Genomic DNA, 57,671 nt, shown 5'->3' with positions numbered 1-57,671 from the left:
CGGGTACCCCGAACAGCGCACGGGCCGCGAGCGGGCTCACCCCGAGCTGCACCCCGGCCTGCCGTCCCTGATGGGTGATCAGCGCCGGCGAGGTGTGCAGCCCGCCGACCAGCGTGTCGTACCGTCCCGCCGCCTGGCGCGGGTCGGGGTGCGCGGTGATCTGCACCGGCTCCCGCAGCGTGAAGATCACCGTGAGGTATGGCGAGGGCAGGCCCCGGTGCGTCCCCGGGTCGTGGCCCCACTCCAGGTACCCGTGGTAGTGGTCGACCAGCTCACGCACCGGCCCCGAGGGGACCCCCGCCGTCATCTCCACACCTGTCACCTCCGTGCGCCACCTCCATCTTGCCTGCCGCCTCCGACGGAAACGTCCAGGTGATGCCGGTCCGCGGAAAGGCGCGCGGGGCTGTCGGAGGGTGTGGCTATGCTGCCCGGGATGGCAACGTGGACGGTGGGATGGCAGACGTGATCGAGAACGGTGTGGCGGGCCGGGCCGGTCTGAACGGTGAGGCCGGCGTGGCCGCTGAGGTCGCGGGCCGGGTGCTCGGCACCCAGGCCGCCTCACCGCTGTCGTTCTGGGTGGGGGTCGAGCCCGGCCGGGTGCTGCAGCTCGACGACGTGGTGGTGACCAGGCGCGACGTCCCCGGGGTGGGCCCTGTGCTGATCGCCGGGGTCGTGGTGGGGGTGGAGGCGCGGCACGAGGGTGCGGGGTTCGACTCCGACGTGTTCCTGATCGCCGAGGGTGCGCTGCCGGCGGCGGTCATGGAGAGCGCCGAGGTGCGGGTCACGCGCGTCGAGCCCGAGGTGTTCGTGCCGCCGGTGCCGGGTGCGGTCGTCTACAAGGCGGAGGAGGGTGACCGCGACCAGGCGCTGTACTTCGACGTGATGGAGCGGCGCATCCCGATGGGGCTCGGCCGCGACGGGTCGCCGCTGTACGTGAACTTCGACTTCCTCGACGGCACCCGCGGGGCCCACGTGTCGATCTCCGGGGTGTCCGGCGTCGCCACCAAGACGTCGTTCGCCACGTTCCTGCTGTACTCGATCTTCAACTCCGGGGTGCTCGACGCCGAGGCCGCCAACACCAAGGCGCTGATCTTCTCCGTCAAAGGCGAGGACCTGCTGTTCCTCGACCACCCCAACACGCGGCTCGACGCCGCCGCCACCCGTGGGTACGGCGCGCTCGGCCTGCCGGCCAGGCCGTTCGGCAGTGTCCACGTGTTCGCGCCACCCCGGCCGGGTGACGTCAACGGCGTGCCGCACGTGTCGGCGCGCACGCACGGCGTGGGGTCGTTCTACTGGACGCTCCGGGAGTTCTGCGAGCAGGAGCTCCTGCGGTTCGCGTTCGCCGACGCCGACGACGAGCGCGCGCAGTACTCTCTGCTGATCGGCCAGGTCGCGGCCCGCCTCCAGTCGTGGGCCGAGCCGGCGGGCCAGGGCGGCGCCGTCTCCGTCCGGCTGCCGGACGGCACCGCGACCCCCGTGTGCCGCACGTTCGCCGACCTGGTCGACGTCGTCGCGGGCCAGCTCACCGACGACGAGACCCGGAGCACCTGGACCGGCGCGCAGACCCCGCTCGGCACCGTCAACGCGTTCCTGCGCCGCCTGCGCAGCGCCGTACGGCCCCTGTCCCCGATCATCCGCGGCGACCTGCCGCCGGGCCGCGACCACTCGATCAGCACGTCCGACGCGCAGGTCTCCATCGTCGACCTGCACAACCTCCCCGACCGGGCCCAGCGGTTCGTGGTCGGCGTGGTGCTGCGCGGCGAGTTCGCACGCAAGGAGAGCAGCGGCACCGCGCGGCCCCTGCTGTTCGTGGTCCTCGACGAGTTGAACAAGTACGCGCCGCGCGAGGGGGACTCGCCGATCAAGGAGATCCTGCTCGACGTCGCCGAGCGCGGCCGTTCCCTCGGTGTCATCCTGATCGGCGCGCAGCAGACCGCCTCCGAGGTCGAGCGCCGCATCGTCGCCAACTGCGCCGTCCGCGTCGCGGGCCGTCTCGACTCGGCCGAGGCCACCCGGTCGGAGTACGGCTGGCTGCCGCCGGGCATGCGCGAGCGGGCCACCATCGCCAAACCCGGCACGATGTTCGTCGCGCAGCCCGAGATCCCCGTGCCGCTCGCCGTGACGTTCCCGTTCCCCGCCTGGGCCACCCGTCCCGCCGAGGCAGGCCCCCCGCCTGCCACCGCGCGGGCCGTCACCGCTTCGGCCGCTGATCCTTTCGCCGGCCTGCCAGGCGCCGACGACGACATCCCGCCGTTCTGAAAGGACCAGAGGAGTGAAGATCCTGCACACCGCCGACTGGCACGTCGGCAAGGTCCTCAAGGGACGGACCCGCGTCGACGAGCACCGCGCCGTGCTCGGGGAACTGGTCGACCTGGCCCGCCGCGAGGACGTCGACGCCGTCATCGTCGCCGGCGACCTGTTCGACACCTCGGCCCCCACCCCCGAGGCGCAGTCACTGGTGCTCCCCACCCTGATGCGGCTGCGCGAGGACGGCCGTGACGTCGTGGTGCTCGCCGGCAACCACGACCACCCCCAGCTGCTCGAGGTCTACCGGCCGGTCCTCGGCGCGCTCGGCATCCACGTCGTCGGCACGTTCCGCAGACCCGACCAGGGTGGCACGCTGGCGTTCCGCGCGAGGTCCGGCGAGGACGTCCGCCTCGCCGTGCTGCCGTTCCTGTCCCACCGGTACGTCGTGCGCGCCGCCGAGGTGCTCACCGGCGGCGCCACCGACCACAACCGCGACTACGCCGCGCGCATCGGCCTGCTCATCGGCGCGCTCACCAAGGGCTTCTCCGCCGGCACCGTCAACCTCGTCACCACACACGGCACCCTGCCGAGCGGCACGTTCGGCGGCGGCGAGCGCGAGGCGCAGTCCATCTTCTCCTACTACTTCGAGGCCACCGCGTTCCCCGTCTCCACCCAGTACGCCGCGCTCGGCCACCTGCATCGCCGCCAGCGCGTCGCCGGCCCCTGCCCCATCTGGTACAGCGGCTCGCCGATCGCCGTCGACTTCGGCGAGGAACGCAACACCCCCGGAGCCCTGCTGGTGAACGTCGAGCCCGGCCGTCCCGCCGTCGTCCTCGAGGCCGCGATCACCTCGGCCCGCGCCATGGCCACCGTGCGCGGCACCCTCGGCGAGCTCGAGGCCATGGCCCCGGGGCTTGAGGAGACCTGGCTGCGGGTGGTGGTCGCCGAGAAACCCCGGCCAGGTCTCGCCGAGACCGTGCGGAGCATCCTGCCCGGCGCGCTGGACGTCACGCTGGACGAGCGGTTCCGTCCCGTCCGGGCCGTCCGCGCGACCGGCGGGACCGCCACGCGCGGCCCGATGGAGCTGTTCCACGACTATCTCACCGCCACCGGCCGCGGCGACGAGCAGGTCGAGAAGCTCTTTCACCGGCTGTACGACGAGGTGAGCGGCTGATGCGTCCCCTGCTGCTCCACCTGGACAATTTCGGCAGCTTCCGCGAGCCCGCCACCGTCGACTTCACCGACGTCGACTACTTCGCGCTGGTCGGCCCCACCGGCGCCGGCAAGAGCACCGTCATCGACGCCGTGTGCTTCGCGCTGTACGGCACGGTGCCGCGCTGGAACAACGAGAACGCCATCGCGCACGCGCTCGCGCCGTCCGCCGTGGACGGCAAGGTGGCCCTGGTGTTCGAGACGGGGAACCGCCGGCACGCCGTGGTCCGCGCGCTGCGCCGCGACGCGCGCGGCCGGGTGCACACCCGCGAGGCGCGCATCGACGAGCTCGACCCCGAGGTGCCGGCCGCCGCCGGGCTCACCGAGGTCACCTCGGCGGTGCTGCGGCCGGTCGCCGAGGGGGAGGCCGTCGCCGCCGAGGTGCAGCGCGTCACCGGCCTCGCCTACAAGTTCTTCACCCAGTGCGTCGTGCTGCCGCAGGGCAGGTTCGCCGAGTTCCTGCACGCGCAGCCCCGCGAACGCCAGGACCTGCTGGTGCAGCTCCTCGACGCCGGCGTGTACGACCAGGTGCGCGAGCGCGCCACCCGTGAGGAGGCCGTCGCCAGGCAGGCCGCCGCGCTCGCACGCGACCAGCTCACCCGGCTCCCCGACGCCGACGAGGCCGCCGAGCGTGCCGCCGCCGGCCGCCTGTCGGCGTTGCGCGGCTTCGCCGGCGCCGTCAGGACCGATGTCGAGACATTGCGCGGCCTGGACGACGCGCTGCGCAAGGCGTGGGAGCAGCGCACCGAGGCGGCCCGCCGCCTGGCGCCGCTCGACGCGCTCGCCATGCCCCGCGAGGTCCCCGTGCTGGCCGCGACCCTGCGCGACATCGGCGCCGAGGTCGAGGCCCGCGCCGCCGAGCTGCACCGGCTGGACGCCGAGGAGCAGCACGCGCACGAGGAGCTCGCCAAGCTCGGCGACAAGGCCGCGCTCACCGCCGCGCTGCGGGCCATCGACGAGCACGAGCGCCTCACCGCAGCGCACACGCGCGCGGTCTCCGACGCCGAGCGTGCGGCCGGTGAGCTGAGCCGTCTCACCGCCGAGGCCGCCGACGCCGCCACCGCGCTCGCCGCCGCCGAACGCGACCGCGACCGCCTGCGCGACGCGCACGCCGCCGCCGACATCGGCGGCAGGCTCATCGTCGGCGAGCCGTGCCCCACGTGCCTGCGCACCGTCACCGAGCTGCCCCACCACCCCGCGCGCACCGACCTCGGCACCGCGCAGCGTGTGCTGGCCGCGGCCCTGCGCGCCGCCGAGGAGACGAGGACCCGGCACGGCTCGGCCGTCACCCGCGCCGCCGTCGCCGCACGCGACGCCGACGAGCTGGCCGCGCGCATCGCCGGCGCACCTCCGCCGGGAGACAGGGACCAGATCGAGGCACAGCTCGACGCCGTCAAGGCGGCCGAGAGCACCGCGGCCCGCGCGCGCAGGGCCAGGTCCGCCGCGAGGTCCGCGCACGACGACGCGCGGCGCCGCGCCGACGAGGCCCACGCACGTTCCGAACGCGCCTGGCGTCACCTCGACACCGCCAGGGACACCGTCGTCACCCTCGGCGCGCCACCGGTCGACCGCACCGACCTGCGTGCCGCCTGGGCCGGCCTGCTCACCTGGCGCGACCGCGCCGCCGCCGACGAACGCGCCGCGCTCGCCGCGCAGGACACCGAGCTGGCCCGCATACGCGCCGAGCGCGACGCCTACCGCGTCCGGCTCCTGAACCGACTCGCCGAGCACGACATCGCCATCGCCGGCGACCCCACCCCCCAGGCCATCGCCGAAGCCGTCGTCACCGCCGTCACCCGGGCCGAGGCGCGGCTCGAGCGCATCAAGGAGAACCGCCGTCACGCGCGGGAACTCGCCGAGCAGGCCGCGGCCAGGGACCAGGAGGCCCGCGTCGCGCACGAGCTCGCGCAACTCCTGCGCGCCGACGCCTTCGAGCGCTGGCTGTGCGCAGAAGCCCTGGAGCTCCTGGTCGCCGCCGCGTCCGACACCCTGCGCGAGCTGTCCGACGGCCAGTACGAACTGGCCCTCGGCACCCGCAACGAGATCGAGGTCATCGACCACGCCGAAGCCGGCATGCGCCGCAACGTCCGCACCCTCTCCGGCGGCGAGACCTTCCAGGCGGCCCTCGCGCTGGCCCTGGCCCTGTCGGAGCAGGTGGCAGGCATGGGCACCACCCGCGGCCTCGACTCCATCTTCCTCGACGAGGGCTTCGGCACCCTCGACCCCGCCACCCTCGACACCGTGGCCGCCACCCTGGAACGCCTCGCCACCAGCGGCGACCGCATGGTCGGCCTCGTCACCCACGTCCCGGCCCTCGCCGACCGCGTCCCCATCCGCTACGAGATCACCCGAGACCAGAAAGGCTCCCACCTGAGAAGGGCCACCACATGAGGACCCCCACACGGCCTCCCTCGGCGACACCGGTTCTCTCCTCGCGGCAGGCGGCCACATGACCACGGGCCGCTTCACCGTCGACCCCTGGGACCCGTCGTACGGCGCCGCCATGGACCACGACGCCGGCGCCGGTCTGGAGACGACCACCGCCGAGCTGGACCTCGGTGTGGAGCTGCCTCCTGCCGAGTGGCGTCCCATCACGCCGTCGCCGGACACCCCTCTCCCCGCTGTACTGCTGATCGCCGACGGTGTGCGCCGGGTCGACGCGCGCGTCTGGACCCACCCCGGCCCCGACGGCGGCATGCCGTCCCCCGGCATCGCGGCCTCCGCCGCCGCCGGCATCGTCCGCTGCGCTCCCGGTGAGCCCGCCACCCTCGCCACCGTGCAGGTCAGCCGCTCGGTGTTCAGCGCCGCACGGGACACCCCCGACATCGTCACCCCCGCCGCGACCTACACCTCCCGCCGCGCCGCGCTCCCCACCGCCGACCACCTCTCCCTGGCGCTCCAGCAGCACCTGGCCGAGCTGGAGGTCGACCTCGCCATCCGCCACCGCACCGAGGCACACGACCCCGACGACCTGCTGCTCGTCGACGGCCCTCTACGTGGCCGCACCCACCTCCCGAGAACCGTCGGCTACGTCAAGACCCACCACACCGCCTACCTCCCCCCACCCCAGGCGGCCGTGGTGTCGGCCCTGACCCCCGCTCAGCGCACCCCGGTCTTCCTCATGGGCACAAGCTGGCGCCGCCACACGTGGTACCTCCGCCTCCCCGTCCGCTCCACCACCCCCTGGTCCGGCGTCGTCCGCTGCGAGACCTCCGCCGACCTGTTCCCCGACCAGGTGACGACCCTGGCCGACACCGTGACCCTCACCCTCCCCCCATTGGCAGGCGTCGACTACAAGGACCCCCGGGCCCCCCAGAACCTCGTCCCCATCGGCGGCCTCGAAAAACTCCTCCGCCACCGCCTCGGCGACCCCCGCCTCCTCTACCGCTCCCTCCGCACGGCCGCGACCCGCGACGTGCCGGTGCCGGTGACGTCGCTCGAACGCAGCAACGGCGGTATCAGCAGCCGCGCCGCACCTCTCCGGTAGAGCGCCGCCGGACGCCCCACTTCTGGATACCGACGCTCACCGGTCGGCACCAAGAACGACTCCGCGTGGGTCACTTTGCGGCGGAAGTTGCTGGGGTCCAGCGCCACCCCCCAGATCACCTCGTACACGTGACGCAGGTCGCCGACGGTGAACGGCTCGGGACAGAAGGCCGCGGCCACTGTGCTGTACTCCAGCCGTGACCTGGCCTGCTCCAGCGCGTCCCTCAGGATGACGTCGTGGTCGAACGCGAGTGTTCCCTGCGAGTCCACCAGTGATGTGACGGGGATCCAACGTGCGGCTCGTGCGTCTGTACCGGCCGTCGGAAGGGGGAGTTCCGGGCCGAGCGCCAGATAGGCGACGGTGATGATCCTGCCGCGGGGATCACGATGCGGGTCGCTGTAGGCACGCAGTTGTTCCAGATGGAGGCGCCGTCCGTCGATCCCCGTCTCCTCGTCCAGTTCGCGCAGCGCGGCCTCGTCCAGAGTCTCCGCGTCGCGTACGTACCCACCAGGCAGGGCCCATCGGCCGAGGTACGGCTCGTTGCCTCGCTCGATCAGAAGCACCTGAAGGGCATCCTGCAGGACGGTGAAGATGACCAGGTCGACGGTCACGTACATGGAGGAGTGCTCGGCGGCTCTCCGGGATTTCTTGATCACGTCGGCCAGCCTAGCTAAAGGTCGCATTGACTTTAAGTGGTCAGGATGATTAAAGTCATTTTTACCTAAACTCTGGTGTCGGAGGCGGCATGGTGCGACCACAGCAGCGCACGGCGTACACCGCGTTGCATGAGCGGGTCCGGCACGACGCGGCGACCCGCAGCCTCTGCGCCGGCGTCTACGTCGATCGTGATTTCCGGGACCTGGTGATCCGTGACGTGTACTGCGATGTCAGGCATCGCGTGTCCCCGGCCTACGGCTACGAACTGATCCCGGTCGTCAGGCACGCCTGGTGGGCCTGGATCCTGGAGACCGCGCGGTACGCGGTCGTCCTTGTCGTCCTGACGCTCGGGTTGTTCCATGCCGCTCCGGCAGTAGTGATGATGTTGACCGGCCTGGCGCTGTGCCACATGGCACGGATCGCGTACCGGAGTTCCCGGGTGGCGATCCCGCTCAAGGTCAAGGCGCTATGGCACTCGTGGCTGCGTCGAGCCAGATGGAACAGCGACGCGGCTCAGGCCAGAGAGCACACCCGCATGGTTCAGATCGCACTGTCGAGTTGCCTCGGCCTGCTGCTGGTGCCACTGCTGGTCGCCTGGATCGCGGGCATGTCGCTCGCAGAGGTCGTGAGGCAGTCCGCCGTCCTCACCCTGCTGTGTGCCGCGATCACCGCGGTGTCGGGTGCGGTCAGAAAGGTGCTGTTGAATCGTGCGCGTGGCCCGGTACTGGACGGAGTACCCGGCGCACGGCTGACGGTGATCAACGACCAGGAACGTCATCCCTGCGTGGTGTACTCAAGGACGCGCTCCGTCACGGAGGCCACTGAGGCGGTTGTGCGGGCGGACCCGTTCGACCAGCCGAGCATGTTCTTCGGTGCGGGAAGGCTCGTCCATCGCTGGATGCCGCCCTTGGTGATCCGTCTGTTGCCCAAGGCAGGTCAGCCGGCGGATGGTCTCTGGGAGGACGGGGCGCCGTTCAAGGCGCACGAACTGGTGGATCACCTGCGGGCGAGGATCACGGACCTGCGGAGGATCGAAGGACTCGCGAGCCTGCGCGGCCTCAAGGTGAGCGACCGGCTGTACGTGGCCGAGGAAGACGTCGCCGTAGGGCCCCGGGAATGGCTGAGGGGGGAGCCACCCACCCCGGAAGACATCAACGGCATCATCGACCGGCACTTCACGATGTTCCACCACTTTCTGGAGATCCGGGTGAGCGACACCGGCGAGGTCGTCACTACCGTCTTTCTCCGGGTCACGGTCAAAGGTCGTGCTCTCAGCCTGGACTTCGCGGCGTGCGCGCTGACGCGCACACCCGTTGAGTACCACCTGACCGATGCGCTCACGCCGGACGGCGCCAGAGGTGTCGTCCGGTCGGCGCTACGCGGTGTTCAGGACCTTCCGCGCACGATCTATGAGACGTACCGCCTCGTGAGGGTCCCTGTGGTGCTGGTGCGCGCCGCTCGTGCGCGGAACCCGCGATCCCGCGCGGCACGGCGCGGCGCGACGGTGGGTCCTCTGCTCAGCATCCGGCAGCTCAAGTCGGCCACGTGGCAGGACTCGCGCTTGGATCAGTTCACCATCCAGGACCACATCAAGATCATCGAGCAGCACCTTCTCAAGGCCGCCGAGGACTTCCTGACGGAGAAAGGCCTCGACACGTCGGCGTTCACGTCGCAGGCGACGACGATCATCAACAGCGGCGTGCTGAACATGGGTGGGAAGACGGAGATCAATCAGGCTGCCGTAGGTGCCGGAGCCGAGTTCCGCATAGACACACGCCTCGGTGACGGCGAGGGCTGAATTCCCGAATGAGAAGGAGCGTGGAACGTGCGCGGTGACGTGAACAACTCCGGGATCATGACAACCGGTGGACGGACGACCGTGACGAATTCGGCGGTGGGGACGGGGGCGGTACTCCACATCTCATCCGGAGGTAGCGGTGGACAGGATGAGACGCGGAAGGCCGATGTCGGGGTGATCACCGCCTTGCCCGTCGAACTGAGAGCGGTTCGTGACGTGCTCGGACTCAAGCGAGTGACGGGTACGGAGATTGCTTTCCACGAGGGCGATGTAGAGGTCCGCGGCCGGATCACGCGAGTCGTGGCGCTGCGAGCGGTTTCCCCGGGGCAGCGTTCGACCGTGGCGGCGTTCAGCGATCTCCGGCAGCACTACAGCCCGGCGGTCGTGGTGCTCACCGGCATCGGCGGTGGCATTCATCCGACTGTAGGACTTGGCGATGTGGTGGTGGCCACTCATGTCGTCTACTACGACGCGCGGAAGGAGACACCGGATGGGACTCGGCACCGCGGCGAGGGCCCGGCCGCACCCGCTTCCGTCGTTCGTGCGGTCAACTCCTTCTTCGACGACCATGAGGTACCGGCTGCTCTTCAAGTAACGGCCCCGGATGGGGTCACCAGGAGTTTCACCGTCTCGACCGGGCCGATCGGGTCCGGAGAGGCGGTGATCACCGACTCTCGGTCGCCGATCCGTGAGTTCGTTCAGACGTACAACGACAAGACATGTGCGGTCGAGACAGAGGCCGGCGGGTTGGTGCAGGCGTTCTACGAGCAGTCGGGCCCGGGCAAGGTCGGCGGGTGGCTGGTCGTGCGGGGGATCTCCGATCATGCCGACGCCGGCAAGAGTGACGAGCCGCAAGCGGTCGCGGCGAGGCACGCGGCCGAGGTGTTGCGGCGGTTGTTGCCGTACCTCCCGACGGGCCGTCCTGCGGTCGGGGACTAAAGGGGGCGATCCGGTGGCGGACGGAGGCGGACGTGGACACCTTCCTGTCTGACCTGCTGAGTTCCCTGCTGGCGACGGTGCTGTCCGTTGGAGCGGGATGGGTCGCGGCTCGGTGGCTGAGGGAACTACCGGTTCTGCTGCTCGGGTGGCTCACCGGGCTCGGGAAGGTGCGGGTGCATCGCGGCCAGAGAAAGGCCAACGATGAGCTTCCCGTGGTGCTGAGCCGGGCCCGGTGGGTGAAGGTCCTGGCCGGAAGAGGTAACGAGATCACTCGTGACGGCTTCGGAGTGCTCTGGGACAAAGGTGGCGACTCCCGGCTGGAGTTCGTGGAGATCCTGCTGCCGGACCCCTCCGCGGGGGCGGGGTCCTGGTTGTCCCGGCGGGAACTGGAGATGCGCCGGGTCGACCCCGGTTTCACGGCAGGGCTGCTCGCCGATCAGGTGTGCCTCAACGCGGTCTACATCCAGCAGTTGGCGCGGCGCAGCGGCAAGGTGCGGCTGCGGTTCTACGACCTGCCGAACCTGCAACGCGTCATCTTGACGGATGAGGTGGCCTACCTCACGGTCTATCGGAGTGACGAGCACGGCAGGAATTCGCCGTGCCTTGTCGCGCACCGCCCCGGGCCGCTGTACGACTACGCGGAGAACCTTTTCGCGGCGGCGTGGGACAGCGGTGTGTCGGCCGAGGTCCGGTGACGGCCGCGGTTGTGCGAAGGGACGTGGCGGCTGTAGTGGGAGACGGTGGCCGGCTTGATCTGGCCACTGGGTGACGTCGCCGTGGCCTGTGTGCGATGCGCGGGGGACAAGACGCTCGCTCGGCGCAGTACAGCAGACGGGTTGCGGTCGGAAGATGTCTCCGTGTGCCACCTGCGGCGGGTTTGCCGGTGCTCTTTCACCGAAGCGGAGGGAGGGGCTCGGTGGAACGGCCTTGGAATAGGGCCGGAGTGAAGAGGCTTTCGCACGGTGTGGTACGGGGGGATTTGGGGGATTTGGGGAGAAAAATCGGATTTCATGAGGTATGTGCGTGCTACAGGAAAATCCTGAAAAAGCACCTCCGGAATGGCTGGATCGGGAAACCTTTGCGGGGGGTCGGACGTCTCCTTCTACGTAGGGTAGGCGATCAATAGTCATCTGGGATGGTGACGATCTTTTGTCCCGATTGCGGCGTCTGGCATTCTGATGAAGAGTCAAATCTGTCAGGTTTGTTTTGACCGCTGGGTATCCCCAACGGCACGCGCATGCCCGGATTGTGGCCGGCGGTCCGGTGCCGAGACGCATGAAGGGCTCACGCTCGGCGAGGCCTGCCGGTCGCGTGATCCGCGGGTCGGCTTCTGGAAGGAACATCGGCGCGCCTTCGACGTCGAAGTGGTGAAGCCGCCAGGCGAGTGCTCGCCGACGACTGTGCGGACCGTGCGGAGATCACGGAGAACCTCGCGTCGTGCGACGGGTTCGTTTCGCTGTCCGATCGCGAACGGCCGGACGGCGGCCACCGGGAGCGGCAGGAGACTTCTCATCGCATTCTCACGGTCCGGTACGCAGGCCGAGCCGGTCTTCGTTTCGCACTGGGGCTCCGCTCTCATCGGTGGCGTTCTTTTCACCCATCACGAGAAGGCGGAGAAGGGGGCCCGTGGACGGTGAGTTGTGCCGTGAGGTGGTGCGGCTGTGTGTGCGGGTGGCGGGTCGGCAGGGGCCGGGGCCGTTGGGGGAGGCGGCGCGGGGGGTGAGGGGTCGGTTGGGGGACGGGAGGCTGTGGGTGGCGGTCGGGGGGCAGATCAACGCCGGCAAGTCGACGTTGGTGAACGCGTTGCTCGGCCGGGATGTCGCGCCTACGGGGGAGACCGAGTGCACCTTTGTGGTGGCTCGGTACATGCCTTCTCATCAGGACCGGGTGGTGGTGACGCCTCGGGTCGGTGACCCGTACGAGGTGCTCACGGGGCCGCGTGGGGGATTGCCGGTGCGGGACGGGGGGCTCGGTCGTGCGCCGGGGGAGGTGGCGTGGGTGGATGTCGAGTTCTCCGGTGGGGAGATGCCGCTCGCTTGCGTGCTGGTCGACACGCCGGGGCTCAACTCGCCGAACCATGACGACGACGGTTCGATCGCGGCGCTGGGGGACGCGGACGCCGTGCTGTACGTCATGCCGCATCCGGGTGAGGACGACGCCAAGGCCTTCATGGAGATACGCGACGGCGTGGATGCCTCTCTGGCCGGACGTTCCGGACGGATCGGGGTGATCAGTCAGGTCGACCGGCTGCCGAAGGACCCGAGGAAGGACCCGTGGACCCTGGCGTCGCAGTTGGCCGCGACCTACGGAGAGCGGCTGCGTGCGGAGGTGAGCGCGGTCGTGCCGGTCGTGGGTCTGCTGGCGGAGACGGCGCTCGGCGCCGAGTTCACCGAACGCGACGCCGAGCTGGTGCGGCTGCTGGCCAGGCACGACCCCGGGGAGGTGTACGAGGCGCTGTACGACGACGACGAGTTCCGTCACTGGGAGGACGGGCCGCTGGAGGCGGGGGAACGTTCCCGGCTGCTGGGCATGCTCGGCATCCACGGTCTGTGCCTGTGTGTCGAGCACGTCAGGAACGGCGCCATGGGCTCCTACCGGTTGCTGGCACACCTGCGTGAACGTTCCGGTGTCGACCGGCTGGTCGAGACGGTGCGGAGTTCCCTCGGCCCGCGGACGGACTGGCTGCGCGCCGCGTCCGCGCTGACGCGGCTCACCGAGGCCGCGTGGCGGGATCGGAACGGAGAGTGGCTGCTCGACGCGGTGGAGGAACTGCGCCGGCTGCCGGTCTTCGCGCGCGGCGCGCTGCGCGAGGCGCTGTGGGAGGTGGAGAGTGGCCGGCTGCGTCTCGACGCCGGCGACGTCGAGGCGCTTCGCCTGCTGGTCTCGCGCGCCTCACCCGGGGAGGCCCTCGGCTTGCCTCCAGGCGCCGGCCGCGCCGATGTGGCGCGTGCGGCGGGATGGGAGACGACCCGCTGGCGGTATGTCGAGCAGGATCCGACGCGGCCGCCGAGGCTGCGCCGCTTCGCGGGGACCGCGAGGCGATTGTGCGAGGGCTACCACCCTGACATGCGGCGATGAACGAAGGACCCCCTATGGATGATCGTACGACGGTGGCCGGCTGGCAGCTCGCCATCGACTTCGGCACGTGCAACACGGCCGCGGCCACCCTGTACGACGGCCGTGTCGAACCGCTGGAACTGGAACCCGGCACCGGCAGGAACTTTCCTTCCGTGGTGCTGCTCGGCGACGGCGACGACGGCATCGTGGTCGGCACCGAGGCGCTCAACTCCGCGGAGGTCACACCGGAGCGCGTCGTCCGGCTGCCGAAACGCGAGCTTCGCGCCGAGTCGCACACTCTGGTGGACGGTGAGAGGATCGAGACGGCCGACCTCGTCGCCGCGATCTTCCGCAAGGTGCTGGACACGGCGCGGCGGAAGTTCGCGTTCACCGGCCAGGGCCCCGAGCGGGTCGTGCTCACCCACCCGGCCCGCTGGCCCGACGACGCGCGGGACCGGCTGGCCGTCGCGGCGGAACGCGCGGGTCTCGGCACGGTGGACTTCATGCCGGAGCCGGTCGCCGCGGCCCGCTGGTACCTGCGGCTGCGTGACCTCGCCGTCGGCGAGTACGTCGTGGTGTACGACCTCGGCGGCGGCACGTTCGACACCGCGGTGCTGCGCCGCGGCCCCGACGGGTTCGAGGTGTGCGGCGTGCCGCGCGGCCGTGAGGACATCGGCGGCGAGGACTTCGACCAGGCGCTGCTCGAAGTGGTGCGCGAGCACGCGCACAGGCGCGATCCGCGTGCCGAGTACGCCGTGTGGGAGGGCCGGGACTGGCAGTCCCGGATGTGGCGGGACAAGTGGGCCAAGAAGATCACTCAGGCCAAGGAGAGCCTGTCGGAGCGTGTCCGGTACCTGATCCGTGAGGAAGGCTTCTACGACCCCGGCATCGAGGTCACCCGTCAGGAGTTCGAGCAGGCGATCACCCGCATGGTGAGCAGGACGGTGGACGAGCTGGCCGCGGCCATCCGCGAGGTCACCGCGGACGGCGCCGGTGTCGACACCGTCTACCTGACCGGTGGTTCGAGCGCCATCCCGCTGATCAGGCGGATGATCGGCGAACGGTCCGAAGGCCGGGTCGAGGCGGTGGTCGCCGCCGAGCCGAAGGCCGCGGTGTCGCTCGGCGCGCTGACCGGCCTGCCGGGGACCGAGACGGCCCCGGGACGGCCGAGGCTCTGGCGGGCCGAGGTGACCGGCCGTCCCGGGGCCCCGGTGCTGGCGGGTGAGGTGCTGTACGTCGGCACCGACGAGGGGTTGATCTACGCGCTGAGGGCCGCGACCGGCGGACAGGTGTGGCAGACGGCCGTCTGCGCGCCGGTCACCTCCCCGGCCGTGCACGGTGACCGGCTGTACGTCGGTGACGCCGACGGCCGGCTGACGGCGTTCGCCGTCGTGAACGGCAAGCGGCGCTGGTTCCACTACCTCGGCCGCTCGGTGCACCGCAGGCCCGTCACCGCGGCCCCCGTCGTGGACGGCGGTCACGTCTACGTCGGCACCCGCGAGCAGGGCCTGTACAAGTACACGCTCGACGGCGGCCACGTGTGGACCTACGGCATCGCCGGGGTGGACGGCGGCGCGCCTGTGGTGGCGCAGGGCCTGGTGTTCGCCGGCAGCGAGTCGGGACGGGTGACGGCCATCGACGCGCACCTCGCGCAGCGGCGCATGAAACGCCGCCTGCCGGGTGGCGCGGTCTCCGGCTCCCTGGCCGTGACCGCCAGGCATGTGTTCGCCGCCGACGCCGGCGGCACGCTGCACGCGGTGGAACGTGCGGCGAACAACCCTGTCACCTGGGCCCGCGACGTCGGCGTGCCGCCGGGAACCGGTCCGGTCTTCGACCGCGGCCGCGTGTACGTGGGGACGGCCGAAGGCCGCCTGCTGGCGCTGGACGCCGTGACGGGGGACGAGCGCGCGTCGTTGCCCGCGGGTGGTCCGGTGACGGCGACACCGGTGATACGGGACACGACCGCGTATGTCGTCGCGGGAGACAAGCTCACGGCGGTGGACCTCGACACCGGCGCCACGCGCTGGACCACCGTCGCCGCCGGCCCCGTCACGGGCCCGCCTGCCGTCGGTCCCTTCTTCGCCTACGTCGCCGTCACCACCGGCCACATCGAAGCCGTCGACCTCGTCACGGGAGCCACGGCTCCATGAGCGAACAGGAGGAACACGACATGCCGAGCGCAGCGCACACGCCTGACACGCCGGAACCAGCGGAGGCGGCCGGGACGGCAGGACGTTCCTGGTTGCCGTGGCGGTCGCCGTGGTGGCCGTTCACCGGAAAAGAGACCTCCGGCGAACCGGACTCAGCCGAGATGGCCGGCAGGGAGGACGGCACCGGCCAGACGACCGGCACCGGCCAGGAGGCCGGCAGCGCCGAGGAGAAAAGGACCGGTCACGAGGACAGAGCCGGTCAGGTTGGCCTGCCGGAGGACCCGGGGCCGCCGTCGTCACCGGACGCATCCCCCGAGTCGGGTCCGGGCCACGAGGACAGAGCCGGTCAGGTCGGTCCGCCGGAGGACCCGGGGCCGCCGCCGTCACCGGATCCGTCCCCCGGGTCTGGGCCGGGTCGCGACGCACCGGGTCCGGAGGAGAGGGACGCCGATCCGCAGGAGGTTTTCGCGCGTGCGCAGGCGGAGGCCGCGGCGGCGTTCGCGGCGGTGGAGGCGAGGGCCGGGGAGTGGGATCGGCTGGTCATGGTGTGTGTGGACCTGGCGGATCGGCTGCGGGTGCACGACGCCGGCCTGTTCGCGGTGCTGCGGAGCGGGCTGGAGGAGGTCGGGGTGACGCTGGCCGAGGTGGACGGGGAGCGGTTCGACAGGAAACGGCACCGGGCCGTCGGCAGGGAGCCGACCGGTGAGCCGGGACGCCACATGACCGTGGCGCACACCCAGTTGTGCGGGGTCACCGACCGGGACCGGCAGGTCCGTCTCCCGGCGGTCGTCGTCTACGTGGAGGCGGGTGAGGGCAATGGCGGTTGAGCACGGACAGCGGCGCGACGGGTACGCCGGGGACAGGCCACGGAGCCAGGAGCGGCAGGCGGCCGGTGGGGGAGGAGCCGGGGACGGCCAGGGGCAGCCGGCGGCGGGTGGGGGACGAGCCGGGGGGAACGGCAGGCGCGGTCATCACCTGGAGGGGGAGGCGCGCAGGTATCTCGCCGACCTCGTCACGGCGTTGAACGAGCAGGGGCGTACCGCCTCGGCGGCCGGGGTGGAGCGGCTGGCGGACGAGGCGGGGGGTCAGGCCGCCACGGTCGTCGTGGTGGGGGAGAAGAAGCGCGGCAAGAGTTCGCTGATCAACGCGCTGGTGGGACGGCCCGAGCTGCTGTTCACCGATGTGGACGTCGCGACCAGCGTGCATGTCGTCGTCCGGTACGGCGCACGTGAGCACGCCGTGGTGGTGGACCGCGAGCACCCGCAGGGCCACGAGATCCCTCTGGAGGACATCGACACGTACGCGGCACTCGACCCGGTCACGCAGCGGCCTCGCGCCGGCGGTGTGGAGCACGTGGAGGTGTATCTTCCCGCGCCGCTGCTGGCCGGCGGGCTCGCGCTGATCGACACCCCCGGGGTCGGCGGCCTCGTGGCGGGACACACCGCGATCACCCTGGCCACGCTGGCGAAGGCCGACGCGCTGCTGTTCGTCGTCAACGGAAGGAGCGAGCTGACCGCCTCGGAGCTGCGTTTCCTGACCCTCGCCACCCAGCGCGTCTCCACCGTCATGTTCGTCCTCACCCAGACCGACCGTTTCCCCGGCTGGGAGAAGGTCCTCGACGCCGACCGCGAGCTGGTGGCACGGAAGGTACCCGACTACGCCGGCGCGCCGTGGTTCACGGTCAGCAGCCGCCGCAAGTCCGACGCCGACAAGGCGGAGCTCGCCGGCCGGAGCGACACCGCCGCGCGGCGCTACCAGTCCAGCGGTTTCGGCGCGCTGGAGGCCGCGCTGCGCGACTCGGTGGCGGGCCGTGCCGACGCGGTACGCCTGGCCAACACCGTGCGGACGGCTCTGCACTGGCTCAGGCTCGCGATCATCGAGGCAGGGAACCGCGCGGGGACGCTCGGCGGCGACCCGGCGCTCACGGCGCGGGTGCGCAGGCAGCGCGATCTGCTGGCCGACCACGAGCGGCGCGGCGAGGGCTGGCGTGAGCGCCTGGAGCGGCGCACGCGGGCCGAGTCGGCCGCGCTGCGGCGCCATGCCGGCGACCGGCTGGAGGAGCTGCGGTGGACGCTCGACCAGCGGATCAGGCAGGGAGGCGGGGAACTGCACACGCAGTTCCCGGCCGACGTGGACGCCGCGGCGCGCGGTCTGCTGATGGGGTTCGAGAGCGACCTGCGGTCCCGGCTGTCGGCAGTCGCGACGGCCGTCGCCGAGGAGTTCGGCGCCGAGGGTGCCGAGGCGGTCGCGGCGGAGCTGGTGGTCGCGGTGGATCTGCCGCCGGTCCCGAGGGCGGAGCGTCCGCCTCGCGGTCTGCTCGACCAGGTCGACCGCGCGTCTCAGTACGTGGACCTCGGGACGGTCGCGGCCACGGCGGCCACGGTGCTGATCTGGCCATGGCTCGGCCCACTGGTCGGGGTGGCCATCGTGGCCGCGCTGGCGCGCTGGCGGGGACGCGTGGACGAGCGCGCCAACCGGGAGGCCGATCTGCGCGACGGCCTTGAGCGCGTGCTGGAGGGTCTGCGGCGGGAGATGCTCGCCGCGGCGGACGACGCGGTGGCGCGGACGGAACAGGCGCTGATCCTGCATGTCGGCCGGAGCCTGGCCCGCGCGCGCCACGAGCTGACCGCGGTGCTGGAGGACGCCGAGGAGGCGCTCGGCCTGGAGCGTGAGGCGCTGCGTGCGCGCAGGGCCGCGGCGGACGCGCGGCTGGAGCGGCTGGAGCGGCTGGAGGAGCGCGGCGACGACATCCTGGGGCGGCTCGATGAGTGACCGGCGATTCGCGGTATATGGGGGGATTTATCGCTTTTCTGGGGATTATCCGGTGCCAGGAATTTCGGTCATGCTGCCATCTCCGGGTGCGACGCGAGCGTCTTTACCTATAGCGGGTGGAGGTGCCGGTGGTGTGACTTCTGTTAAAGGTGGGAAATGACCGGAGGCCGGATCGTCTCCCTGATCAAGGGGAACCCTTTACGCCTCGCGCGCGTTGGCCGTTCGACACGGTTCTCCGGGTTTTCCCGGAACCGTCCGAACGTCCCGTCGCCTTGGGGGAGAAGGGAGAACGGGCAGGTGGGGGAAACATCACGCGATGATATTCGTATGCCTTCGTGCTCGGTGGGCCGATTACGGTCAAAGGTCCGAATCCGAAGCTGGTCAGTGCCATTGACCTTTCTGTTCGCGCTGCCGCTCGCGGCCGCACCCGCCGCGGCGGTGCCGAGCCCGATCCAGGTGCAGCCGATCGACGTGGTGATTCTCGTCGACGAGTCGGGAAGCCTCTCACAAAGCGCGGTCACCGCCGAGCGCGCCGCCGCCGCGCTGCTCGCCGTCGGCGAGTTCTCCTCCCGGTCCAGGGTCGAGGTCGCCGGATTCGGCAGCAAGAACGCCGGCGCGCAGGCCGCGCTCGACGTCGTGTGCCCCCTCGGACCGCTCGCCACCCGCGAGGACCGCGAGGCCGTCGTGGACTGCGTGCGCGACCTGCGCCGCCGCACCCCGGAGGAAGGCAACGACACCGACCACGTCGCCGCCATCGGCCGTGCCGTGTCCACCCTGCGCGGCAGCGGTGAAGAAGGCCGGCAGAAGATCGTGTTCCTGCTCACCGACGGCGTGCTCGACGTCCGGCGCAGCCCCAACTACGGCGACTCGCCGGACACCAGGCAGAACGCGGCCCGGCAGTACCTCAAGGCACACCTGCGCGAGGCCGCCGAGGCAGGCATCCAGATCTGGCCGCTCGGCTTCGGCAAGGCCGACCTCGGACAGCTCAAGGAGTTCGCCGTCGGAAAGCCGTGCAACAACCTGACGGGTTCGCGGCCCGCGGCCCAGCTCATCCAGCGCGAGGACCAGGTCTTCGCGGCGATGGTCCGGGTGTACAGCACCGCGCGCTGCGCCGGCTCGCAGGTCGCCCACCCGCAGGTCGTGGACGCCGGCGGCGCCGAGTACCGGCTGGACATCCCCGAGATCGCCACCGACGCGTCCATCACCGTCGCCAAGTACAACCCCCGGTTCACCGTCACCTACATCGACCCCGAGGGGAACGTCGTGCCGAAGTCCGGCGCGCACGACGGCTCGACGTTCCAGGTGTACGGCGAGGACAGCCCCGTCGAGGGCCTGCGCGTCGAGCTGCCCCGTCCCGGCCGGTGGACCGTCAAGGTGCAGGCCCCGCCGGGTGCGCGGCCCGAGCGGGTCGTCGCCGCCGTCACCTGGCAGGGGGCCGTGCGCTCCACCATCACCCTGGACGAGCAGAACCCCGAGCCCGGCGGCCAGGTCGTGGTGCGGTCACGGCTGCAGACCCGGCAGGAGGTCGTGGTCTCACCCGCGGCCCGTGAGGGGCTCACGTTCAGCGTGGACATGACCGGTGACGGCGTCCCGGAGCCGGTGCACGCACGGCTGCGTGACGACGGCACCGGCCCGGACCGCACGGCCGGCGACGGCGAGTACGCCGGCGTGGTGACCGTCCCGTCCACCGCGACCGGGGGGCTGCGCTTCGTCGGCGTGGTCGACGCCGTGGGGGTGCAGGGGGACAAGGTGCCGTACGAGACGAGGATCGGCCGGCCCGGCAGCAGGGTGCGCACCGTCGTCGACATCCCGAAGCAGACCGTGGCGCCGGGGGAGGTCGCGCGCGGCACGCTCGCCGTCACCAACGACACCGGTGCGCCGATCGACGCGACGCTCGTGCTCGACGGGCTGCGTGACGGCGACCGCGTGCAGGTCCTTTCCCCGTCGGTGCGGTTCCCCGTCGGCCAGACCCAGCGGGACGTGGAGCTGGTGCTCCAGAGCGGCACGGCGCTCGGCGAGATCCCCGGCGCGCTCGTGCTGCGCGACGCCGCCGACCCCGGCCACGAGTACGGCAGGGGTTTCGTCAAGGTCACCGTCGCCTACCCGCCGTCCCCGCTGCCGTGGATCCTCGCCGCGCTGGCCGTGCTCGCGATCGTCACGCTGCTGGTCGTCGTGACCCGTGCGCGTGCCGCCGGCGTGCGCGGCGACGTGCAGGAGCTGACCCTGGTGCTGTACCGCGGCGACAGGGAGGCGGCGCGGTGGCGCGCACCGGTGGGCCGCACCCGCAAGCTGGAGTTCGTCATCCGCGACCCGCACGGCCTGCCGCAGTTCGACCGGCCCGCGCGCGGCGACCAGGTGTACGAGGTGTCGCGCGGCGGCGCCGACGGCGGCCTGTTCCTGCGCACCCCCGAAGGCGACCGGCGCGGCGTACGTCCCGGCGTCCCCGAGCCGATCGGTGACGGCCTCACCGTCGCCGTGCTCGACGGCCGCCTCACCGCGCGCACGCCGGCCGGGCCGTACGACCCGCCGGACCCGTACGGCGGGTCCACCACCTCGTACGGCGAAGGCTCGTCCACCGGCCCCTACTCCTCGTCGTCGTCCGGCGACCCGCTCCTGTGAGCCGCACCGGTAACGGAAAGGGAACCGTCCTATGAAGATCTACCAGCCGATGATGTTCGTGGGGCTGGGTGGAACCGGATGTCTCATCGGCGCGGAGCTGGAGCGGCGCATCAGGGACGAGCTGTGCGGGCCCGACGGCAGGGAGCTGCTCGACCGCATGCCGGGCCAGGGCCTGCTGCCGTACCAGCTCCCGTCCTGCCTGCAGTTCGTCTACGCCGACCTCAACGAGGCCGAGCTGCTGCGCCTGCGTACGCGCGTGGTGCCGTCACCGGAGCACGCGTCGGCGGCCGAGCGCACCATGCACCTGGTCACCGACCTCGTGCCGCGGTTCGACACCTACCCCGAGGTGGCACGCAGCCTGCGGATGAACGCCAAGAGCATGGTCTCGGCCTGGCTGCCGCCGTCGGCGGGTGAGCCGCGCGTCGCGCCGCTGGTGCGCGGCGCGGGCCAGCTCCCCACGGTGGGCCGCGCGGCGCTGTTCGAGACGCTGCGGCACGGCCTGCGTCCCGCGCTCGCGCCGCTGTCGTCGGCGGTGGGCCGCATCAGCACCTCAGGCGGTGAGCTGGCGCAGCTCGGCGGCCGGCTGCGCGCCTCGTGCGACGTGTTCGTCGCGTTCTCGGTGGCCGGCGGCACCGGCGCCGGCATCTTCTACGACTACCTCCACCTGGTCGGTCACGCGCTGGAGCAGGCGGGCCTGCGCGCGCAGATCCACCCGCTGGTGCTGATGCCGTCGGCGTTCGACGAGGGCCTCGGCGGTGGCCGCCGCGCGACGCTGAACGCCGGCCGCTCGCTGCTCGACCTGTTCCGCCTGGTCGACGACCAGAACGGCCACGCGGCCGGCACCGAGCTGAGCAACACCGGCGTCACCGGCGACCTGTACGTGCGCTACCCCGTCGAAGGGGAGATCAGGCTGCGCGCGTCCACCGTGCAGACGGCGTTCCTGTTCAGCCGCACCCCCGGGGTGGACCGCGAGGACCTGCACCGTTCGGTGGTGTCCCTGGTGATGTCGCTGGTCGGCACCGACGTGGACCAGCAAGGCGGCGCGGACTTCGGCCGCGGCTTCGACCGGGTCTACCAGTCGTTCGCCGACGACTTCATCAACCGCGGCGTGGAACGCGAGACCATGGCCGTGTCCGGCATCGGCAACCGCGGCGTGTCCACGAGCCTGGTGGCGTCGATGACGGTGCCGGTGGACGACCTCGCCGACCTGGTGGCGTCCCGCGTGCTCGCGCGGGCCGTGTCGGAGCTCGCGGTGCCGCCCCCGGGCCGCGCCGAGAGCAACCGCGACGCGCTGGAGGCGATGTTCGGCGCCACCAACATCGGCCCGCTGCTGCACCGCGCGCCGCTGCCGTTCACCGAGCCGCCACCCGCCGACGGCGCGGCCGGCGTCTACCGCGTGCTCGCGACCCGGGTGCGCGGCATGGAGGACAACCTCAGGACGCTGGACAACACGCTGCGCGGCACCGTGCCGCAGATGGCGCAGGAGTTCGATCCCCGGCGCGGCGTCGAGCAGATGCTCGGCTCGTTCGACCCGCTGCGTGTCGGCCGCATCGTCATGGGTCACCCGTCGCTCGCCGACGAGGCCGACCAGATGGGGTTCCGCGGCCTGCTGGAACGCCGCCGCAGCGACCCCGCCGGCCAGGGCCAGGCCGTGCAGCCGCCGCTGCCGCAGCTACGGGACGGCCTCGCCGGGCTGCGCAAGGTGCGCTTCGCCGACCCGGTGGTGCAGCGCACCCTGCGCGAGCAGGACGCCTGGTACCAGGCACGCGCGCGGGCCGTGTGGCACGCCGCGTGGGGCGACCAGACGTCCCGCTGGGAACACAAGCTCGGCCGGGTGATCCGCGATCTCACCGAGCTGCGGGACGAGCTGGTCACGCACGCGCAGGAGGACGACGCGCGGTTCGCGCGCCGCGCGCGCGACCTGTACCGGCCGAGGGTCGGCGTGACGTACCTGCTGCCGCCGCGCGGCGAGGACCTGGAGCACTTCTACGAGCAGGTGATGGCGCGCGCCGTCGCGCACCAGGTGGGGCTCGGCAGGTTGCGCGGCAACGAAGGCGAGGCCGGGCTGCTCGGCGCCGTACTCGGCCCCGACGGCTGGCGCCAGGTGTTCCGGATCAGCACCGAGCAGAGCCCCGCCGACGCGCGGGCCTACCTGCGCGACCGGCTCAAGCAGGCCGTCAAACGCCTGTTCCGTGACCGCGCGCAGGGGGAACGGCCGCTGTTGCCGCCGATGGCCGACCTGCTGGCGCAGGCCGCCGGCAAGGACGGGCCGCCGGTCGGCGAGGAGGACCTGACGCAGTTCAGGCAGGAACTGGCGGCGCTGGTGCCGAGCGGGTTCACCCCGCAGGGTTCCGGCGAGCTGAAGGTCCTCATCTCCTATCCCGCCGTCACGGCGGACGCCGCGGTGGAGTCCTACCTGTACGACCGGATCAACCTGCCGAAAGGCGGCCCCCGGCCGGAGTTCCGGCCCGCCGACACCGACGCCGTCGTGGTGGTGCAGTTCCGGACATCCATGGGGGTGACCGAGGTCCCCGAGCTGCGCGAGGTGCTGCATTTCTGGGGTCAGGCGCTGCGCGACGAGCAGGACCAGGACTTCCTGCGCTGGCGCCAGCGCCTCGGCTACGACTACGGCTACCTGGTCACCACGCACGAGCATCGCGTCAGGATCCTGCAACGCCTGCTGTGCGCCATGTGGAACGGCTACGTCGAGGTCGAGCGCGGCAACCCCGACTCGCCGGAACGGATCCGCGTGGTGCTCGACCCAGGCGCGGACGCCATGGCCATGACCCTGGATCTCACGACGTACGCCGGCGCGTCCTCCTGGGGAAGCCTGCTGCGGGCCTACGAGGAGTGGACGCTCAGCGACGACCAGACGGTGCGCCGCGACTTCGCCGCACGCCTCATGCGGCTGCTGCCGGAAGGCCTGGAGACCACCCCGGTGTCGCCGCACCCGATGTTCGACCTGTTCTGGCGCGTGTCGGAGGAACAGCTGAAGCTCCTGGAGATCCGCATGCCGACGCTGTCGGAACAGGGCCGCAGACAGGCCGAACGGCTGGCCGAACTGTGGCGCGACACCCTTGAGCAGGCGTTGCGCGCGCCGTTCACCGGTGTCTCCAACCCCGTGAACACCAATCTGATCGATCTCGTCGAGGCGGTACGCCGGTGGCCGTGACCGAAGAGATGGAGCCCGATGTCCTGCTCCTGGACATCAGGGACCGCGACCACGGCGACGAGGGCTGGAGCGCCGTCGGCGCCGACCGGGGCCGCGTCCTGGTCGTCGACCGGGTGGACCGGCTGGCCGGACGCGGCCCGTTCTACGAACGCGTCCTCGGCACCCGCGCCGTGCGCGCCGTCCTGTGCCTGGTCGTCGGGCCCGCGGACCCGGCGGGGGACACGGCGCTGCGCCTGTCGCCCGCCATGGCGTCGTCGGAGGTCGCGGCCACACTGTGGGCCGGCGACCTCACCGGCGTGGAGTGGGACATGGAGACCGGCCACGCCTACGCCGGACGTGACGACCCCGGCGGCAACCTGCTCCAGCTCCAGCAGGTGCTGCTGCTGCCGGAGATCTTCGACACGGTGGTCGCGCAGACCAGAGGCATCCCCGACCGGGTCGCGTCGGTGGGGTTCACCGTCATGTCCGGCCACTTCGGTGACGAGCTGCTGGCCGACGCGCTGAGCGACGGCCTCGAACGGCTCATCGGCGGCGCGGACGCCACGCGGGCCGGCGCCGCCGCCGACCTCGCCGCCGCCGACCGGTCACCGGGACGCGTGCTCGCCGTGCTCACCGGATCGCACACGGGCCCGCCGCCGGATCCGCTGGTCCCCGGCGGGCCGCTGGCCGTGCGGCGCGACGAGGCGCTGCTGCGCGCGCGTGGCCTCCAGGCGCTGCGCGCCAAGCTGGAGTCGGTGACCGCGCTGGTCGCCGGCGGCCCGCCGGGAACCGCGGTCCACGGCCTCGTCACGGCCGGCGAGGCGCTGCGGGTCTTCCGCGACGAGGCGGCACGGCTGTTCACCGAGGCCGGCGGTTTCGACGGTGAGGACCACACGGTACTGGGCCGGCTGCGGCGGGCCGGTGTGCGGATGGACGGCGACCCGCGGCAGGGTGACCCCGCCGAGGCGCTGCGCGACGTCGTCAGGTCGCAGTTCAGGAGCGGTGTCTCCCTGCACACCATCGTGGCGCGGCTGCGCGCCTACGCGGCCCGCGTCGCACCCGCCGGCAGCGGCATGCACAGGTCCCGGCTCACCGCGGCGTGTCCCGGCCGGCTGCTCGCCGAACTGGCGAGTCCGTACCCGTTCACGCTCGACCCGATGCGCACGGGGCTGCTCGCCGCCGCCGGGGTGCTCGGCTTCCTCGTGGGCCTCGGCATGGGCCCCCTGGCCGACAGCCTGATGGGTGCGCTGCTGCGCCTGGCCGGCGTCGTCCTGTTCGTCCTGCTGGCCTGGTGCGGCGGTGTCGCGCTGCTGCACGCCAGGGTCCCCGAGCGCGACGGCGAGCACGGCTGGACGGCGCTGCCGGTCCGGCCGCTGCTCGCGCACGGCGGCGCGGCCATGCTCGGTGTGCTCGCCGGTCACGCCTTCTGGCGGGTGCCTCCCGGCGGCGACTGGCCGGGGCCGCCGCTCGCGGTCACCGTCCTCGTCGTGGTGCCGGCCCTCGCCGGCATGGCCTTCACGCTGTACCTCTGGTGGCGCGGCGCGGTGGCCCGCTGGTACGCCGGACTGCCGGTCGCCGAGGCCGGGGCCGCCGCTGGCGCGCTCGACGGGGTGGTCACCGAGGTGGCGTTCCAGGAGTGGGTTCTCGCGCGGGCCCGCCGCGCCGCCGCCGACACCGCGCAGACGTACGCGTCGGTGCTGGAGGACCTCGTGCGCGCGCTGCACCGCGGCGTCACCGAGCAGCGGGAACGGCTCGCGGGACAGACGGGGCCGGCGCGCCGCGGCGCCGTGGGCTTCCCCGAGTTCCGCGCCGAGTTCGCGCAGGTGGTGTGGGACGACCTGACCGACCTCGCGGCCCACGTGCTCGACCCGCTGTGGCAGCAGATGTACGGCGGCGCGCTGCGCGACGTCACGTGGCGCGTCGAGGAACGGGCCCGCGCCGGGCTCGACGGCTACTGGGACCACCTGCGTCAGCGCGGGGTGCACGAACGGCCGTCGTTCGCGCGGGACAACCCGCGCCGCACGGAGTTGGCCGAGTCGGTGTGGCGGCGCTCGCCGGACCTCGCGGAGCTGGTGCGCATGCGCGTGGGAGGCCGGATGACGCAACTGTGCGGTCAGGACGAGCTGCGGTACCTGCGGGCCACCGGAGGCGCGATGTCGGTGCGGTTCGCACCCCGGGTGGCCCAGCCCCCCGTGGGGGCCGGCGGGGACCGCACGGGCCAGGCCATCCGGTTCCCCGGCGACGTGGTGTGGACCGCCGCGAGCCGGTACGCCGGGGTGCTGCGCCTGGTGCCGCTGCGCACCGGCCTGGTGGACGTCACCTGGGCCAGGAACGTGCCGCCGTCGCACAACCGGGTCGCGGGAGGCATGAACGGCGCGGCGGGCCCGGCCGGTTCCGCCGCGCCTCCCGCCGGGCCCGGCAAGGGAGGAGGACACGGTGACTGACCCCGGCGCGCTGAAGATCGACTTTGTCGACGTGGACGGCGGTCTGCGCCAGTGGAAGGTGCTCGGCCGGCGCGAAGTGCCTGACGTACCGGGGTCCGGCATGACGCTCGCCGAGATCGAGGCGGAGGCGGAGTCCGGCCCGGTCCTCCTGGTGCAGAAATCCATCGGCCGTGAGGCCGATGACGCCGACCCCGGACTGTACGCACGCCTGGAGAACGAGGTGCGCGTCGGCCTGCTGCTGCGCCGCAGGTTCGGCGGGCCAGGCTACCCGGCCGAGCTGGCGCGGCTCGTCGGGTACGACGTGGACGGCGGCGAGCCGTTCGCGCTGTTCGAACGGTTCGTGGGGCCGTTCGCGGCGGAGGTCGCCGGACGGCTGCTGCTGGACGAGCAGCGGTCGTTCCAGACGAGCCTGCTGCGTGGCGTGCGCATGCTGGAACAGGTCGCCGTCGTGCACCGCGGCATCACGCCGTACAGCGTGCGGTGGGACGGCCACCGCGCGCAGCTCACCGACTTCGAGACGGCCGCGCCGGCGTTCCGGGTCAGGCGTGCCGCGGGGACCCGGCCGTGGGCCTCGCCGCAGCAGCGCGTGGGGGGAGGCGGGACGTGCGCGCGGGACGACGTGTGGAGCGCCGGCATGGTGATCTACCACATGTCCGTCGGCCTCGCCTCGGCCGCGGCCCTGGAACGCGACCCCGATCTCGGCCTGGTGGAGCCGCGCACCAAGGAACTGCTCACCGGGGTCTTCGCGCAGAAGGCCGTCCACCGGCCGCATCCGGTGGAGCTGCTGGGCCGGCTGAACGTCCAGGACCCGCTGCCTCCGCCGCCGGAGGAGCCGGACCGCGGGTTCAGGGAAGGCGGTCACCGGTTCGACGAGCTGATGCGGCAGAAGCACGGCACGGCGTACCGGCGGCCCCCGGAGCCCGCCGACCGGGTGGTGCGCGACGAGGACGAGCCGGAGCCCGAGGCCGCCGCGCACCGGGGGGAACCGACGATGCCGCGCCAGGCGCCTCCGCCGCCGCCACGGCCGGGGGCCGGCGCCGGCGTGGCCGTGGCCATAGTGATCACTTTGGTGGTCATCGGGGTGATCTTGTGGCTTCTAGGAGGTCTCGTTGGCTGACGACACGCGTGAGCGCGTCCGCTGCCCGGTGTGCCTGGACTCCTTCGTCTGGGCCAGCGACGGTTCCAATCTGTTCGAGCTCGATCCCGACCGGCTCGAATACCGTCCGATCGACCTCGCGGGCCTGCGCGACCCCCACAAGCGGGAGGTGCGGCTGCGTTCGGCCTTCCTGCTGTGCCCCAACCCGTCCGGCGACGTCGAGCCGCACTACCTGCCGGTGCTGTACGGCCGGTACCGCAGGCCGCTGGTGATCGGGCTGGTCGGGGGAAGCAGGACCGGCAAGACCCACCTGCTCGCCGCCATGCTCGGTGAGATCGAACGCGGGGGCCTCGGCGGCCACGGGCTGACGGCGGTGCCGCTCGACATGATCAGGCACGGACGGTTCTACCGGAACTTCGTGCAGCCCCTGTACCGCGGTCAGCGGCTCGGGTTCACCCCGCCGACCGACATGCCGGAGTTCGTGGACGCGCTCATCGTCAGCCGCACCGGGGAGACCGGCGGACATCCCGTGGCGTTCTTCGACATCTCCGGCGAGCAGCTCGCCAAGATCGGCAAAGGGGAGCGGTTCCTCGCGGCGGCCGACGGGTTGATCTTCGTGGTGGACCCTGAGCAGGCGCTGCGGCTGCCGGGCCTCGCCGACGACACCGGCGAGCTCGGCGACCCGGCGTTCAGCAACGTGCTCAACCAGCTCCACCGGCAGGACACGCTGCTCGACGTCCCCGCCGTGGTCGTCGTGAGCAAGAGCGACCGGCTGCGTTTCCTGCATCCCGCCGACCGCTGGCTCGCCGCCGCCACCCCCGGCCACCTGGACGCCGAGCTGCTGCGCATGGAGAGCCGCGACGTGTACGCGTTCCTCCACCAGCACGGCGCGCAGGGCTGGCTGCTTCCCGCCGCGCGCTGCCGCAGGGCCACGCTGCACTTCGCGTCCGCCACCGGCGGCAGGTCCACCGACCAGCGCTTCCCGCGTGGCGTACGGCCGCAGCGCGTGCTCAACCCGCTGATCGCGATGCTCGCCATGACCGGGGTCATCACCGGGGCCGAGGCCAAGGAGGTGGGCCGGTGAGCGCGGGGGAGGGGCTGGACTGGCTGGTCTTCGGCTGGGAACAGCAGGACGGCGGCCTCGGGCTGCTGAGGTCGTCCCTGCCTGCCGAGGAGCGGGAGTTCTGGGACCGGCAGCTGTTCACCCTGGTCGAGGTGCAGCGCGACGCCGGCGCCGCGTCCTCGCCGAGCCTGTGCCGGCTGGTGATCGACGGGGAACCCGTGGCTCTGCACCGGCACCCCACGTCCGATCCGGATCCGCGGCGGCGCATCCGCACGTACGCCTACAAAGGGGTGCCGTCGCTGCTGGGCCCGCGTGAGGTGCTCGGCGTGGCCGACTCCTGGCACACCCGCCTCCCCGACGCCGCCGAGGGGCCGCCGCTGTCCCCGGCCGCGCTGCTGACGCTGACCCCCGCCATCCAGGGAGCGCTGACCGACCGCGTACGCGGCGCCGAGCCCGGTGTCACCCCCTCCGCGCTGTCCCCGCTGGCCGCCGGCCTGCCGCGCCTGGTGGCCGAGGTGCTGCGCGACCCCGAGGCGATGTTCTCGTGCCGGCTCGCCGCCGGCGCCGACGCCAAGGTCGTCATGTGGGGCCTGCTGGACCTGCTCGACCGGGTCGTCGGCACCACCGGCGCCGGGTACTGGGCCTTCTCCACCGAGCAGAGCGACGACCTCGCCGCCGGCCTGCCGCGGTTCGTGTTCCTCGCCGAGTGGCCCTACAGCGCCAAGCAGTCACGGCACACCCGCGTGGACCTCGAACAGGAGCTTCGTCCCGGCGACCCGCACGACGAGGTCGCGGCCCGCCTCGTCGAGGCCTACCTCGGCGACCCCGCCGGGGTCGCCGAGCTGTGCCGCGCCGCCGGCCTGAGGGAACAGGCCCCCGGCGGACGCCAGGTCGCCGCACTCCTGAGGTACTTCCGCCGCCACCCGTACGGACTGTCCGCCACAAGACCCGAGCACGAGCCCGAGCAACAGCACTGGGACGACGAGGGGGACCTGCTCGCACCTCGTGACGACGAACACCTCGACGTTCTCGGCCCGGTCCCCTCCATGGCCCCCGGCCCGGACCCGGTCACCGAGCCCGCCGGCCAGGACGTCCCTCCTGACGCGGACCGGTCCGTCGACACGACCGGCGCGACCAAGGCCTACCTCTTCCGCACCGGACGTCCTCTGGTCAGGCCCCCGCGGTCGCGCAGGCCCTACGCCAGGGACGACGGCGAGCCCGATCTGCTGGAGTCGCCGGAACCCGCCGCGCCGCCTGCCGTACGGCACGGCGCGGCGCCTGACCCGCTCGGCGCGGACCGCACGTATGCCATGACGGTCCTGGTGAACGCGCTGCGGTTCGCGAGCGACGGCGACGAGCTGCGCTCCTACCTCCGCGCGTTCCCGGTCTCGGCCAGGGCCGACCCCGAGAACCGCGCCGTGCTGCGCGCCGCGATGGAGAAGTACGGCTGCTTCACCGAGCTGTTCACGCGCCTGCTGCCGGAGCAGGACGTCGAGCACACGCTGAAGCACGTGACGATGTGCGCCTTCCACGACGCCGACATGGCGGCCACCGACGCGTTCGCGTGCTCGGCCCGGCTCGCCGGCCGCCAGGACACCCCGTCCGCCGTGGTGACCAGGCTCATGGAGCTGGTGTCGTACACCGAGCCGGACCGGACCAGGGAATGGATGGACATCGCGGCCGGTGAACACGCGCGTTCCTCCGGGCCTCCGCAGCACGGCACCCCCGGCTTCCCGCCGGCGCCACAGCAGCGGCCGGACGACAGGCAGGTGGCCGTTCCGCTGCGGAAGGAGTCACGGTGGCGCCTGCGGCGGTCGTCCACGGGCCGCAAGCGGCCACCGCAGGCGTACAGCAACCGGGCCTCGGGGGTGGAGGGTCCCTGGGTGCCGGTCTTCATCGTGGTGGTCCTGCTCGCGCTCCTGGTCGTCGTGATCCTCACGCGGTGAGAGCGCGGGCCCCGGGACCATCCCCGAACTCCGGGGTGCCGCGGCGGGCCGTGCGGAACCTAGAATCCGCGAGGTCGGCAATGGAGACGGCGCGTGAGGGCGAGGTGGCCGTGGAGGTGGGGACACCGGTGTCGGCCACGACGCGCGTCACCGGGCCGTCGGGACGCACGGTCGAGATGACCGAGGGTGCGCGGCTGGTGTTCGGCAGGGGTGCCGACGCCGACCTCATGCTTCCCGGCGACCGGGGGCTGTCCCGCAGGGCCGGGGTGGTGACGGCGCTGCGCGACGGGGCCTGGGTGGCGAACATGAGCTGCACCCATGCGTTGTACGTCGAGACCGACGGCCACCGCATCCGGCTGCCGCGGCTGCGTGACGGCGACGAACCGGCCGGCGGGTGGTTCATGCGGTACGGCACGGCGCTGGTGGGGTCGGGGGCGATGCTCGACGACGGCCAGCCGCTGCGTGTCGTCGTCACCCCGCGCGAGGCGGAGCCGGACCTGCGCGCCGAGCACTCCGGGCCCGGCCAGGCCGGGGCCAAGGGGGACAGCACGCTGCTGCCGCTGTACCTGGACCCGATGACCAAACTGTTCCTCGTGGCCCTGCTGTGGTGCCGTCCGTGGCTGGTCGACCCGAGCCGCACCACGCCGCTGCCGCGCACCCCGGAGATCGCGCGCGCCGCGCTGGAGGTCACCGACGCCAGCTACGAGCTGGAACGGTTCACCACCGACCCGGCGTTCCGTGACCGGTTGTCGGCCAGGGTCGGCGAGCACATCAAGGTGCTCCGCCGCAAGATCATCGGCCGGGGCCTGGCCCGCGCGGGAAGCAGGCTGTCGGACGAGGTGGTGGTCGGCGTGCTCCTGGAACACGAGATCATCACGCTCACCGACCTGGCACGGCTGGACGACCCGGTGTGGTGCTCACGCCAGGAGGACCTGTGGTGGAGCGGCATGCCGTAGCGGCGCTACTGCGTGCTGACGCTGAACGCGGCCCGCGCGTCCGGACCCCCGCCGGACGCGCGGACCGTCACCTCGTGGCGACCCGGGGGAAGCCGGCCGGGGAAGAACTCCCGTTGCTGGTTGACGGCGTAGTTGAACGTGCCCTGCCGGTCCACCACCGGCATGATCGGCGAGGCCTTGCCGCCGTCCAGGTGGATCGACACGCGTCCGCCGGGGGGCCAGCCCCTGCCGTGCACCACGAACACCGTCCACCCGTCCCCCATCGGCTGGTTGACCAGGAGGCGCGGCTTGCCGCGGGACGACTCGGTGGCGCCGTGCGGCGCCGGCGGGTCACCTGGCGGCGGCCCCTGCGGGGGGCCGCTCCATTCGTACGGTGCGGCGCGCTGGCTGCTGAGCACCAAGCCGACGACCGTGCCGCCGAGCACCAGCGCGAGCACCACCGATAACGCGTACACCACCAGCTGCACAGGCCCGGCCACCCGGCGCGGCGCCGGTAAGGAGGCCCGGTCGTCGTCGCCGTCCCGCCGTGCCGTCGCGTCCGTCGGGCCTGATGGTGTCCCACCCGCACCGCTCGGCTCGTCCGGCTCCGAGCGCGAACCCGGCGGCACGTACGTCACCTCGTCCTCGTCGAGCGGCTTGACGTCACCGGGGTCCTCGAACGGCGCGTGCGCCGCCTGCCGGTACCGCTCGATCAGCCCGACCGCGCGCGGCGGCAGCGAGGCGGCCGAGAACGTGCGCTCCTCCTCGGCGGAGTGCCGTGCCATGTGGGTCAGCAGCCACCCCGCTGTGGGACGGAGGTCGGGGTCGCGCTCCAGGCACCAGCCGACCAGGTCCGTGAGGCCTTCGGGGAGTCCGCTCAGGTCAGGCGGCTCGGTGGCGAGGCGCACCAGGATCTCCGACATGGACCGGCCGGGGTACGGCGAGTGGCCGGTCGCGGCGAACAGCAGCGTGGAGCCGAGCGAGAAGATGTCGCTCGCCATGACGGCCTCACGGGTGTCGCGGGCCTGCTCGGGGGCCATGTACGCCGGGGTGCCGACCGCCTGCCGCGTCGCGGTGAGCGTCATGCGCTCGGCCGCGCGGGCCACCCCGAAGTCGATGACCCGCGGCCCGTCCAGCGACACCAGCACGTTGGCGGGCTTGAGGTCGCGGTGCACCAGCCCCACCGAGTGGATCGACTCCAGCGCCTCGGCGCACCCGGCGGCCAGCCACCGCACGGCCGGCACGGGAAGCGGCCCGCACAGCCGCACCAGCCGTTCCAGTGACGGCGCCGGAACGTACGCCGTCGCCAGCCACGGCACGTCGGCGTGCGCGTCGGCCGCCACCACCGACGCGGTGAAGATGCCGCTGACCCGCCGCGCCGCCGCCACCTCGTGCGCGAACCGCGCACGGAAGTCGTGGTCGTCCGCCAGGTCACTCCTGATCGTCTTCACCGCGACCAGCCGTCCCGCGAGGGACCGGCCGAGATAGACCCGTCCCATGGCCCCGGCGCCGAGCCGGCCGAGCAGCACATAGGTGCCGACCTGCCGGGGGTCCTGCCGGGATAACGGCTCAACAACCACGTGCCCCAACCCGCCTACTCCTGTCGACTACGGGAAACGCTTAGCCACCTCACTTTCATATCCTCAACCATCTCACTGGTCGTGCTATTCAGTGCACTTCACCAAAAATGCATGAATATCTGACAGGGTCACGCGAGGATGCCGCCGAGTTCGTCGCGGGTCACCTCACCGGGGCCGGTCGCGCCGCAGAGGGTGAGCGCGTTCTCCAGCTCGGTGCGCAGCAACGACAGCACGCGGCTCACGCCTGCCTCGCCGGCCGTGGCCAGACCCCACAGCACGGGCCGGCCGACCGCCACGGCGGTCGCGCCGAGCGCCAGGGCCTTCACCACGTCGGTGCCGCGCCGCACACCGCCGTCCAGCAGCAGCGGCACCCGGCCGGCCACGGCCTCGGCGACGGCGGGGAGCCGGTCCAGCGAGGCGGCGGCGGTGTCCAGTTGCCGTCCGCCGTGGTTGGACACGATGATCCCGTCCACGCCGTGCTCGACGGCGAGACGCGCGTCCAGGGGATGCAGCACGCCTTTGAGCAGCAGCGGCAGCGTGGTCATCGACCGCAGGCGGCCGATGTCGGCCCAGGAGATGTGCGGAGAGAGCACCACCTGGCGTACGTGGCCGCCTTCGCGCATGTTGGCGCAGTGCAGGTCCGGCGGCAGGTCGTGGAAGCCGTTGCGGTCGCCGCGCTCGTTGCGGCCGAGCGCGGGGGAGTCCACCGTGACCACCAGGGCCCGGCAGCCCGCCGCCTCGGCCCGGCGGACCAGCGACTCGGTGAACGCCATGTCGGGCTGCGGGTAGAGCTGGAACCACAGCGTGGCGCCGGTCGCCGCGATGTCCTCGATCGAGACGGTGGACAGCATCGCGGCGATCATGATGACCCCGGCCGACGCGGCGGCGCGCGCGGTGGCGGGCTCGCCTTCGGGCCAGGCCAGCCGGTGGAACGCGGTCGGCGCGAGCAGCACCGGCATGGCGGCGGGGGTGCCGAGCACGGTGGTCTCCAGCCGCGGCGGGCCGCCGCCGCGCAGCACCCGCGGCACCAGCATGCGGCGCCGGAACGCCGCCTCGTTGGCGGCGACGGTGAGCTCGTCCTGCGCGCCGCTCGCGAAGTAGTCGTAGTGCGCGGGGTCCAGCCGGTCACGCGCGGCCGTCTCGAAGTCGCGGACGTTGACCGGCCCGGGTGTCAGGTCCAGGGTCACGGGGTTCGCCGGGGGGTGAGGGTTACAGGGATGGCACCGTTACAGGGGATTCCACGGTGACCTTTATGCGCATATTTCCGGATATCTGGTCCCCGCACGGATGAGAGTAACATGATCGTTTTACTCGTCGTCTCGATTTGCGCAGTGACCCTCCCCTTCTGGCTCCCCGCCGCCGTGGTCGCGTTACGGGTACGGCTGTTCGCCAGGATCAACGGCACGGAAGGCATCGTCATCCCCGGCGACCTGGATGTGTCGCGTTTCATGGAGGTCTACTCCCACCCCGCCGCCAACGGCCGCAGCCGCGGCGCCGCGCTGTCCGACCTGTTCTGGTACTGGCTGTCCCCAGGAGCCGAGATCCACCAGGAACACCTCGAACCAGGCCCGCTGTACGACGAGGTGGCCCGCACCACCCGCCGCGTCCTCACCATGCCGAGCCACACCGCCGACCGCCTCGCGGTGGAGAGCGTCGAGGCCGCGTACGCCGGGAAGGCCGGGCTGGTGCGGTTACGCGACCAGCTCATGCCGGTGTGGGCTGAGTTCTACCACCGCGTGGTGTTCCAGACGCCGTGCCGGCCGGAGGTGCGGGACCTGATCGTGGCGAACGCCGCCGACGTGGCCGACGCGCTCAAATGCCGCACGCTACGGCACATGGACCGGCGCCTGCGGCTCACCGACCACCTCGAAGCATCACTCGGCGAGGTGCCGCACGTGCTTCCGATGCTGCTCGACCAACGGCAACGCGCGCTGTACCTGCACGGCACCTTCTTCACCACCGCCGTCGTGCAGAGCGCCGAGGCCAGTGCGCACGTGCTCATGGAACTCGCCAGGCACCCCGCGATCCAGCGGCACGCCGCGACCGACGACAAGCTGATGGAACACGTCATCGACGAGACGCTGCGCATGTACCCGCTGTTCGGCATCGCGCACCGCGTCACCTCGGCCGAGATCGGCCTGGACGACGGCACCGCCATCCCGGCGGGCTCGGTGGTGTGCTTCGACTACCTGGAGTACCAGCGCGCCGGCGGTGACGACCCCGGCCGGTTCGACCCCCACCGCCGCACCCGGCCCAACCACATCCCGTTCGGCGTCGCCGTGAACCGGCCCTGTCCCGCCTGGCACCTGGCACCGCTGACCGTCAGAGCCGTCGTGCGGGAGATCCTCACGCGGTACGACCTGCGCACGACCGCCGCGCACACCCGCTCGATCCCCAACCGCGGCCCGGCCGTCGCGACGCCGCGCGACGGCCGTCTCCGCCTGCGCCGCGCCAGACTGCTGTGGCTCGCCGTGCGCGACCGCTGGGAGGACGTCGGCCGCAGCCTCATTCAGCTCGTCCTCGGCACCTACATGGTGTGGGACGCGCGTCGTCTGCGGTTGTGCGAGCGCCACTTCGCCGAAGCCGGGCCGGACGCCGCCTGAGCGTCACGGCCGCCGTTCGTCCCACCAGGCCCGCACGGCGCGCACGACGGCCGCCGGGTCCTCCTCCTGCAGGTAGTGGCCGGCACGAGGCAGCAGCACCGTGCGATGGTCCGGGAAAGCGGCCTCCAGGCGCCGGCGCGCGGCGGCCGTGAAACCGATGTCGGCCTCACCCCACACGACGAGAGCGGGCTTGGCGGCCAGCGCCGCCAGCCCCGTCTCCACCTCACGCAGGAAACCGTGGCCGGCCGTGATGTGCCTCGGCAGCACATGCATGGGGGTGCGCGTGTCCGGGTCCGGGAACGGGCCCCGGTACGCCGCGAGCACCTCCGGGTCCAGCCGCCGCGTGCGCATCGCGCGCGGCACGAAGACGTTCACGAACACGTTGAACCTGCGGATCAGCGTCCGTCCGAGCGGGCCTCCCATCACGGCGGAGAACCACCGCTTGACCCGGTCGTCGCTCGGCCAGGCCCACGTGTTGCACACGACGAGACCGCGGACCAGCTCGGGGTGCCGTCCCGCGACCCACAACCCGATCGGCCCACCCCAGTCGTGCACCACCGGCACGAAACCCGCGAGGCCGAGACGGGACACGAACCCCTCCACCACCCGCGCCTGCTCACCGGGGGTGAACCCGTGTCCCGGCCGGGCCCGCGACAGGCCGTACCCGGGGTAGTCGAGCGCCACACAGCGGAAACGGTCCCGCAGACCCGCCACGATGTCGCGGTACAGGAACGACCAGGTGGGGTTGCCGTGCAGGAACAGGAGAACCGGGCCCTCACCCTCGTCGATGTAGTGCACGAGGTCGCCGTCGATCTCCACGAAGCGTGAGGTGAACGGATACAGCTCGGCGGACAGCCACCCGGGCCGGGGGGACACGCCGGCCGGCGGTGGCTGAGTGGACGGTCCCGGTGCGGCGGCGGGGGACCGGGAGGACGGGCCGGCCGGCGAGCCTGACGCGGGCCGGGGGGACGGCCCCTCGGAGGAGACGGGGCGGGTGGCGCCGGTCCGCGGGTCGCCGGACATCATCATGAGGTCAGCAGATTCCCAGGGAGTGGCCCATCTCGGCCGCCTCCGTGCGGTTGCGCGCACCCAGTTTCTGCAGCAGGTGCCTGATGTGGAACTCCACGGTGTGCTGCGTCAGGTACAACTCCTTGGCGATCTCGGCATTGGTGTGACCCTGCTTGATCAGCTCAAGTACCTGGTGCTGCCGGTCGGTCAATCGCGGCGCCTTCGGCATGGAACGCTGCCACCGCAGATACATCACATAGTCCACGATCTGCAGATCCAGCAACGCCGCGATGCGCAACGTGTCGAGCACCCGGTCCAGCGTCGAGTTGCACGCCAGGTACACCGTGCACCCCCGCCGTACCCACGCCTCGGCCCTGCCGCGGTCCTTCAACGCGCCGAGCATCGCGAGCCGCGCACCCGGAGCCATCACCTGGCACTTGGTGACCAACTCCGGCAGATCCTCCTCGCTCACCATCTGGCCGATCAGCAGCCAGTGCGGCTGCGCGCCACGCACCTGCCGGGGCAGCGACGTCAGGTCAGGGGTGCTGCGGGTGACCAGCGTGTCGCGAAACCAGAAATCCTGGCCCCGGACGTGTTCCGGCCCCGTCGCACGGCTGGAGGCCGCCTCCAGCGCCTGCCAGCCGCCGATGAGGAACACCCGCTGGCCGGCGAGCCTGCGGCGGTTCCTCGCGTCGGGGGATGATTTCTCCTTGACCAGAGTTTCTGTGGGAGGCATGCGGCTTCCTTTCCCCTAGGCACGACCCGGCACCCGACGATCATCGTGTTGACGTGCCTCGCCTGTGGTTCGGCGTGAGGCGACGCAGGGATGACCCCGGCGACCCGCGGTGGCGGTCGCGTAATGACGTGGTCAAGGTGAGTTGTTTCATCAGTGTTACCGCTGAATTCGAGTCGCTATATTCACGGATCATACTCTCACGGCAACTACTTAGGAACCTTAACTTCTCTTAGTAACCGCCGTTAACGGAAACGACTCGTCCGGTCGTCACGCTTTGTCGTCCCCGTGTCACCGGGCTCTAGCCCTCCCAGGTCAGGGGCAGCCGCCGGATGCCGAACAGGAAGCGAGGAGCCGACGTATCGGCGTCCACGTCCCGGGTCAGCCACTTTCCCGGGAAACGCCGTAGCATTTCGGACACGACTATTGTCGCCTCAAGGCGTGCTAAAGGAGCCCCCAGGCAATAATGGATTCCGTGGCCGAACGCGAGGCCCCGGCCGGTGGGTCGTTGAATATCGAACCTGTCGGGCTGCGGGAACTCCGCCTCGTCGCGGTTCGCCGACCCGATGAACGGAAATACGGTGTCCCCGGCCTTGATCCTGCGGCCGTGCAGTTCCACGTCGGCGACCGCGAACCGCAGCACCGACTGCACGGGGGAGGCGTACCGCAGCACCTCGTCGACGACCCTCGGCACCGGTGCGCAGTCGTCCCGCCGTGCCAGGTCCAGCAACCCGGGGACGGTCTCCAGGCAGTACACCGTGTTGGCGATCAGGCTCGTCGTCGTCTCGTGTCCCGCGATGAGCATGAGCGCGCAGAAGTTCAGCAACTGCCGCTCCGTCAGCCGTTCACCCTGGCTCTCCGCCGCCAGCAGCCGGCTGATCAGATCGTCACCCGGCGTTCTCCTGCGGTCGGCCAGCACACCGGCGAAGAACTCACGCATCGCGTCGATCTCCGCGTCCGCGCCGACGTCAGCGACGCCGCTGCCACCCGACACCACGGCGTTCGACCACCGCCGGAACTCCGCCGACCGCTCGGCCGGCACCCCGAGCATCTCCATGACGATCCTGATCGGCAGCGGATAAGCGACGTCCGCCACCACCTCCATCTCCCCGTCCTGAGCCACCGCGTCGAGCAGCTCGTCGCACAGCAGCCGCACCCGCGGCTCCATGCGCTCCACCACCCGCGGCGTGAACGCCTGGTTCACCAGCCCGCGCAACATCCGGTGCCGCGCGCCGTCGGCCCGCGCCATCGTGTCCTCACCCGGGTCGTACACATCCACCGGCGGCCGCCGGAACGCCGGCCGGTCCGACTGGAACGTCGCCGGATCCGACAGGATGGCCCGCACGTCCTCGTACCGGAGCACGTGCCAGGCATTGAACACGTCGTCCCGGAACACCGGGTTCGCCGTGCGCATCTCGCGGTACCAGTCATAGATCGCGAGCGGAGAGCTACTGTCATGCATCAACATGTGCGGACCCCGTCGTCACTGTCGCCACGGCGTCCCGGCACCGCGACGACGCCTGCGGTGTGACTGTGACAGTGCCATGAAGGACAAGTGCCGCATACTGCTGGAATCCTTAGTACTTAGCGCCTCACCAGCACATACCTGGACTGATCAGCGCATTCACCCCTAATGATCTGCGAGACTCCCCCTATCCCCGACCCCCTCGAAAGCGCGGCGGAGGAACTCGTGACCACCAACTCGCTCCCCCCTGCCTCAGAACAGGCATCCGACGCGAACACCATCCCCGACGCCGTACCGGACACCATCCCCGAGGCCGTACCGAACACCGTCCCCGGCGCCGTTTCAAAGGCCGTCACCGAGGCCATGCCGTACGCCGTCCCCGCCGCCGCTTCTGAAACCGTCCCGGACGCCAGCGCCGAAGTGGCCCGTCTCACCGACGCCATCTGGCCGCACGCCGTCCGCGCCGCCGCGACCCTCCACCTCGCCGACCACATAGCCGAAGGCGGCGGCGACGTGACGCGGCTCGCGGCCCGCGCGGAACTCGACCCCGACGCTCTGGAACGCCTCCTCGCCTACCTGTCCTCCCACGGCGTCTTCCACCGCACCGCACCGGGCCACTACGACCTCAACCCGGCCGCGACCCTCCTCCTCGACACCCATCCCTCCTTCCTCCGCACCCGCCTCGACCAGAACGGCCTCGCCGGCCGCCTCGACCGCGCCGCCACCCACCTCGTGGACGCCATCCGCACCGGCGAACCCGTCTACGAATCCGTCTACGGCCGCCCCTACTACGAGGACATCGCCGCCGACCCCCGCCTCCTCGCCGAATTCGACGGCTTCGCGCGCTGGTACACCTCCCGCTCCGTCCCCGACGTCCTCGCGGCCTACGACTGGTCCAGCGTCAAGACGATGGTCGACGTAGGCGGCGGCTCCGGCATGCTCCTCACCCACCTCCTGAAAGCCAACCCCCACCTCCACGGCACCCTGGTCGACCTCCCCCCCAACGCCGCCGAGGCCCGGAAATCCTTCGAAGCAGAAGGCCTGACAACACGCGCCGAAGCCATAGGCGGCAGCTTCTTCGACCCCCTCCCCGAAGCCCGCGACATCTACCTCCTCAGCGGCGTCCTCATCGACTGGAACGACCGCTCCGCCACCGAAATCCTCCGCCGCTGCGCCGAAGCCTGCACCGAAACCAGTCGCGTCCTCGTAGCCGAACAATGGGAACCCGACGAATCCGCCTACACCGACGAAGACCTCAGAATCCTCATCCTCGTAGGCGGCCGAGTCCGCCCCCCCACCCACCTCGCCAAAATAGCCACCCCCGCCGGCCTCACCATCCGCTCGACCCACACCAACCCCCGCGGCCTCCACCTGGTGGAACTCGAACCAGCGACACCCTCCACCTGAACGCACGGGAGAACGTCTCACGTCTGCCGGGAGCGCTTCGCTCCACCGGCACAGCGCGGTACGGCACCTGATGCTGGCATCCATCAGAGGGACGTCATAAGCTGTTTCGTGCAGAGACTGTGCACCAAGACGTAGATGACGGGGTGGCGAATCCTGTCTCGGAGGGGGTCCAGGGTGCTGATCCGTTTCCGGCTGGCGAACCACCGGTCCATTCGAGACGAGCACGAGCTGTCACTGATCGCGACTGAGTTCGACGAGGGTGCGGCGCGCAGGACTGGTCTCCGGTACCGAGGACAGGACGTCTCGGCGCAACCCGTACTCGGTGTCTTCGGAGCCAACGCGTCGGGGAAGTCCAATCTCCTCAGTGGGTTCCAGCTCATGCGTGACGCGGTGCAGAACTCTTTCGCGGACTGGGCCAAAGCACCCGACCTTGTCCCCAGGCAGCCCTTCAAGCTGGACTCCGTGTGCCGCGAGGAGACGAGCCTCTTCGAAGTGGACCTTGTGCTGGGCCGCGATCCCGTCCGCTACACCTACGGCTTCGAGTTGTCGGACGCGCGGGTGGAGGCGGAGTGGCTGCATGCGTATCCGCATGGCCGCCGGAATGTCTGGTTCGACCGAGAGGCGGGCCGTCCGGAGTCGGAAGGCGGAGAGTTCATCTTCAGAGGAGAGGGGTTCAGAGGAGAACGTGAGCCGCTGGTCAAGCTGACTCGTCCGAACGCTCTGTTCCTGTCCGTAGGCGCGACACTTAACCATCCGCAGTTGTCGGCGATACACAGATGGTTTCTCGACAACCTCTGGCTGGTGACACCAGGAATGGATCTCAGCGCTCGGGTGCGCTGGACTCACGAGCTTCTGACAGGCGTAGATTCCGCCGAGCACTCTCAGCGGATCGTCCGGTTGCTGAGATCGGCCGACTTGGGAGTCACTCGCCTTGACCTGGACCCCAAGACCGGTGAGATCAGGCTGTGGCACCGTACGTCGGACGGTGGCGAGGTACCACTGGATTTCCGGACGGAGGAGTCTCTCGGCACTCATGCCTGGTTCGCCTTCCTGGGACCCATGCTGACGGTGCTGGACCAGGGATCCGTTCTGCTGGTGGACGAACTGGATTCAAGCCTGCACCCCACACTCGCGGCCGAAGTCGTACGTGTCTTCCAAGACCCGGCGTCCAACCCACGGGGTGCGCAGTTGATCTTCACCACGCACGACGCGACGCTCCTTGGTAGCGAGGTGCTCGACCGTCCGCTCAACCGCGACCAGGTATGGATGACCGTGAAGCGACGGTCGGGAGAGAGTGAACTGTATCCGCTGGTGGCCGCCAAGCCACGCAAGGAGGAGAACCTCGAGCGCGGTTATCTGCGCGGCCGTTACGGTGGGGTCCCACGGGTGACCGCGGGGGAGATCGTCCGTGAAATGTCCCGGCAAGAGGCCAAGGCGACGGCGTGAGTCGAGCGGGAAAGGAACAGGGAAGGCGGCGAAGGCGCGGGAGCGTGGAAGACGAACGGCCGCTGACCTCAAGACTCAGCCGTCACTCCCGGCAAGTACAGGTGCTGTACGTGGCCTGCGAAGGTGAATCCACCGAACCCGACTATCTGCAGTATCTGAACGAACACTTCGGAGACGGCGATGGTCAAGGAAGGCGACCTTTCCGTATACAGCCGGTCTATCGCAGAAACGGGTGGACTCCTTCCGCAGCCGTCGAAGCCGCAAGGAAGGCAGCGGGCGAGGACGAGGCATGGGCCCTTTTCGATCGTGACCAGTGGGAGGATATCCCGCATGCGATCAAGGACGCGGCCGAGTCAAGGATCGAGCTGGCGTTCTCGCACCCGTCATTCGACCTGTGGCTGCTCCTGCACTTCCAGGCGTTCGGAGGCGCTCAGAGCGGTAGCAGCACGCTCGTGGTCGAGAAGTTGCGACAGGCCAGGGGAGCGGACGCCTTCAAGGACTACGACAAACGGGGTGACAAGAGCGTCAAGGGTGCTCGGCGTGACGCCTTGACGGGGCGGGAGGCCCAGGCGGTGGCGAACGCCAGGAGACTGGTCGCGTCCTGCACGCATGGGCTCTGCGACCCCGGCCAGGCGCAGACGAAACCACCCGGCGAAGATGCCGCCTCCCACTCTCCCCAAGAGTGGGCCGCTCGATCCGGACATGCCGTGGACTGTCCCGTTCTCCAGCGTGATCCCTCCACCGATGTATGGCGTCTACTGGTCAGGCTGGGGATTGTGGCCCCCGGGCCAGGAACACCCCGGCGCAGTGGCCGGCGTTCCTGAGCGGGAAACGGCCCTCGCTTCGCTCGGACTGTGTTTTCTGGGGCTCTCGCCCCAGACCCCGAGGCAGGGGCTCCGCCCCAATGCCGGGAAGTTAGGCGGCGAGGGTGAGTGTCAAGGGGCTGCGGATGGTGATGGTGTAGCTGGCGGTTTTGGGTTTGGGGTCGGGGTGTGTTTGTCGGAAGGGGTAGCGGACTTTGGGACGGTTTTTGACGCGTGGGCTGGTCCTTGGGCGTCGGGTTGCGGGCATGGGCCGGTTGGTGAGCATGGTGAGGGTGTAGGCCCAGTCCTGGGGGGCGTGGCGGGGCTGGGTGCCGTGTGGGTGATGATGGTGTCGCGGGTGGTGTGCAGGGTGGTGGTGAAGCTGATCTGGTCGGGGTCCAGGCCGGTGTCCAGGGCGGCGTGGCAGGCCAGGCGGCGTAGCAGGTGGTGGGTGAGCAGCAGGGCGTAGAACTCCTGGACGATGCCGGGGACGGTGCGTGATCGCAGGGGTCGCAGTGATCCTTTGTGGATGGCTTTGAGGCCGTATAACGCGGTTTCGATCTCCCAGCGCTGGTGGTAGCAGGCCACAAGGTCGGCGGCGGGGTGGGTGCGGTGGTCCAGCAGGGTGGTCATGAGCTTGTAGGTCTGGTGGCGTGTGGTGCCGTCGGCGAGGGTCACGGTGATGGTGGCCTCGATGATGCGCACCATCTCGCGCAGGTGCCGTTCGTGCTTGTGGCCGCGGCGCATGGCCAGGTAGGACCCATCGGGGAGGTGTGCGATCACGGTGGGGGCCAAGGTAGCGGTGGCGCGCCACAAAAGGTGGGCCCCGGTCTGGCGGGCCGACCGCCACAGCCCAAGACCGATGAACCGGCGATCGGCAAGCAGCAGCATCCCCGGCGCAAGAGCGCCCAGCATCCGTTCCACCAATGCCGACTCACTCGTGCGGCAATGCCCGAACACCGCGTCCATGACGGCCCGGGTCCCGCACTCGATGGTGAGCGCGAACGCCATCTGCGGCGCACCCTCGCGCCCGCTGCCGTGCACCGGAGCCCCGAACTCCTTACGCACCGCCGCCTCATCGGCCAGATCCAGCGTGGAACCGTCCCAGGCCACCAGCCGCAACCCCCGCCACCACACCCCCGGCGTCGCAACCGGGGCAACCGGACCGCGCAGCCGATCGAACAACATCCGTACCGGCGCCTCACCCAGCCGTGCTCTGGCCTGACGCAACGCCGCCGCCGACGGCACCCCCACCCCCCGCACCGAACAACACAACGCCCGCCACACCCCTGCATACCCCCGCTCCGGGAACAAGGTCATCGCCAAGACGAAAAACACCACCACCCGTGCAGGCAACACCCGCACCCGCCGCTCACCTCGCCGGCACTCCACAAGCACCTCATCCACCAACTCCACCGGCACCCCGTCACTCAGCACCCCAAGATGCGCCGGAGCCCACACACACCCACCCACCGGCATGACACACTCACACACACGGAGCTCCTGCCTACGAACGAGATCTTGGTCGATCAACGTTCTAGCAGGAGCTCCATCCTCATCTCAGCGCTATTGACAACCAACCCCCCGCCTTAACTTCCCGGCATTGGGGCTCCGCCCCCGCACCCCCGCACCCGGCGACATGGCCGACTTGGCCGATCTGGACGAGGTGTGTCGCGTTGCCGTCGCGTGCCGGTCGTGCGAGGCTACGCGGCCGGGTCACGTTGGAGGTCGGGGGAGCAGTGCGCGAGGTCGAGGTCAAGTACCACGTGCAGGACCGTGATGCCTTGCTCGTCGCGCTCAAGGCACGCGGCATCGATCTGAGCGCACCGGTCACCCAGGACGACCAGGCCTACGCACCCGTGACCTGGTCCTACGGAGACAGCAAGCTCGGCGTGTCCTTCGTGCGCCTGCGCACCGTGGACGGAAACCACACCTTCACCCTCAAGCGTCCCGCCGAGAACGCGCTTTCGTGCGATGAGTACGAAACGGGGGTAGCCGACCGCGAACAGATGCACAGCGCCATCCTGGCGATGGGCTTCCGCGCCACCGTGCGCATCACCAAGGTGCGCCGCACAGCCACATTGCCGGACCTGGAGCTGTGTGTCGACGAAGTAGCCGGCCTCGGCACGTTCCTCGAACTCGAACGCATGGTCTCCGACGGTGTGGCGGGTGACGCGGTACAGGCGGAGTTGGCGGCGTTCGTCGCCTCACTGGATGTCGAAGCCGTCCGCACGGACGAGACGTACGACTCATTGGTACGCGCAGCCTCCCGCGAGGCCGTCGTTGACTCGCGAGGGACCCCTGGCTCCGGTCTGGATCAGGATCCTCGAAGCGCCTGCTCGGATGTGCTCCGGCTATGGTGATCACGACCTGTCTCGCCTTGAGAGGAGTCGCCAGGCGCTATGGCTTCCATCCGCCACGACATTGTGATCGACTCGTCCCCCGAGCACATCTGGGACGTGCTGCGCGACGTCGGCGCCGTGCATGAGCGCCTGCTGCCTGGCCGCGTCACCGGTACCCGGCTTGAGGGTGACCAGCGGTTTCTGACCTTTCCGGATGGCCACGTGGTCCGTGAGCTGATCGTCGCGGTGGACGACGAGCTTCGCCGCCTGGCCTACTCCGTCGTCGAGGGTGCGCGGCCGGCGATCGAGTACCACCATGCGTCATTCGAAGTCCGCTCTGAGGGTGACCAGACGGGCCGGTTGATCTGGACCACGGACGTCTTGCCGGACGTGCTGGCGGCCGAGATCCGGATTCGGGTCGAACGTGGCGCGGTGGAGATGAAGCAGGCGATCGAGGCGGGGGCAGGTGGCTGAACCGCCGGCCTGTACGCATGACCTCTGCACCTCGACCTGTACCCGGCTCCGCACGGGACGCCGTGGGCCGACGACCATCAGTGATCCGGCATCCTCCTGGTAGTCGGATACCGCTGGGTGGCCGGTCGCGGGTTGCGTGGGTCAGGGGGCCTGCCGGGGTGAGGCAGTGCCGGTGTGCGCATGTGGTGTGGGTCGTTCGGGGTGGTTCTTGTACTCGGTCTGGAGCCAGACGGTTCGGCCGGTGGGGTCCTGGCGTACTCCCCAGCGGGTGGCGAGGGTTTGGACGATGCGGAGGCCTCGGCCGCCTTCGGACCACTCGTCGTCGCGGATGTGGGGGTATTCGTCGCCGCCGGCCTCGGTGACTTCTATGTGGATGAAGTCGTGGCAGTCGGCGAGGGACAGGGTGATCTTTCCTCCGTTCTTGGTATCGGAGTGGATTATTGCATTGGTCACTATTTCGGACACCAGCAGGGTCGCGGTGTCGAGTGCGGGGTGGCTGTCGGTCAGTTTCTTCCGTACGACGGCGCGAGACATGACGCGGGTACGCGCGGAAGCTCTATCGTTCAAACAGTCGCTCCGGCTCATTGAGGAAGAGGTGCACACAATTGGGTGACCTTCAATACGCACAATGGCGCAAGAGCACCTACAGCACAGACAACGGCAACTGTGTGGAGGTCACGGCGAATCTTCCGGGGCTGGTCGCGGTCAGGGACAGCAAGGTTCCGGCCGGTCCGGTCCTGGTGGTCATTCCGGCGCAGTGGTCGATGTTCCTGAGCGGGCTGAAAGGTGGGTGACCTTCGGTACATGAAGTGGCGCAAGAGCACCTACAGCACACACGACGGTAACTGTGTGGAGGTCGCGGTGAATCTGCTGGGACTGGTCGCCGTCAGGGACAGCAAGGTTCCGGCCGGTCCGGCTCTGGTGGTCGCTCCGGCGCAGTGGTCGGCGTTCCTGAGCGGGCTCAAGGACGGTACGCCGGGGGTTTGAGCGCCGGTACTTCCGGGTGACCGCACAGATGTACCACCGGGTTACCGTGCGAAACGGCTCCGACACCGCCTTCCATGCGTGGTGCGAAATGGCTCCGGCACCACCCTCGTTGAGAGTGGTGCCGGAGATTCACGCGGTTGTCGGTGACCTTACGTCACGTGCGCAGGGTCCAGCGCTGGTTGGTGCCGCCGTTGCAGGACCACAGGATGAGTTTGGTGCCGTTGGCGGTGCCGGCGCCGTTGGCGTCGAGGCAGAGGTTGGACTGGACGCCGGTGATGGTGCCGTTGGAGTTGAGGTTCCACTGCTGGTTGGTCTGGTTGTTGCAGTCCCAGATGATGACCTGGGTGCCGTTCGAGGTGCCCTGGTTGTTGGCGTCGAGGCACTTGTTGCCGAAGACCTGGAGCTGCTTGCCGGAGGTGTAGGTGAAGCGCTGGCTGGTGCCGCCGTTGCAGTCCCACAGCTGGGCCTGTGCGCCGTTGGTGGCGGCGCCACCGGTGATGTCGACGCAGCGGTTGGACTGTGCGCCGAGGATCGTGCCGGCCTGGCCGCCGGGGTTGCTGCCGCCGTTGCCCTGCCGGACGAGGGACTTGGACTCGGCGGAGCGGTTGCCTTGAGCGTCTACGACGTAGAGGCGGTACTCGCCGTTGGTGGCGGGGACGGCGATGGAGGTCGCGTTTCCGGCTGCTCGGGTCATCGTGTTGCCGGCGGTGAAGGACGTCGTTCCCAGGGGTGCGAGCCAGACCGACTTGTTCGCGTCGCCGAGGCTGCGGATGGGGATCGACGTCACGCCGCTGCCGACGGCGACGCTGGCGGGAAGCGCGTAGTCCTGCTGGGAGAAGAGGTTCTGCGGGATGATGTTCCGGTACGCGTCCTCCAGGCCGGAGTTCACGGCGATGGAGTACGCCTGCGTCGGCCAGACGTAGTCCGAGGACACGATGATGTCCTGGATCGTGCTGTTCGGCAGGTTCTTGTTGGAGACCTTGTTGATGGGGCCGTAGGTGTTCGTGACGCTCAAATCGTGCTTACGGCCGAAGTCGTCGGAGTTGAGCATCCAGGTGACGTTCTTGTCGATGCTCAGGACGTTGTCGCGGAACGTGATGTACGCCGAGCCCTCGTCGGGGTGGAGTCCGTACTTGTGACCGGACGGCACGCCTTGCAGGTAGTTGTTGGTGATCATCGTGCCGGGCTGGCTGCCGAGCGTGTAGATCGGGGCCGTGTCGCTGAGGCGCTGCACCGTGTCGATGATGTGGTTGTAGCTGATGTTGTTGTTCTTCGCCGTGGTGGTGGGCCGGTTCGGCGCGATCGAGCCGGACGAGCCGTCGAAGTTCCACCAGCCCCAGCCGAGCGTGATGCCGGACCACGGGGCCTTCTCGATGCGGTTGCGCTGGATGGTCAGGCCGTCGGCGAAGTACGCCGTGATGGGGCTGTGGCCGTTGAACAGCACGGCGCTGTCGTAGATGTAGTTGTTCTTGATCTCGATGTTCTTGGGTGCGCCTTCGACCGCGACCGGGTACTTCTCGCGGTTCGACGAGGTGTAGTCACCGATGAAGACGTGCTGGGGGTGACCGACGACGATCGCGGATCCGGCGATGTCGTTGGTGAAGTTCCCGATCAGCTGCGTGTTCACCACGTCGTTGGCCATGGTGATGCCGTCGACGCCGGTGTGCTGCACGCGGTTGCCCTGCAGCAGCAGCCCGTCGGCGTTCTCGATCTGGATGGCGCCGGGTGCCATGTCCACGTTGCGGTAGTAGTAGACGTGGAAGTTCTGCTTGGCGTACGCCTGCGCGCCGAGGTTGCCCTGCTGGGCCTGCTTGAACGCCGAGCCGGCCACGTTGAACAGGTTCCAGTCGGAGTGCTGCACCGTGAGGCCGGTGAAGGTGATGTTCCGCACGCGGCTGCTGGTGGAGGTGCCGGCGACCTTGAGGAGGGTCGACACGTTGTTCGGCGCGAAGACCGACGCGGTGGACATGTTCTCCGAGCTCGACTTGTAGTAGTACAGCGTCTTGCTCGTCTTGTCGAAGAAGAACTCGCCAGGGGTGTCCAGGAACTCGTAGGCGTTCATCAGCTTGTGGCTGCCGTTGATCTGCGCGTTGCCGTTGAAGGCACCCTGCGCGATCGCCGCACCCGGCTGCTGGTACTGCGCGATGCGGTTCGACCCGTCGGAGGTGACCTGCCGGACCGCCACGATGGCCGTGGTCCAGGTCGTCCCCGTCTCGATCTCGATGTCGTCCTGGTTGTTCGGGATGGCGGGGAAGTCGTTCAGGCTGTACTTGGCCCCCGCGCACTGCGACCCGGACTCCCAGGCCCAGGCCGCCTGCCCCGCGGTGATGTTGTAGGTCCCGTAGCACCCGGCCGAGTTCACCGTCTTCGTCGCCATGACCGCGCGCTTGTCGTTGACGTACAGCGCACGGAGCTTGTTGCTCCGGTTCAGCGGCGCCTTCCAGATGTTGCCGCTGTGCTGCGTCCACCCGGTCACCTGGACGCCGCCGTTGAGCACCGGCGTCTCGTTCTGGTAGGCGGAGTAGATGACCCGGTACCCGTTCGTGCCGGAGTCGGCCGTCGTGAAGTCGACCGTGCTGCTGATCGGATAGTCGCCACCGCGGAGGTACACGTAGATGTCGCCGGACATGCTGCCGTTGACCGTGCGGACGACGTCCCTTGCGCGCTGCACCGTCCGGAACGGCGACGCGAGCGTCCCGGGGTTGGAGTCGTTGCCGTCGGGGGCGACGTAGTAGGTCGCCTGGACCGCCGCCGAGGCCGGGCTGCTCCCCGCGAAGACCGGCAGCGCGACGGCGGCGACGAACACCGCGAGCGCTGCTAACGCCTTCCCGAGGGTGGACAGGGCTGACTTCACGCTCTGTTCCTTTCGCTGGTTCGGCCTGAGCAGGCTCGTCGTCGGTGCGGCCGAACATCGTTGACACGGCATGGCGTTACCGCTCTGTGACGTATGACGTATGCCGACTGATGTGTGCGTGTAATGTCGCATTAACAGAGATGTCTCGCAACAGTCCACGGAGGGTGGGAAGCGCGCCTTCGCTCACCCCGCGGCCGGGACTCCGGTTGATCTTCGGCGACGTGGTCGGCACGCCGCGGATCACGGCCGGCCCGCGCCGGTCGTACGCACGGTGTCACCCCACGGGTCGTGACACCGTACCGCCAGGTCAGAGGCGGATATCGCTGTTACCGCTCCGGTTCGCGGCGGCCCGGCGCGGGGCTTCCAGACGGTCTCCGCGGCGCCTCGGAGCTTCGGTGGATCGGCGTACGCACCGCGCGGGCCACAGGAGGTGACCGCTTCTGTGAGCGGCCGTGAATCACATGCGCGATGCAACTTTCATGAGTGACGCGGACCCGCCGGGAACGGCCGACGACGAAGCGGGCCCGCGATCATCTGTGTGATCGCGGGCCCGGCCGTAGGGAGGGTGTCAGGTCAGTGGGTGCGATAGCGCGACAGGGCCTGGAGTGCGTAGCCGTTGACCATGGAGTGGCACCAGTACGTGAGGCCGTTGTAGTAGTAGCCGACCTGGCCGCCGGGCCAGAGGCCGTCTTCGCGCTGGTTCTTCAGGAGCCAGTGGATGCCGTTCCTCACGGTGGGGGTGGCGGCCTGGCCGGCGGCGGTGAGAGCCAGGACGGACCAGGAGGTCTCCTCGGCGGTGGGGGGAAGGCCGGCGCCGTCGCCCCAGCCGCCGTCGGGGGACTGGTGGGTCTGGAGCCAGTGGGTGCAGGCCCGGGCCACGGGGTGGTCGGACAGACCCAGGTGGCTCAGCGCGTCGAGGACTCTGGCGGTGCCTGAGGTGTGGTCGCGGAACCAGACGCAGGAGAAGGAGCCGTCGGGGTTCTGGGCTTTGGCGAGCCAGCGGACGGCGCGGTCGAGGTGGTGCTCGCGGGAGTCCAGGCGGTTGAGGGCCAGGATGGCGTGGGAGGTGAGGGCCGAGCATGGCGCGTCGAACATGGTGCGGCCGTTGCGGATGAAGCAGCCCCAGGAGCCGTTGGTGTTGCGCATGGCGTGGAGCCAGTCGACTCCCATGGCCACATGGGGGTCGGTGGGGGGGACGCCGGCGCCGGCCAGGGTGTACAGGGCCAGGGAGGTGTCGTCCACGTCGGGCCAGGAGCTCGGCATGCCCCAGCCCCAGCCGCCTGGGGGGCAGCCGGTGGCGGGGAGGCCGGTCTGGCGCTGGGAGGCTTTGATCCAGTCGATGGTGGGGAGCAGGCGGTCGTCGTCGCCGAGGCCGGCTTCCTGCATGCCTTGGGTGATGTAGCAGGTGCCGGACAGTTCCAGGTCGCGGTCGATGGGCCAGGAGCCGTCGGGCCGTACGGCGTTCCGCATGTACCTGAGGTACTTGGTCACGAGGTCGTCGCCTACGCCGGCGAGGCCGAGGCCGAAGACGATGAGGGCCACCATGAAGGCGGACTCCTCGGAGCCGCCGTCGGGGCCTTCGAACTCGGCCAGTTCGCGAAGGTACTCCAGGGTGCGGCGTTCGGCCACGCGGTTGACGGCGGTGCGCACGCGGCCGTGGGTGCGGGTGCGGACCTGCATGATGGCCCACGCGTAGACGCCGGGGAGGATGAACGAGACGCGCTGGTGGAGGCGGTGGGGGATGAGGGAGATCTCGATGGGGATGCGTTTCACGCGATCGGGGTCGTACAGGCCGGCGAAGGCCAGGTAGACGCGCACGATGACGTTGAGGGTGGTGACGCGCAGGTCTTCCAGGGCCGCGCGGCCGCCGTTGCGTTCCAGCCAGTCGGTGGCGCGCGTGATGGCGTCCACGCGGTCGGGCCGTACGGTCCTGAGCGCGGAGACGGCTATGCCGGTGCCGTTGAACGTGGAAGGGCCGCCGGGGACGTCGGCCCAGCCGCCGTCCTCGTTCTGCTCGGCGAGCAGCCACTCGGCGCCGCGTTCGACGAGCGTGGCGTCGGACAGGTCGCCGGCGACGTGGAAGGCGATCAGGACGGCGGCGGTGGACACGGCCGAGGACGGCAGGTAGCCCTCCCAGGAGCCGTCGGCGCGCTGCGCGTCCCAGAGGGCTTTGACCGCGCCTGCCACGCCGCCTTCTACGTCGAAGTGGGGACCGGTGGTGATGATTTCGGAGCCCATGCGTCTTTCCTCCGGGTGGGGGTGGCTGCGGTGCCGACTGGGGGCCGAGAGGTGGCGGTCAGGTGGCCGCGGTGCCGAACTCGTATCTGGAGCGCATTCTCGACTGGAGGAGGACCGTGACGAGGAGGGCCGGTACGGCGGTGGCGAGGGTCGCGGCGGGGCCGGCGGTGAGGCCGATGAAGGCGCCGGCGAGCAGGACGCGTTCGGCGACGAGGATCGCGTGGGCCCGCAGGGCCACCGGGGGTGGCATGGGGTCGGGTGCGCGGGTCAGCAACGTGATGGCCCACACCGCGAGCACGGCGCACAGGCCGAGGACCGTCCAGTAGGTGGCGGTGCCGGACGCCGGGGTGGGGAGGAGGGACGGGACGCCTGCCGCGAGGGCCACCCACAGCGCGGTGAACGCGATGACCACGCGGATGGCGGGCCGTGCGCCGCGCCGCACCGGGAAGGTCTCGTATCCGGCGGCACGGTCGCCGCCTATGTCGCGCAGCGTCCCGACAAGGTTGGACTGGCTGTCGTGCAGCAGGAAGACCGCCGCGACCGGCCAGATGTGCCGAGCGGGGTACGGCGCCGTCGCCATCGCGCCGAACAGCAAGGCGAAGGCGGTGAGGGAACCACGGACCAGGTTGCCGCCGAGGCCACGGGCCTTGAGCAGCAGGCTGTAGACGAGACCTCCGGCGAGGGCCGCGGCGACGAGCACGAGGGTGCGCCAGTTGAGCAGCAGCGCGTACGCGCCGCCTGCGACGGTGCAGGCCCACAGGCCTGCCAGTCCGTCGAGTGCAGGCATGCGGCCGGAGGGGATGGGCCGGTGCGGCTTGGCGATGGCGTCGAGCCGCCGGTCGAAGTAGTCGGCCCCGTAGTGGCCGCCGATCCACCCCAGTGTCGGCACGGCCCACGCGCCGAACAGGGCCCACCCGGGAGCGTGCGGGTCGCTGAGCAGCCCGCCGGCCAGGCCGACGAGGCCGATGTACAGCATCGTGTACGGCCGCCAGGTCTGCACGTGCGCGGGTAACCGCAGGCGGAGCGGAGCGTTCACCGGTCGCGGGGGCCGGCGACGTGGACGCGGAGGGCCTCGTCGGCGTCGGCGTCCGGGTCGAAGCCGGTGGGGTCCGGAGCGAGGTCCCAGTCGTGGAGCATGGTGGCGACGTTCAGCATGACCTGGACCTCGGCCATGCCGGAGCCGAGGCAGGTGTGGCCGCCTACGCCGAACGGAGCGAAGGCGCCGAGGTTGCGGTGCTCGTTGCGTGGTGCGCGGTAGCGGTCGACGTCGAAGGCAGCCGGGTCGGGGAAGAGTTCGGCCAGGTGGTGGGAGGTGTCGTAGACGACGATGACGCTGTCGCCCTTGGCCACCAGGTGGTCGTGGAAGACGAAGGACTCCTCGGCGGTGTACCACTGGCGCGCGGGGCCGGGGTACAGGCGCAGGGCCTCCATCATGCCGCCGTACAGCGCGCGGCAGGTCTTCAGGCGGTCCCAGGTGAGGGGGCCGGCGAACCATTCGTCCACTTCGGTGCGCACCCGGGCCAGGACGCCGGGGTGTTCCAGCAGCAGGTGCAGCAGGTAGCCGGTGCGGTACGACGCGGTCTCCAGGCCCGCGAGGAACGGGCCGATGGTGGCGGCGATGAGCAGCGGCTGGAGCTTGTCGGGGGACGGCGGCTGCCACACCGACAGCAGGTCGTCGAGGAGGTCGCCGGGACGCTCGTCCGCCGGTGTCTCGAGGCGCGCGACGATGGCGCGGTAGCCGATCTCGAAGACACGCATGCGTGCGCGTTCGTACGCGGGGTCGGCGAGCAGTTCGGCGGTGCGCGTGCGCAGCAGCATGGTGAGTTTGGTGGTGCGGACGAACGTCACCAGGTCGTCGATGTACGCGGCGGGGGAGTAGCCGATGAGGGTGCGGCCGAGCTGCTCGGACACGATGTGCTGGATGTCGCGTACGGCCGGGACGACCTGACCCGGCGTCCAGCGGGACGTCACGGACCTGGCCATGGCGACGACCTCCGGCATGCGGCCGGTGATGGTGGTGCGCGCGTAGCCGCGGCCGGTGAGGGTGCGGTGGCGCATGTGCATGTCGCCTTCGCGGGTGAACTCGTCCATGCCGAGTTCCTTGCTGAACTCCTCCCAGTGGTTGTCGGACCGGAGTTTCACCGACCCGTCGACCCCCTGGTGCATGTTGGTGGTCTTCATGGCGAACGCGTTGGCCTCGGGGCCGGACAGCACGACGAACTCGTCGCCTTCCTTGCGGGCCAGTTCGCCTTTCTGGGGGAGGCGGAAGATGGGGCCGTACTCGCGGTAGCAGTCGATCAGGAACCGCTGGTCGTTGACGCTGCCGTACCGGGTGACCGTGGGAGGCGGCGGGGCCTCGGTGGTGAGGACAGGCGGCTCGGGTGCCATGGGGTTCTCCTCAGTGGTCGGAGCCGGTCACGAGCCGGCCGTGTTCGCAAGGCGGGGTCACCAGGCGACCAGGAGTTCTTCCAGGCCGCTGACCATCAGGCCGGTCTTGCGCCGCACCTGGTCGGACGGCACGGCGAGGCGCAGGCCGGGGAACTCGCGCAGCAGGGTGCCGAAGGCGATCTGCAGTTCCACGCGCGCGAGGGCCGCGCCGACGCAGTAGTGCGGGCCGAGGCCGAACGACAGGTGCGGGTTGGGGTGGCGGCCGACGTCGAGTCGTTCGCCGTCGGTGAAGCGGTCCTCGTCGCGGTTGGCCGACAGGACCCCGGCCATGACCATCTGACCGGCCTTGACGGTGACGCCGCTCAGCTCCAGGTCCTCCTGCGCGAACCGCTGCCGGTCCACGTCGCCGAGGGTCTGGTACCGCAGCAGTTCCTCGACGGCGGTGACGACGAGGCCGGGGTCGGCGTGCAGGCGTGCGACCTGTTCGGGGTGTTCGAGCAGGCGCCACATGCCGAGGCCGATGGCGTTGATGGTGGACTCGTGGCCGCCGATGAGCAGGCCCGTGGCGAGGTACACCAGTTCGAGCTCGGTGAGCTTCTCCTCGTCGTCGCTGGCCGCGACCATGTCGCTGAGCAGGTCGTCGCACGGGTGGGCCCGTTTGCGTGCGACCTGTTCCCCGAAGTACGCGAACAGGTCGTGCCACGCCTGCACGACCTCGTCGCGGGGGAAGCTCGTGACCGACAGGGTGCGGTCGGACCAGCCGCGGAACTTCTCCGCGTCCTCGTGCGGCACGCCGAGCAGTTCGCAGATGACGCGGATCGGCAGCGGCGAGGCGACGTGTTCCACGAGGTCGGCGGGGCTGCCGGCCTGCCGCATGCCGTCCACGAGCTCGTCGGTGAGCTTCTGGATGGACGGCCGCAGCGACTCGACGCGGCGCGCGGTGAACGCGCGGTTCACCACGGCGCGCAGGGTGCGGTGCGGCGGGCCGTCCATGCCGAGGGTGCGGGTGATCTGGCCGAGGTCGGCCGGCGGGGTGGCGCGGTCACCGGCCCGCGCCGCGCCGCGCGGGTTGAACGTGCGGTTGAAACGCGGGTCGGACAGCACGGTCGCCACGTCGTCGTACCGGGTCACCAGCAGCGCCTCGTCACCGTTCGGCAGCCGCACGGGACACACCGGCTGTTCCTTGCGCAGGACACGCATCTCGGCGGGTGCGTCCGGTCCGATGAGCTCCTCCATCGGCCGTGCCATGAGCCCTCACCCCCTGTCGTCGTCGTGCCGGTGGCCGGCGTCCCCGGCCCCGCCGCAGGGCCCGTCCCCGTGCGGCCGGATGCCGTTGGGTGCGTCCGCTCGCGGAGGACCGGCACGTGGCCGGGCCGCCGGCCTCACCCACGATCGCACGCGGGCTCGGCCCGGCGGCCCCCGGAAAACCCCAGCTTTTCCGGCCGTGAGACCTCGCGGGACGTGGCGGCGGACCGGAGGGGGCCGCGGTCAGGACCCGCCGGCGGAGGCCCGGCGCCCGGACGCCGGCGGGATCGGGGTCTCCTTGAGGAACAGGCTCGCGACCAGGGGGATCGCGAGGATGACGGCGGCCACCAGGAACACCTGGTGCAGGACGTCGGCCAGCCCCGCGCGCATGGAGTGCTCGACCATGTCGAACATGGCGCGTTCCGCCTCGGGGAGGCTTTCCCGCAGCCGCGCCACCGCGGCCGGGTCGAACAGCGTGGACAGGTCCTGCTGCGCGCCACCGGTGATCCGGCCGACCAGGTCGGCAGGTGCGCGCAGCGCGGTCATCCGGGACGCGATCTCGGCGGTGAGGCGGTTGGCCATGATGCTGCCGAGGACCACGACGGCGACGGTGCCGCCGAGGTTGCGCCAGAAGTTGACCTGCGCGGTGGCGACCCCGACGACGTCCTTGGTCATGGACGCCTGCACGACGGCCGTGGACAGCGGCCACACCAGGCCCATGCCGATGCCGAGGATCACGAGGTCCAGCGCGACGTGCCAGTCGGGGCTGGTGACGGTGACCGTGGTCAGCATGAGCAGGCCGGCGATCATGGCGGCGAGGCCGACCGTGCCGACGTACCGGTAGTGACGCACCCTGGCGATGAGCTGGCCGGACAGGGGCGCCGAGACCAGCATGCCGAGCAGCAGCGGCGTGAGCAGCGTGCCTGAGCCGGTGGCGGTCTCGCCGAGCACCCCTTGGTACAGCAGGGGGATGAACACCGCGAGGCCGTACAGGCCGACGGCGGACAGGCCGGCGATGACCATCGCGATGCTGAACACCGGGTCGAGGAACAGGCGCAGCGGCACGATGGGGTTGGCGACGGAACGCTCCACGAACAGGAACACCGGCAGGCCGACGGCGGACACCGCGACCAGGCCCAGCATCAGCGGGGACGTCCAGGCGTGGTCGTTGCTGATGGACAGCGCGACGAGGATGGGGACGAGCGCGACGGTCAGCGCGACGCAGCCGGCGAAGTCGATGTCGCGCCAGCCGCGCCTGGTCGCGACGTACGGCAGGAACATCAAAGTGAGCGCGACGGCGAGCGCGCCGATGGGGACGTTGACGTAGAAGATCCAGCGCCAGCCCCAGTTGTCGGTGATGTACCCGCCGAGCGGCGGCGCGGCCACGACCGACAGCCCGATGATGGCGCTGAAGATGCCGTGGATCTTGACGCGCTGGCGTACCGGGTGGATGTCGGCGACCACGGCGAACGTGACGGCGGTGAGGATGCCGCCGAACAGGCCTTGCACGCCGCGCAGCAGGATGAGCTGCACGGTGCTGGTGGACGCGCCGACCAGCCAGGAGGTGCCGAGGAAGCCGAACAGGCCGATGAGCACGAGCGGCTTGCGGCCGAACAGGTCGCCGAGCTTGCCGGCGATCGGCATGAGGATGGTGGAGGTCACGAGGTACGCGGTGACCACCCAGGCGTAGTAGCTGAGCCCGTGCAGGTCGGCGAGGATGCGCGGCATCGCGGTGCCGACGATGGTGCCGTCGAGCGACACCACCAGCAGCGCGATGCCGACGCCGACGGTCGCCGCCGCCTTGCGCGAGGCGGTGAGCACGGGGCCGTCGTCCTCAGGGGAGACGGCAGGGGGCCCGTCGGTGCCGGTACGAGTGGTGGAGCCGGCGGTGTGCGCCGGATCGGTGGGTCCGGACGCGCGGGTGCGGGGCTCGCCGGCGTTCTGCGGCCGGGGTAACGGCGCGTCGTCGTCAGCGGTCGCGGGACGGGACGGCTCGCCGTCCCGGACGGTCTTGTCGTTCTTGGTCACTGTGGTCTCCACGGTCGGCCTTCGGCCGGTTCTGTGCGGCGGCGCCGGGGCCGTTCCTGGTCGTCGCCCTCTTGACGTTCTCGACGAGACGGAGGCACAGGTGCCGGAGCTGCACGAGCTCCTCGGTGGTGATGCCGTCGGTGATGCCGACCTGGTGCTCGACCTGGGTGGACCAGATCTCGTCGACCCGCTCGCGGCCGGTCGCGGTCAGCGTGGCGAGCATCGAACGGCGGTCGCCGGGGTCGGGGACGCGCCGCACCAGGCCGTCCTTCTCCAGCGAGTCGATGAGGCCGGTGAGCGACGGGGGAGCGACCTCCAGCGTGGCGGCCAGGTTGACCAGGCGCATGCCGTTCGGCTGGCGGCGCAGGACCAGGAGCACCTGGAGGCGGGCCTCGCTGAGCCCGTGACGCACGGCCCAGCGCTCCAGGGCCCAGCGGTTGAGCTTGGCGGCCTGGTTGATGGCGGCGAACGCCTCGACGACGGCGAGGACGTCGGGG

General features: G+C 70.7%; 42 protein-coding genes (2 of these 42 running past the window's edge). 26 read left to right on the top strand and 16 right to left on the bottom strand.

Going from position 1 to position 57,671, the window contains the following annotated elements:
* Positions 1-322, bottom strand: partial view of a helix-turn-helix domain-containing protein gene (locus BJ992_RS34375; protein WP_221474928.1) — the beginning only. Its footprint begins 527 nt before the window's first position; only the first 322 of its 849 coding nucleotides appear in the window; it begins with the start codon at positions 320-322; the stop codon falls past the left edge of the window.
* A 131-nt stretch (positions 323-453) separates the two neighbouring features.
* Between BJ992_RS34375 and BJ992_RS21915 the strand changes: the two genes are divergently transcribed.
* Genes BJ992_RS21915 through BJ992_RS21900 form a run of 4 tightly spaced genes read left to right on the top strand, consistent with a single transcriptional unit; the run spans position 454 to position 6,946 of the window.
* Positions 454-2,259: an ATP-binding protein gene (locus BJ992_RS21915; RefSeq protein ID WP_246496742.1), complete on the top strand. Its 1,806-nt coding sequence runs from the start codon at positions 454-456 to the stop codon at positions 2,257-2,259.
* Positions 2,260-2,272: 13 nt separating this feature from the next.
* Positions 2,273-3,421, top strand: coding sequence for an exonuclease SbcCD subunit D C-terminal domain-containing protein (locus tag BJ992_RS21910; RefSeq protein WP_184983933.1), 1,149 nt, complete (start codon positions 2,273-2,275; stop codon positions 3,419-3,421).
* Positions 3,421-5,850, top strand: coding sequence for an AAA family ATPase (locus tag BJ992_RS21905; protein ID WP_184983931.1), 2,430 nt, complete (start codon positions 3,421-3,423; stop codon positions 5,848-5,850). Before BJ992_RS21910 ends, BJ992_RS21905 begins: the two co-directional genes overlap by 1 nt.
* Positions 5,851-5,908: 58 nt before the next feature.
* Entirely contained in the window at positions 5,909-6,946 is a 1,038-nt protein-coding gene (locus BJ992_RS21900; RefSeq protein WP_221474927.1) for a hypothetical protein, read from the top strand.
* Here BJ992_RS21900 and BJ992_RS21895 read toward each other — a convergent pair.
* Complete coding sequence (locus BJ992_RS21895) at positions 6,841-7,563, bottom strand: NUDIX hydrolase (protein WP_184988675.1); 723 nt, start codon at positions 7,561-7,563, stop codon at positions 6,841-6,843. The genes BJ992_RS21900 and BJ992_RS21895 overlap by 106 nt on opposite strands.
* Positions 7,564-7,691: 128 nt before the next feature.
* Between BJ992_RS21895 and BJ992_RS21890 the strand changes: the two genes are divergently transcribed.
* From BJ992_RS21890 to BJ992_RS21825, 14 genes are all read left to right on the top strand, one after another.
* Entirely contained in the window at positions 7,692-9,401 is a 1,710-nt protein-coding gene (locus tag BJ992_RS21890) for a hypothetical protein (protein WP_184983929.1), read from the top strand.
* Between the two features lie 27 nt (positions 9,402-9,428).
* Positions 9,429-10,340, top strand: coding sequence for a phosphorylase family protein (locus BJ992_RS21885; RefSeq protein ID WP_184983927.1), 912 nt, complete (start codon positions 9,429-9,431; stop codon positions 10,338-10,340).
* A 32-nt stretch (positions 10,341-10,372) separates the two neighbouring features.
* Positions 10,373-11,035, top strand: a complete 663-nt coding sequence (locus BJ992_RS21880; RefSeq protein WP_184983925.1) for a hypothetical protein — start codon at positions 10,373-10,375, stop codon at positions 11,033-11,035.
* Positions 11,036-12,092: 1,057 nt separating this feature from the next.
* Entirely contained in the window at positions 12,093-13,418 is a 1,326-nt protein-coding gene (locus BJ992_RS21875; RefSeq protein WP_184983923.1) for a dynamin family protein, read from the top strand.
* A 14-nt stretch (positions 13,419-13,432) separates the two neighbouring features.
* Positions 13,433-15,547, top strand: a complete 2,115-nt coding sequence (locus BJ992_RS21870; RefSeq protein ID WP_184983921.1) for an outer membrane protein assembly factor BamB family protein — start codon at positions 13,433-13,435, stop codon at positions 15,545-15,547.
* Entirely contained in the window at positions 15,544-16,374 is an 831-nt protein-coding gene (locus BJ992_RS21865) for a nucleotide exchange factor GrpE (RefSeq protein WP_184983919.1), read from the top strand. Before BJ992_RS21870 ends, BJ992_RS21865 begins: the two co-directional genes overlap by 4 nt.
* A complete protein-coding gene (locus BJ992_RS21860; protein ID WP_184983918.1) occupies positions 16,364-18,319 on the top strand; it encodes a dynamin family protein in 1,956 nt (651 codons plus the stop codon). Before BJ992_RS21865 ends, BJ992_RS21860 begins: the two co-directional genes overlap by 11 nt.
* A gap of 384 nt (positions 18,320-18,703) precedes the next feature.
* A complete protein-coding gene (locus BJ992_RS21855; protein ID WP_184983916.1) occupies positions 18,704-20,938 on the top strand; it encodes a VWA domain-containing protein in 2,235 nt (744 codons plus the stop codon).
* A gap of 31 nt (positions 20,939-20,969) precedes the next feature.
* Complete coding sequence (locus BJ992_RS21850; protein WP_184983914.1) at positions 20,970-24,110, top strand: tubulin-like doman-containing protein; 3,141 nt, start codon at positions 20,970-20,972, stop codon at positions 24,108-24,110.
* The gene (locus BJ992_RS21845) at positions 24,107-26,533 is read left to right on the top strand and encodes a hypothetical protein (protein ID WP_184983912.1); all 2,427 of its coding nucleotides are present in this window, start codon (positions 24,107-24,109) and stop codon (positions 26,531-26,533) included. The genes BJ992_RS21850 and BJ992_RS21845 overlap by 4 nt, the downstream gene beginning before the upstream one ends.
* Positions 26,526-27,650: a protein kinase family protein gene (locus BJ992_RS21840; RefSeq protein ID WP_184983910.1), complete on the top strand. Its 1,125-nt coding sequence runs from the start codon at positions 26,526-26,528 to the stop codon at positions 27,648-27,650. Before BJ992_RS21845 ends, BJ992_RS21840 begins: the two co-directional genes overlap by 8 nt.
* A complete protein-coding gene (locus tag BJ992_RS21835) occupies positions 27,643-28,713 on the top strand; it encodes a hypothetical protein (protein WP_184983908.1) in 1,071 nt (356 codons plus the stop codon). Before BJ992_RS21840 ends, BJ992_RS21835 begins: the two co-directional genes overlap by 8 nt.
* A complete protein-coding gene (locus BJ992_RS21830; RefSeq protein WP_184983906.1) occupies positions 28,710-30,638 on the top strand; it encodes a hypothetical protein in 1,929 nt (642 codons plus the stop codon). Before BJ992_RS21835 ends, BJ992_RS21830 begins: the two co-directional genes overlap by 4 nt.
* Positions 30,639-30,718: 80 nt before the next feature.
* A complete protein-coding gene (locus BJ992_RS21825) occupies positions 30,719-31,594 on the top strand; it encodes an FHA domain-containing protein (RefSeq protein WP_184983905.1) in 876 nt (291 codons plus the stop codon).
* 5 nt (positions 31,595-31,599) lie between these two features.
* Here the strand turns inward: BJ992_RS21825 and BJ992_RS32260 are convergent, their stop codons facing one another.
* Positions 31,600-33,153: a protein kinase domain-containing protein gene (locus BJ992_RS32260; protein WP_221474926.1), complete on the bottom strand. Its 1,554-nt coding sequence runs from the start codon at positions 33,151-33,153 to the stop codon at positions 31,600-31,602.
* Between the two features lie 128 nt (positions 33,154-33,281).
* Positions 33,282-34,340, bottom strand: coding sequence for an alpha-hydroxy-acid oxidizing protein (locus BJ992_RS21815; protein ID WP_221474925.1), 1,059 nt, complete (start codon positions 34,338-34,340; stop codon positions 33,282-33,284).
* A gap of 111 nt (positions 34,341-34,451) precedes the next feature.
* Between BJ992_RS21815 and BJ992_RS21810 the strand changes: the two genes are divergently transcribed.
* Positions 34,452-35,756 carry a cytochrome P450 gene (locus tag BJ992_RS21810; RefSeq protein WP_184983903.1) on the top strand — a complete coding sequence of 435 codons (1,305 nt, stop codon included), beginning with the start codon at positions 34,452-34,454 and terminating at the stop codon, positions 35,754-35,756.
* A gap of 3 nt (positions 35,757-35,759) precedes the next feature.
* Here the strand turns inward: BJ992_RS21810 and BJ992_RS21805 are convergent, their stop codons facing one another.
* From BJ992_RS21805 to BJ992_RS21795, 3 genes are all read right to left on the bottom strand, one after another.
* Positions 35,760-36,785, bottom strand: coding sequence for an alpha/beta fold hydrolase (locus BJ992_RS21805; RefSeq protein ID WP_221474924.1), 1,026 nt, complete (start codon positions 36,783-36,785; stop codon positions 35,760-35,762).
* A gap of 4 nt (positions 36,786-36,789) precedes the next feature.
* Positions 36,790-37,500: a helix-turn-helix transcriptional regulator gene (locus BJ992_RS21800; RefSeq protein WP_184983896.1), complete on the bottom strand. Its 711-nt coding sequence runs from the start codon at positions 37,498-37,500 to the stop codon at positions 36,790-36,792.
* A gap of 298 nt (positions 37,501-37,798) precedes the next feature.
* Positions 37,799-38,959, bottom strand: a complete 1,161-nt coding sequence (locus BJ992_RS21795) for a cytochrome P450 (RefSeq protein ID WP_184983894.1) — start codon at positions 38,957-38,959, stop codon at positions 37,799-37,801.
* 228 nt (positions 38,960-39,187) lie between these two features.
* Between BJ992_RS21795 and BJ992_RS21790 the strand changes: the two genes are divergently transcribed.
* From BJ992_RS21790 to BJ992_RS21780, 3 genes are all read left to right on the top strand, one after another.
* Positions 39,188-40,369, top strand: coding sequence for a methyltransferase (locus BJ992_RS21790; protein WP_184983892.1), 1,182 nt, complete (start codon positions 39,188-39,190; stop codon positions 40,367-40,369).
* A gap of 174 nt (positions 40,370-40,543) precedes the next feature.
* Entirely contained in the window at positions 40,544-41,815 is a 1,272-nt protein-coding gene (locus BJ992_RS21785) for an AAA family ATPase (protein ID WP_184983890.1), read from the top strand.
* Positions 41,816-41,859: 44 nt separating this feature from the next.
* Complete coding sequence (locus BJ992_RS21780; RefSeq protein ID WP_184983888.1) at positions 41,860-42,639, top strand: RloB domain-containing protein; 780 nt, start codon at positions 41,860-41,862, stop codon at positions 42,637-42,639.
* 111 nt (positions 42,640-42,750) lie between these two features.
* On the opposite strand, the gene BJ992_RS21775 is transcribed toward BJ992_RS21780, so the two are convergent.
* Positions 42,751-44,097 carry an IS4 family transposase gene (locus BJ992_RS21775; RefSeq protein WP_184983886.1) on the bottom strand — a complete coding sequence of 449 codons (1,347 nt, stop codon included), beginning with the start codon at positions 44,095-44,097 and terminating at the stop codon, positions 42,751-42,753.
* Positions 44,098-44,357: 260 nt separating this feature from the next.
* Between BJ992_RS21775 and cyaB the strand changes: the two genes are divergently transcribed.
* Together cyaB and BJ992_RS21765 are read left to right on the top strand one after the other, a co-directional pair.
* Entirely contained in the window at positions 44,358-44,981 is a 624-nt protein-coding gene (gene cyaB / locus BJ992_RS21770) for a class IV adenylate cyclase (protein ID WP_184983884.1), read from the top strand.
* A gap of 39 nt (positions 44,982-45,020) precedes the next feature.
* On the top strand, positions 45,021-45,434 hold the full coding sequence (locus BJ992_RS21765; protein WP_184983882.1) for an SRPBCC family protein: 414 nt from the start codon (positions 45,021-45,023) through the stop codon (positions 45,432-45,434).
* Between the two features lie 141 nt (positions 45,435-45,575).
* On the opposite strand, the gene BJ992_RS21760 is transcribed toward BJ992_RS21765, so the two are convergent.
* Positions 45,576-46,001: an ATP-binding protein gene (locus BJ992_RS21760; RefSeq protein ID WP_184983880.1), complete on the bottom strand. Its 426-nt coding sequence runs from the start codon at positions 45,999-46,001 to the stop codon at positions 45,576-45,578.
* A 38-nt stretch (positions 46,002-46,039) separates the two neighbouring features.
* On the opposite strand from BJ992_RS21760, the gene BJ992_RS21755 reads away from it, so the two are divergent.
* On the top strand, positions 46,040-46,228 hold the full coding sequence (locus BJ992_RS21755; protein ID WP_184983878.1) for a DUF397 domain-containing protein: 189 nt from the start codon (positions 46,040-46,042) through the stop codon (positions 46,226-46,228).
* A 10-nt stretch (positions 46,229-46,238) separates the two neighbouring features.
* A complete protein-coding gene (locus BJ992_RS21750) occupies positions 46,239-46,421 on the top strand; it encodes a DUF397 domain-containing protein (RefSeq protein WP_184983876.1) in 183 nt (60 codons plus the stop codon).
* Positions 46,422-46,575: 154 nt separating this feature from the next.
* Here the strand turns inward: BJ992_RS21750 and BJ992_RS34370 are convergent, their stop codons facing one another.
* The 7 genes from BJ992_RS34370 to BJ992_RS21715 all read right to left on the bottom strand — a co-directional run.
* Entirely contained in the window at positions 46,576-49,275 is a 2,700-nt protein-coding gene (locus BJ992_RS34370) for an RICIN domain-containing protein (protein ID WP_343072794.1), read from the bottom strand.
* A gap of 573 nt (positions 49,276-49,848) precedes the next feature.
* Positions 49,849-51,513, bottom strand: coding sequence for a prenyltransferase/squalene oxidase repeat-containing protein (locus BJ992_RS21740; protein WP_184983872.1), 1,665 nt, complete (start codon positions 51,511-51,513; stop codon positions 49,849-49,851).
* A 58-nt stretch (positions 51,514-51,571) separates the two neighbouring features.
* Entirely contained in the window at positions 51,572-52,549 is a 978-nt protein-coding gene (locus tag BJ992_RS21735; protein WP_184983870.1) for a UbiA family prenyltransferase, read from the bottom strand.
* Positions 52,546-53,901, bottom strand: coding sequence for a cytochrome P450 (locus BJ992_RS21730; RefSeq protein ID WP_184983868.1), 1,356 nt, complete (start codon positions 53,899-53,901; stop codon positions 52,546-52,548). The genes BJ992_RS21735 and BJ992_RS21730 overlap by 4 nt, the downstream gene beginning before the upstream one ends.
* Before the next feature lie 57 nt (positions 53,902-53,958).
* The gene (locus BJ992_RS21725) at positions 53,959-55,149 is read right to left on the bottom strand and encodes a cytochrome P450 (RefSeq protein WP_184983860.1); all 1,191 of its coding nucleotides are present in this window, start codon (positions 55,147-55,149) and stop codon (positions 53,959-53,961) included.
* A 240-nt stretch (positions 55,150-55,389) separates the two neighbouring features.
* Positions 55,390-57,174, bottom strand: coding sequence for a DHA2 family efflux MFS transporter permease subunit (locus BJ992_RS21720; protein WP_184983858.1), 1,785 nt, complete (start codon positions 57,172-57,174; stop codon positions 55,390-55,392).
* On the bottom strand, positions 57,116-57,671 hold the 3' portion of the coding sequence (locus BJ992_RS21715) for a MarR family winged helix-turn-helix transcriptional regulator (RefSeq protein ID WP_184983856.1). The gene runs 86 nt beyond the window's last position; only the last 556 of its 642 coding nucleotides appear in the window; the start codon falls outside the window, past its right edge — the gene reads right to left on this strand; it ends in the stop codon at positions 57,116-57,118. Before BJ992_RS21715 ends, BJ992_RS21720 begins: the two co-directional genes overlap by 59 nt.

It is taken from the genome of Sphaerisporangium rubeum (assembly GCF_014207705.1).
In the GTDB taxonomy this organism is placed as follows: domain Bacteria; phylum Actinomycetota; class Actinomycetes; order Streptosporangiales; family Streptosporangiaceae; genus Sphaerisporangium; species Sphaerisporangium rubeum.
Note: the sequence above shows the minus strand (reverse complement) of the source record. Positions and strands in the feature narration are given on the sequence as shown.

What these genes read in the sequence shown, in the direction of transcription:
- BJ992_RS21915 (WP_246496742.1), top strand. Translation starts at nt 454, where the DNA reads ATGGCAGACGTGATCGAGAACGGTGTGGCGGGCCGGGCCGGTCTGAAC.
- BJ992_RS21905 (WP_184983931.1), top strand. Translation starts at nt 3,421, where the DNA reads ATGCGTCCCCTGCTGCTCCACCTGGACAATTTCGGCAGCTTCCGCGAG.
- BJ992_RS21900 (WP_221474927.1), top strand. Translation starts at nt 5,909, where the DNA reads ATGACCACGGGCCGCTTCACCGTCGACCCCTGGGACCCGTCGTACGGC.
- BJ992_RS21895 (WP_184988675.1), bottom strand. Translation starts at nt 7,563, where the DNA reads ATGTACGTGACCGTCGACCTGGTCATCTTCACCGTCCTGCAGGATGCC.
- BJ992_RS21890 (WP_184983929.1), top strand. Translation starts at nt 7,692, where the DNA reads ATGGTGCGACCACAGCAGCGCACGGCGTACACCGCGTTGCATGAGCGG.
- BJ992_RS21870 (WP_184983921.1), top strand. Translation starts at nt 13,433, where the DNA reads ATGGATGATCGTACGACGGTGGCCGGCTGGCAGCTCGCCATCGACTTC.
- BJ992_RS21865 (WP_184983919.1), top strand. Translation starts at nt 15,544, where the DNA reads ATGAGCGAACAGGAGGAACACGACATGCCGAGCGCAGCGCACACGCCT.
- BJ992_RS21860 (WP_184983918.1), top strand. Translation starts at nt 16,364, where the DNA reads ATGGCGGTTGAGCACGGACAGCGGCGCGACGGGTACGCCGGGGACAGG.
- BJ992_RS21850 (WP_184983914.1), top strand. Translation starts at nt 20,970, where the DNA reads ATGAAGATCTACCAGCCGATGATGTTCGTGGGGCTGGGTGGAACCGGA.
- BJ992_RS21825 (WP_184983905.1), top strand. Translation starts at nt 30,719, where the DNA reads ATGGAGACGGCGCGTGAGGGCGAGGTGGCCGTGGAGGTGGGGACACCG.
- BJ992_RS21810 (WP_184983903.1), top strand. Translation starts at nt 34,452, where the DNA reads ATGATCGTTTTACTCGTCGTCTCGATTTGCGCAGTGACCCTCCCCTTC.
- BJ992_RS21805 (WP_221474924.1), bottom strand. Translation starts at nt 36,785, where the DNA reads ATGATGATGTCCGGCGACCCGCGGACCGGCGCCACCCGCCCCGTCTCC.
- BJ992_RS21800 (WP_184983896.1), bottom strand. Translation starts at nt 37,500, where the DNA reads ATGCCTCCCACAGAAACTCTGGTCAAGGAGAAATCATCCCCCGACGCG.
- BJ992_RS21795 (WP_184983894.1), bottom strand. Translation starts at nt 38,959, where the DNA reads ATGCATGACAGTAGCTCTCCGCTCGCGATCTATGACTGGTACCGCGAG.
- BJ992_RS21775 (WP_184983886.1), bottom strand. Translation starts at nt 44,097, where the DNA reads ATGCCGGTGGGTGGGTGTGTGTGGGCTCCGGCGCATCTTGGGGTGCTG.
- BJ992_RS21765 (WP_184983882.1), top strand. Translation starts at nt 45,021, where the DNA reads ATGGCTTCCATCCGCCACGACATTGTGATCGACTCGTCCCCCGAGCAC.
- BJ992_RS21750 (WP_184983876.1), top strand. Translation starts at nt 46,239, where the DNA reads ATGAAGTGGCGCAAGAGCACCTACAGCACACACGACGGTAACTGTGTG.
- BJ992_RS21740 (WP_184983872.1), bottom strand. Translation starts at nt 51,513, where the DNA reads ATGGGCTCCGAAATCATCACCACCGGTCCCCACTTCGACGTAGAAGGC.
- BJ992_RS21730 (WP_184983868.1), bottom strand. Translation starts at nt 53,901, where the DNA reads ATGGCACCCGAGCCGCCTGTCCTCACCACCGAGGCCCCGCCGCCTCCC.
- BJ992_RS21725 (WP_184983860.1), bottom strand. Translation starts at nt 55,149, where the DNA reads ATGGCACGGCCGATGGAGGAGCTCATCGGACCGGACGCACCCGCCGAG.